General features: G+C 62.0%; 67 protein-coding genes and 32 tRNA genes (2 of these 99 cut by a window edge). 52 read left to right on the forward strand and 47 right to left on the reverse strand.

Annotated features, from left to right (window positions below; translation table 11 throughout):
* The 7 genes from K288_RS49440 to K288_RS0104655 all read right to left on the reverse strand — a co-directional run.
* Positions 1–779 carry the 5' portion of a glycosyltransferase gene (locus K288_RS49440; RefSeq protein WP_051334358.1) on the reverse strand. 2,221 nt of this gene lie to the left of the window's left edge, so the window shows 779 of its 3,000 coding nt (coding positions 1–779); the start codon lies at positions 777–779; the stop codon falls past the left edge of the window.
* 295 nt (positions 780–1,074) lie between these two features.
* Complete coding sequence (locus K288_RS0104630) at positions 1,075–1,278, reverse strand: hypothetical protein (protein ID WP_027578501.1); 204 nt, start codon at positions 1,276–1,278, stop codon at positions 1,075–1,077.
* Positions 1,275–1,592 (reverse strand): hypothetical protein, encoded by a 318-nt coding sequence (locus K288_RS0104635; RefSeq protein WP_027578502.1) that lies wholly within the window; start codon positions 1,590–1,592, stop codon positions 1,275–1,277. The genes K288_RS0104630 and K288_RS0104635 overlap by 4 nt, the downstream gene beginning before the upstream one ends.
* Positions 1,589–1,855: a hypothetical protein gene (locus K288_RS0104640; RefSeq protein WP_027578503.1), complete on the reverse strand. Its 267-nt coding sequence runs from the start codon at positions 1,853–1,855 to the stop codon at positions 1,589–1,591. The genes K288_RS0104635 and K288_RS0104640 overlap by 4 nt, the downstream gene beginning before the upstream one ends.
* A complete protein-coding gene (locus K288_RS0104645) occupies positions 1,852–2,514 on the reverse strand; it encodes an SOS response-associated peptidase (protein ID WP_027578504.1) in 663 nt (220 codons plus the stop codon). The genes K288_RS0104640 and K288_RS0104645 overlap by 4 nt, the downstream gene beginning before the upstream one ends.
* Positions 2,514–2,954 carry a hypothetical protein gene (locus tag K288_RS0104650; protein ID WP_027578505.1) on the reverse strand — a complete coding sequence of 147 codons (441 nt, stop codon included), beginning with the start codon at positions 2,952–2,954 and terminating at the stop codon, positions 2,514–2,516. Before K288_RS0104650 ends, K288_RS0104645 begins: the two co-directional genes overlap by 1 nt.
* A complete protein-coding gene (locus K288_RS0104655) occupies positions 2,951–3,403 on the reverse strand; it encodes a hypothetical protein (RefSeq protein WP_027578506.1) in 453 nt (150 codons plus the stop codon). The genes K288_RS0104650 and K288_RS0104655 overlap by 4 nt, the downstream gene beginning before the upstream one ends.
* 415 nt (positions 3,404–3,818) lie before the next feature.
* Between K288_RS0104655 and K288_RS44690 the strand changes: the two genes are divergently transcribed.
* The 7 genes from K288_RS44690 to K288_RS0104690 all read left to right on the forward strand — a co-directional run bounded on the left by K288_RS44690 (position 3,819) and on the right by K288_RS0104690 (position 4,674).
* Positions 3,819–4,013 carry a hypothetical protein gene (locus K288_RS44690; protein ID WP_043159320.1) on the forward strand — a complete coding sequence of 65 codons (195 nt, stop codon included), beginning with the start codon at positions 3,819–3,821 and terminating at the stop codon, positions 4,011–4,013.
* Between the two features lie 153 nt (positions 4,014–4,166).
* Positions 4,167–4,241 (forward strand) — tRNA-Thr (locus K288_RS0104665).
* 1 nt (position 4,242) lies between these two features.
* Positions 4,243–4,318 (forward strand) — tRNA-Thr (locus tag K288_RS0104670).
* Between the two features lie 30 nt (positions 4,319–4,348).
* Positions 4,349–4,423: transfer RNA gene (locus tag K288_RS0104675), tRNA-Thr, on the forward strand.
* 2 nt (positions 4,424–4,425) lie between these two features.
* Positions 4,426–4,504 (forward strand) — tRNA-Leu (locus tag K288_RS0104680).
* Positions 4,505–4,508: 4 nt separating this feature from the next.
* Positions 4,509–4,585 (forward strand) — tRNA-Leu (locus K288_RS0104685).
* Between the two features lie 5 nt (positions 4,586–4,590).
* Positions 4,591–4,674: transfer RNA gene (locus tag K288_RS0104690), tRNA-Leu, on the forward strand.
* 196 nt (positions 4,675–4,870) lie between these two features.
* On the opposite strand, the gene K288_RS0104695 is transcribed toward K288_RS0104690, so the two are convergent.
* Both K288_RS0104695 and K288_RS0104700 read right to left on the reverse strand, forming a co-directional pair.
* Positions 4,871–5,254 carry a HigA family addiction module antitoxin gene (locus tag K288_RS0104695; protein WP_160168930.1) on the reverse strand — a complete coding sequence of 128 codons (384 nt, stop codon included), beginning with the start codon at positions 5,252–5,254 and terminating at the stop codon, positions 4,871–4,873.
* Positions 5,229–5,507: a type II toxin-antitoxin system RelE/ParE family toxin gene (locus K288_RS0104700; RefSeq protein WP_027578508.1), complete on the reverse strand. Its 279-nt coding sequence runs from the start codon at positions 5,505–5,507 to the stop codon at positions 5,229–5,231. The genes K288_RS0104695 and K288_RS0104700 overlap by 26 nt, the downstream gene beginning before the upstream one ends.
* A 65-nt stretch (positions 5,508–5,572) precedes the next feature.
* On the opposite strand from K288_RS0104700, the gene K288_RS0104705 reads away from it, so the two are divergent.
* Both K288_RS0104705 and K288_RS52115 read left to right on the forward strand, forming a co-directional pair.
* Positions 5,573–5,647: transfer RNA gene (locus tag K288_RS0104705), tRNA-Val, on the forward strand.
* 183 nt (positions 5,648–5,830) lie between these two features.
* Positions 5,831–5,905, forward strand: a tRNA-Val gene (locus tag K288_RS52115).
* A 1-nt stretch (position 5,906) separates the two neighbouring features.
* On the opposite strand, the gene K288_RS0104710 is transcribed toward K288_RS52115, so the two are convergent.
* The gene (locus K288_RS0104710) at positions 5,907–6,182 is read right to left on the reverse strand and encodes a hypothetical protein (protein ID WP_027578509.1); all 276 of its coding nucleotides are present in this window, start codon (positions 6,180–6,182) and stop codon (positions 5,907–5,909) included.
* A gap of 205 nt (positions 6,183–6,387) precedes the next feature.
* On the opposite strand from K288_RS0104710, the gene K288_RS0104715 reads away from it, so the two are divergent.
* The 20 genes from K288_RS0104715 to K288_RS0104800 all read left to right on the forward strand — a co-directional run bounded on the left by K288_RS0104715 (position 6,388) and on the right by K288_RS0104800 (position 12,510).
* Positions 6,388–6,478 (forward strand) — tRNA-Lys (locus tag K288_RS0104715).
* Between the two features lie 4 nt (positions 6,479–6,482).
* Positions 6,483–6,571, forward strand: a tRNA-Lys gene (locus tag K288_RS0104720).
* Positions 6,572–6,748: 177 nt separating this feature from the next.
* Positions 6,749–6,832, forward strand: a tRNA-Leu gene (locus tag K288_RS0104730).
* A 21-nt stretch (positions 6,833–6,853) separates the two neighbouring features.
* Positions 6,854–6,929 (forward strand) — tRNA-Asp (locus K288_RS0104735).
* Between the two features lie 4 nt (positions 6,930–6,933).
* Positions 6,934–7,010 (forward strand) — tRNA-Pro (locus K288_RS0104740).
* 113 nt (positions 7,011–7,123) lie between these two features.
* Positions 7,124–7,660 carry an HNH endonuclease gene (locus K288_RS0104745; protein WP_027578510.1) on the forward strand — a complete coding sequence of 179 codons (537 nt, stop codon included), beginning with the start codon at positions 7,124–7,126 and terminating at the stop codon, positions 7,658–7,660.
* Positions 7,661–7,701: 41 nt separating this feature from the next.
* Positions 7,702–7,777: transfer RNA gene (locus K288_RS0104750), tRNA-Arg, on the forward strand.
* Between the two features lie 308 nt (positions 7,778–8,085).
* Positions 8,086–8,430, forward strand: coding sequence for a hypothetical protein (locus K288_RS0104755; protein WP_027578511.1), 345 nt, complete (start codon positions 8,086–8,088; stop codon positions 8,428–8,430).
* Positions 8,406–8,489: transfer RNA gene (locus K288_RS52120), tRNA-Met, on the forward strand. Before K288_RS0104755 ends, K288_RS52120 begins: the two co-directional genes overlap by 25 nt.
* Before the next feature lie 17 nt (positions 8,490–8,506).
* Entirely contained in the window at positions 8,507–8,719 is a 213-nt protein-coding gene (locus tag K288_RS0104760) for a hypothetical protein (RefSeq protein WP_043159354.1), read from the forward strand.
* 284 nt (positions 8,720–9,003) lie between these two features.
* Positions 9,004–9,077, forward strand: a tRNA-Gly gene (locus K288_RS52125).
* Positions 9,078–9,190: 113 nt separating this feature from the next.
* Positions 9,191–9,265, forward strand: a tRNA-Phe gene (locus K288_RS0104765).
* 159 nt (positions 9,266–9,424) lie between these two features.
* Positions 9,425–9,510, forward strand: a tRNA-Asn gene (locus K288_RS0104770).
* A 53-nt stretch (positions 9,511–9,563) separates the two neighbouring features.
* Positions 9,564–9,638, forward strand: a tRNA-Glu gene (locus tag K288_RS0104775).
* Positions 9,639–9,829: 191 nt separating this feature from the next.
* Positions 9,830–9,908, forward strand: a tRNA-OTHER gene (locus tag K288_RS52130).
* 6 nt (positions 9,909–9,914) lie between these two features.
* Positions 9,915–9,993: transfer RNA gene (locus tag K288_RS0104780), tRNA-Pro, on the forward strand.
* A gap of 575 nt (positions 9,994–10,568) precedes the next feature.
* Positions 10,569–12,194 (forward strand): TROVE domain-containing protein, encoded by a 1,626-nt coding sequence (locus K288_RS0104785; RefSeq protein WP_051334367.1) that lies wholly within the window; start codon positions 10,569–10,571, stop codon positions 12,192–12,194.
* A gap of 36 nt (positions 12,195–12,230) precedes the next feature.
* Positions 12,231–12,306: transfer RNA gene (locus tag K288_RS0104790), tRNA-Gln, on the forward strand.
* A gap of 7 nt (positions 12,307–12,313) precedes the next feature.
* Positions 12,314–12,387: transfer RNA gene (locus K288_RS0104795), tRNA-Cys, on the forward strand.
* Positions 12,388–12,434: 47 nt separating this feature from the next.
* Positions 12,435–12,510: transfer RNA gene (locus K288_RS0104800), tRNA-Arg, on the forward strand.
* Position 12,511: 1 nt separating this feature from the next.
* Here K288_RS0104800 and K288_RS0104805 read toward each other — a convergent pair.
* Positions 12,512–12,757: a hypothetical protein gene (locus K288_RS0104805; RefSeq protein WP_027578514.1), complete on the reverse strand. Its 246-nt coding sequence runs from the start codon at positions 12,755–12,757 to the stop codon at positions 12,512–12,514.
* A 20-nt stretch (positions 12,758–12,777) separates the two neighbouring features.
* Between K288_RS0104805 and K288_RS0104810 the strand changes: the two genes are divergently transcribed.
* A tRNA-Ser gene (locus K288_RS0104810) sits at positions 12,778–12,864 on the forward strand.
* Between the two features lie 184 nt (positions 12,865–13,048).
* Positions 13,049–13,123: transfer RNA gene (locus K288_RS0104815), tRNA-Gly, on the forward strand.
* Between the two features lie 4 nt (positions 13,124–13,127).
* Here K288_RS0104815 and K288_RS0104820 read toward each other — a convergent pair.
* Positions 13,128–13,385 (reverse strand): hypothetical protein, encoded by a 258-nt coding sequence (locus K288_RS0104820; protein WP_043159321.1) that lies wholly within the window; start codon positions 13,383–13,385, stop codon positions 13,128–13,130.
* 3 nt (positions 13,386–13,388) lie between these two features.
* Between K288_RS0104820 and K288_RS0104825 the strand changes: the two genes are divergently transcribed.
* Together K288_RS0104825 and K288_RS0104830 are read left to right on the forward strand one after the other, a co-directional pair.
* Positions 13,389–13,463 (forward strand) — tRNA-Glu (locus K288_RS0104825).
* 5 nt (positions 13,464–13,468) lie between these two features.
* Positions 13,469–13,557 (forward strand) — tRNA-Gln (locus K288_RS0104830).
* On the opposite strand, the gene K288_RS50365 is transcribed toward K288_RS0104830, so the two are convergent.
* Complete coding sequence (locus tag K288_RS50365) at positions 13,536–14,054, reverse strand: hypothetical protein (RefSeq protein ID WP_027578516.1); 519 nt, start codon at positions 14,052–14,054, stop codon at positions 13,536–13,538. The two genes, K288_RS0104830 and K288_RS50365, sit on opposite strands and share 22 nt — an antisense overlap.
* On the opposite strand from K288_RS50365, the gene K288_RS52135 reads away from it, so the two are divergent.
* A tRNA-Met gene (locus K288_RS52135) sits at positions 14,055–14,127 on the forward strand.
* Positions 14,128–14,214: 87 nt separating this feature from the next.
* Positions 14,215–14,288: transfer RNA gene (locus tag K288_RS0104840), tRNA-Trp, on the forward strand.
* Here the strand turns inward: K288_RS0104840 and K288_RS50370 are convergent.
* The 12 genes from K288_RS50370 to K288_RS0104900 all read right to left on the reverse strand — a co-directional run bounded on the left by K288_RS50370 (position 14,257) and on the right by K288_RS0104900 (position 19,355).
* Positions 14,257–14,619: a hypothetical protein gene (locus K288_RS50370; RefSeq protein ID WP_152535387.1), complete on the reverse strand. Its 363-nt coding sequence runs from the start codon at positions 14,617–14,619 to the stop codon at positions 14,257–14,259. The two genes, K288_RS0104840 and K288_RS50370, sit on opposite strands and share 32 nt — an antisense overlap.
* Positions 14,616–14,999: a hypothetical protein gene (locus tag K288_RS0104850; RefSeq protein WP_027578518.1), complete on the reverse strand. Its 384-nt coding sequence runs from the start codon at positions 14,997–14,999 to the stop codon at positions 14,616–14,618. The genes K288_RS50370 and K288_RS0104850 overlap by 4 nt, the downstream gene beginning before the upstream one ends.
* Before the next feature lie 12 nt (positions 15,000–15,011).
* Positions 15,012–15,548, reverse strand: a complete 537-nt coding sequence (locus tag K288_RS44695; protein ID WP_043159322.1) for an HD domain-containing protein — start codon at positions 15,546–15,548, stop codon at positions 15,012–15,014.
* Positions 15,549–15,957: 409 nt separating this feature from the next.
* Complete coding sequence (locus tag K288_RS52140) at positions 15,958–16,176, reverse strand: hypothetical protein (protein WP_152535388.1); 219 nt, start codon at positions 16,174–16,176, stop codon at positions 15,958–15,960.
* Between the two features lie 26 nt (positions 16,177–16,202).
* Positions 16,203–16,445: a hypothetical protein gene (locus tag K288_RS0104865; RefSeq protein WP_027578519.1), complete on the reverse strand. Its 243-nt coding sequence runs from the start codon at positions 16,443–16,445 to the stop codon at positions 16,203–16,205.
* 12 nt (positions 16,446–16,457) lie between these two features.
* Positions 16,458–16,790: a hypothetical protein gene (locus K288_RS0104870; RefSeq protein WP_027578520.1), complete on the reverse strand. Its 333-nt coding sequence runs from the start codon at positions 16,788–16,790 to the stop codon at positions 16,458–16,460.
* A gap of 202 nt (positions 16,791–16,992) precedes the next feature.
* On the reverse strand, positions 16,993–17,184 hold the full coding sequence (locus K288_RS0104875) for a hypothetical protein (RefSeq protein ID WP_027578521.1): 192 nt from the start codon (positions 17,182–17,184) through the stop codon (positions 16,993–16,995).
* A gap of 327 nt (positions 17,185–17,511) precedes the next feature.
* Complete coding sequence (locus K288_RS53505) at positions 17,512–17,688, reverse strand: hypothetical protein (RefSeq protein WP_160168932.1); 177 nt, start codon at positions 17,686–17,688, stop codon at positions 17,512–17,514.
* Positions 17,685–17,810, reverse strand: a complete 126-nt coding sequence (locus K288_RS55500; protein WP_256378813.1) for a hypothetical protein — start codon at positions 17,808–17,810, stop codon at positions 17,685–17,687. The genes K288_RS53505 and K288_RS55500 overlap by 4 nt, the downstream gene beginning before the upstream one ends.
* A complete protein-coding gene (locus K288_RS0104890; protein ID WP_244443058.1) occupies positions 17,807–18,793 on the reverse strand; it encodes a hypothetical protein in 987 nt (328 codons plus the stop codon). Before K288_RS0104890 ends, K288_RS55500 begins: the two co-directional genes overlap by 4 nt.
* Positions 18,794–18,795: 2 nt before the next feature.
* Positions 18,796–19,155, reverse strand: a complete 360-nt coding sequence (locus tag K288_RS0104895) for a hypothetical protein (RefSeq protein ID WP_027578523.1) — start codon at positions 19,153–19,155, stop codon at positions 18,796–18,798.
* Positions 19,156–19,280: 125 nt separating this feature from the next.
* A tRNA-Ser gene (locus tag K288_RS0104900) sits at positions 19,281–19,355 on the reverse strand.
* Between the two features lie 152 nt (positions 19,356–19,507).
* On the opposite strand from K288_RS0104900, the gene K288_RS0104905 reads away from it, so the two are divergent.
* Positions 19,508–20,800, forward strand: a complete 1,293-nt coding sequence (locus K288_RS0104905; protein WP_027578524.1) for an integrase family protein — start codon at positions 19,508–19,510, stop codon at positions 20,798–20,800.
* On the opposite strand, the gene K288_RS44700 is transcribed toward K288_RS0104905, so the two are convergent.
* Entirely contained in the window at positions 20,756–20,968 is a 213-nt protein-coding gene (locus K288_RS44700) for a helix-turn-helix domain-containing protein (protein WP_043159323.1), read from the reverse strand. The two genes, K288_RS0104905 and K288_RS44700, sit on opposite strands and share 45 nt — an antisense overlap.
* Before the next feature lie 271 nt (positions 20,969–21,239).
* The gene (locus tag K288_RS0104920; RefSeq protein ID WP_152535389.1) at positions 21,240–21,704 is read right to left on the reverse strand and encodes a hypothetical protein; all 465 of its coding nucleotides are present in this window, start codon (positions 21,702–21,704) and stop codon (positions 21,240–21,242) included.
* A 600-nt stretch (positions 21,705–22,304) separates the two neighbouring features.
* Here K288_RS0104920 and K288_RS0104930 point away from each other — a divergent pair.
* A complete protein-coding gene (locus K288_RS0104930; RefSeq protein WP_152535390.1) occupies positions 22,305–22,673 on the forward strand; it encodes a hypothetical protein in 369 nt (122 codons plus the stop codon).
* A gap of 14 nt (positions 22,674–22,687) precedes the next feature.
* Positions 22,688–23,080 carry a hypothetical protein gene (locus K288_RS0104935; RefSeq protein ID WP_027578528.1) on the forward strand — a complete coding sequence of 131 codons (393 nt, stop codon included), beginning with the start codon at positions 22,688–22,690 and terminating at the stop codon, positions 23,078–23,080.
* Between the two features lie 631 nt (positions 23,081–23,711).
* Here K288_RS0104935 and K288_RS0104945 read toward each other — a convergent pair.
* From K288_RS0104945 to K288_RS52145, 12 genes are all read right to left on the reverse strand, one after another.
* Positions 23,712–24,056, reverse strand: coding sequence for a hypothetical protein (locus tag K288_RS0104945; RefSeq protein ID WP_027578529.1), 345 nt, complete (start codon positions 24,054–24,056; stop codon positions 23,712–23,714).
* A gap of 190 nt (positions 24,057–24,246) precedes the next feature.
* Positions 24,247–24,513, reverse strand: coding sequence for a Txe/YoeB family addiction module toxin (locus K288_RS0104950; protein ID WP_027578530.1), 267 nt, complete (start codon positions 24,511–24,513; stop codon positions 24,247–24,249).
* 15 nt (positions 24,514–24,528) lie between these two features.
* The gene (locus tag K288_RS0104955) at positions 24,529–24,798 is read right to left on the reverse strand and encodes a type II toxin-antitoxin system prevent-host-death family antitoxin (protein ID WP_027578531.1); all 270 of its coding nucleotides are present in this window, start codon (positions 24,796–24,798) and stop codon (positions 24,529–24,531) included.
* Positions 24,799–25,142: 344 nt separating this feature from the next.
* Positions 25,143–25,721 carry a recombinase family protein gene (locus K288_RS0104960; RefSeq protein ID WP_027578532.1) on the reverse strand — a complete coding sequence of 193 codons (579 nt, stop codon included), beginning with the start codon at positions 25,719–25,721 and terminating at the stop codon, positions 25,143–25,145.
* Positions 25,722–25,807: 86 nt separating this feature from the next.
* A complete protein-coding gene (locus tag K288_RS0104965) occupies positions 25,808–26,200 on the reverse strand; it encodes a hypothetical protein (protein ID WP_027578533.1) in 393 nt (130 codons plus the stop codon).
* Positions 26,190–26,564 carry a hypothetical protein gene (locus tag K288_RS49445; protein ID WP_152535391.1) on the reverse strand — a complete coding sequence of 125 codons (375 nt, stop codon included), beginning with the start codon at positions 26,562–26,564 and terminating at the stop codon, positions 26,190–26,192. The genes K288_RS0104965 and K288_RS49445 overlap by 11 nt, the downstream gene beginning before the upstream one ends.
* Positions 26,565–26,777: 213 nt before the next feature.
* The gene (locus tag K288_RS49450; RefSeq protein ID WP_152535392.1) at positions 26,778–27,710 is read right to left on the reverse strand and encodes a hypothetical protein; all 933 of its coding nucleotides are present in this window, start codon (positions 27,708–27,710) and stop codon (positions 26,778–26,780) included.
* Positions 27,711–27,783: 73 nt separating this feature from the next.
* Positions 27,784–28,116: a transcriptional coactivator p15/PC4 family protein gene (locus K288_RS0104985; RefSeq protein WP_160168933.1), complete on the reverse strand. Its 333-nt coding sequence runs from the start codon at positions 28,114–28,116 to the stop codon at positions 27,784–27,786.
* A gap of 71 nt (positions 28,117–28,187) precedes the next feature.
* Complete coding sequence (locus K288_RS49455; RefSeq protein WP_051334359.1) at positions 28,188–28,478, reverse strand: transcriptional regulator; 291 nt, start codon at positions 28,476–28,478, stop codon at positions 28,188–28,190.
* A 177-nt stretch (positions 28,479–28,655) separates the two neighbouring features.
* Positions 28,656–28,814: a hypothetical protein gene (locus K288_RS53510; RefSeq protein WP_160168935.1), complete on the reverse strand. Its 159-nt coding sequence runs from the start codon at positions 28,812–28,814 to the stop codon at positions 28,656–28,658.
* Between the two features lie 12 nt (positions 28,815–28,826).
* Complete coding sequence (locus K288_RS0105000; protein WP_027578538.1) at positions 28,827–29,171, reverse strand: hypothetical protein; 345 nt, start codon at positions 29,169–29,171, stop codon at positions 28,827–28,829.
* Positions 29,172–29,342: 171 nt separating this feature from the next.
* Complete coding sequence (locus K288_RS52145; protein WP_152535393.1) at positions 29,343–29,723, reverse strand: hypothetical protein; 381 nt, start codon at positions 29,721–29,723, stop codon at positions 29,343–29,345.
* A gap of 21 nt (positions 29,724–29,744) precedes the next feature.
* Between K288_RS52145 and K288_RS52150 the strand changes: the two genes are divergently transcribed.
* The 4 genes from K288_RS52150 (at position 29,745) to K288_RS0105025 (ending at position 31,427) form a co-directional block, all read left to right on the forward strand.
* The gene (locus K288_RS52150; RefSeq protein WP_152535394.1) at positions 29,745–30,329 is read left to right on the forward strand and encodes a hypothetical protein; all 585 of its coding nucleotides are present in this window, start codon (positions 29,745–29,747) and stop codon (positions 30,327–30,329) included.
* A 71-nt stretch (positions 30,330–30,400) separates the two neighbouring features.
* On the forward strand, positions 30,401–30,790 hold the full coding sequence (locus tag K288_RS0105015; protein WP_027578541.1) for a hypothetical protein: 390 nt from the start codon (positions 30,401–30,403) through the stop codon (positions 30,788–30,790).
* Positions 30,791–30,794: 4 nt separating this feature from the next.
* Positions 30,795–31,124 carry a hypothetical protein gene (locus K288_RS0105020; RefSeq protein ID WP_027578542.1) on the forward strand — a complete coding sequence of 110 codons (330 nt, stop codon included), beginning with the start codon at positions 30,795–30,797 and terminating at the stop codon, positions 31,122–31,124.
* A gap of 3 nt (positions 31,125–31,127) precedes the next feature.
* Complete coding sequence (locus K288_RS0105025) at positions 31,128–31,427, forward strand: hypothetical protein (protein WP_043159325.1); 300 nt, start codon at positions 31,128–31,130, stop codon at positions 31,425–31,427.
* On the opposite strand, the gene K288_RS52155 is transcribed toward K288_RS0105025, so the two are convergent.
* On the reverse strand, positions 31,424–31,678 hold the full coding sequence (locus K288_RS52155) for a hypothetical protein (protein ID WP_152535395.1): 255 nt from the start codon (positions 31,676–31,678) through the stop codon (positions 31,424–31,426). The two genes, K288_RS0105025 and K288_RS52155, sit on opposite strands and share 4 nt — an antisense overlap.
* A 74-nt stretch (positions 31,679–31,752) precedes the next feature.
* On the opposite strand from K288_RS52155, the gene K288_RS0105035 reads away from it, so the two are divergent.
* From K288_RS0105035 to K288_RS0105050, 3 genes are all read left to right on the forward strand, one after another.
* Positions 31,753–32,529: a hypothetical protein gene (locus K288_RS0105035; protein ID WP_027578545.1), complete on the forward strand. Its 777-nt coding sequence runs from the start codon at positions 31,753–31,755 to the stop codon at positions 32,527–32,529.
* 187 nt (positions 32,530–32,716) lie between these two features.
* A complete protein-coding gene (locus tag K288_RS0105045; protein ID WP_027578547.1) occupies positions 32,717–32,926 on the forward strand; it encodes a hypothetical protein in 210 nt (69 codons plus the stop codon).
* Positions 32,923–33,189, forward strand: coding sequence for a hypothetical protein (locus tag K288_RS0105050; protein ID WP_027578548.1), 267 nt, complete (start codon positions 32,923–32,925; stop codon positions 33,187–33,189). The genes K288_RS0105045 and K288_RS0105050 overlap by 4 nt, the downstream gene beginning before the upstream one ends.
* 216 nt (positions 33,190–33,405) lie before the next feature.
* Here K288_RS0105050 and K288_RS49460 read toward each other — a convergent pair whose 3' ends face one another.
* The 4 genes from K288_RS49460 to K288_RS0105070 form a co-directional block, all read right to left on the reverse strand.
* Entirely contained in the window at positions 33,406–34,521 is a 1,116-nt protein-coding gene (locus K288_RS49460) for a hypothetical protein (RefSeq protein WP_152535396.1), read from the reverse strand.
* Positions 34,522–34,629: 108 nt separating this feature from the next.
* A tRNA-Lys gene (locus K288_RS0105060) sits at positions 34,630–34,705 on the reverse strand.
* A gap of 258 nt (positions 34,706–34,963) precedes the next feature.
* Positions 34,964–37,642: a glycosyltransferase gene (locus K288_RS0105065; RefSeq protein ID WP_027578549.1), complete on the reverse strand. Its 2,679-nt coding sequence runs from the start codon at positions 37,640–37,642 to the stop codon at positions 34,964–34,966.
* Between the two features lie 187 nt (positions 37,643–37,829).
* On the reverse strand, positions 37,830–38,414 hold the full coding sequence (locus K288_RS0105070) for a hypothetical protein (protein ID WP_027578550.1): 585 nt from the start codon (positions 38,412–38,414) through the stop codon (positions 37,830–37,832).
* A 211-nt stretch (positions 38,415–38,625) separates the two neighbouring features.
* Between K288_RS0105070 and K288_RS0105075 the strand changes: the two genes are divergently transcribed.
* Positions 38,626–40,284, forward strand: a complete 1,659-nt coding sequence (locus K288_RS0105075) for a beta-(1-6) glucans synthase (protein ID WP_084799472.1) — start codon at positions 38,626–38,628, stop codon at positions 40,282–40,284.
* Here K288_RS0105075 and K288_RS0105080 read toward each other — a convergent pair.
* Entirely contained in the window at positions 40,244–40,624 is a 381-nt protein-coding gene (locus tag K288_RS0105080; protein ID WP_027578552.1) for a hypothetical protein, read from the reverse strand. The two genes, K288_RS0105075 and K288_RS0105080, sit on opposite strands and share 41 nt — an antisense overlap.
* A gap of 88 nt (positions 40,625–40,712) precedes the next feature.
* Positions 40,713–42,065 carry a hypothetical protein gene (locus K288_RS44725; RefSeq protein ID WP_051334361.1) on the reverse strand — a complete coding sequence of 451 codons (1,353 nt, stop codon included), beginning with the start codon at positions 42,063–42,065 and terminating at the stop codon, positions 40,713–40,715.
* A 170-nt stretch (positions 42,066–42,235) separates the two neighbouring features.
* Between K288_RS44725 and glmU the strand changes: the two genes are divergently transcribed.
* From glmU to K288_RS0105105, 4 genes are all read left to right on the forward strand, one after another.
* A complete protein-coding gene (gene glmU / locus K288_RS0105090) occupies positions 42,236–43,594 on the forward strand; it encodes a bifunctional UDP-N-acetylglucosamine diphosphorylase/glucosamine-1-phosphate N-acetyltransferase GlmU (RefSeq protein WP_027578553.1) in 1,359 nt (452 codons plus the stop codon).
* A 257-nt stretch (positions 43,595–43,851) separates the two neighbouring features.
* On the forward strand, positions 43,852–45,678 hold the full coding sequence (gene glmS / locus K288_RS0105095; RefSeq protein ID WP_027578554.1) for a glutamine--fructose-6-phosphate transaminase (isomerizing): 1,827 nt from the start codon (positions 43,852–43,854) through the stop codon (positions 45,676–45,678).
* 92 nt (positions 45,679–45,770) lie between these two features.
* A complete protein-coding gene (locus K288_RS0105100) occupies positions 45,771–46,553 on the forward strand; it encodes a DUF502 domain-containing protein (protein ID WP_027578555.1) in 783 nt (260 codons plus the stop codon).
* A gap of 90 nt (positions 46,554–46,643) precedes the next feature.
* Entirely contained in the window at positions 46,644–47,501 is an 858-nt protein-coding gene (locus K288_RS0105105) for an NAD(P)-dependent oxidoreductase (protein WP_027578556.1), read from the forward strand.
* Between the two features lie 10 nt (positions 47,502–47,511).
* On the opposite strand, the gene recG is transcribed toward K288_RS0105105, so the two are convergent.
* A complete protein-coding gene (gene recG, locus K288_RS0105110) occupies positions 47,512–49,620 on the reverse strand; it encodes an ATP-dependent DNA helicase RecG (protein WP_027578557.1) in 2,109 nt (702 codons plus the stop codon).
* A 162-nt stretch (positions 49,621–49,782) separates the two neighbouring features.
* Between recG and K288_RS0105115 the strand changes: the two genes are divergently transcribed.
* Entirely contained in the window at positions 49,783–50,067 is a 285-nt protein-coding gene (locus tag K288_RS0105115) for a succinate dehydrogenase assembly factor 2 (RefSeq protein ID WP_027578558.1), read from the forward strand.
* On the forward strand, positions 50,064–50,987 hold the 5' end (the start) of the coding sequence (gene mfd, locus K288_RS0105120; protein WP_027578559.1) for a transcription-repair coupling factor. 2,595 nt of this gene lie beyond the right edge of the window; the window shows 924 of its 3,519 coding nt (coding positions 1–924); the start codon lies at positions 50,064–50,066; its stop codon lies beyond the right edge, outside the window. Before K288_RS0105115 ends, mfd begins: the two co-directional genes overlap by 4 nt.

Here is a 50,987-nt window from a genome sequence, read left to right on the forward strand (position 1 = left end):
ATATACCGTTTCTGTTCATCAGCAAGCATCAAAGCTCCCACCTGGGATGTGGGTTGCGCCATGATTCCGATAACCGGATCAACGACGTCAGAAGTGATGCCTCCAAGCATGCGACGGTAGGGCGAATTCTTCTCTTTCAAAAGCTTTTCGATCACAATGACCGAATCGTAAAAGGTGATGCCGGCAAGGTAGCGGTTGAACTGCAGAAGCTCGGGAACTTCGGCACCACCGACGTTTTGGAAGTGATCGGCATTGAGAGCATCTACCAAGTTCTTGAAGAACTCCATTGCAGACGTGCCAAACCGATACCCACCACCGTGGGATCCCCAGTAGCTCGCATGCAAATCTTCAATGATATATTTGCCGCCCGGCGCTAGCCTGTCGAACAGCAGTTTAAATGTCGTGATGATGTCGTTCGAAATATGAGACCCGTCATCCACGACTATATCGAATTGTCTGTCGCCAAGTGCGTCCGCCAGCTTGGAGTTGTCGGTGGCATCTACAACGAATGCTGATATCGCGCCTTCGAAAGTGAGGTTTCCCACTTTTGGATCAATATCAATCCCGATGATCTCAGACCCCTCTGGTAGGTATTTCCCCCAGAGCTCAAGGGAGCCGCCGTTCTGAACCCCGATCTCAAGCAGGCGAACGGGTCTCTTTGACTCTAGATAAGGCGCGAACTCGCGCGAATAGATCGAAAGATATTGCTCCCATTTGTCGACTGTTTTGCCAGTATGGCCAAAGAAGAGTTCAACTAGTCGTTTATAATTTTCTGGCATCTGGGGTCACCGCGGTAGGGATGCACGTCCCACGTCGCACAACCGGGCCAAGGGCGCAACCCTGGCTTCTTTGAAAGGATCTCTGTGGGGACACGGCGCTGGTTTTATAGCGATTCCTGGTTTAAATCATCGCCATACTGCGCCGATGGACAGCGTAGAGGGCAGGATGGCGGGGATATCCCCGGGCACCTTCGTTGAGGCTTAGGCGCTCTTCTTGAAGATCAGTCGTGGCGGTTTGCCCCGGAAATCAACCGTGGTTCAATTTCCAGTTAACCGATTGTCTCTGTTGACCTTTTTAGGAGCGCTCGCCGTCGGCTTTGCGTACGCTGGCGTGAAAGCCCTCCGGTAACTCCGGCTCGTTGTCCTCGTCGCTGTGGTTGCAAAACGGGCAGGGCATGCCGGCGCCGCCGCAATTGCAGGCGTGATCGCCGAGCCATGGTTTGCCGGGATGGTTCTCGCAAACCCACCGGCAATTGCCGCAGCGGGCGCACCATTTCATCTAACGCCCTCCGGCCACAGGCGCCCTTGAGAGATGATCTTGTGCACCTTGGCCTTCTTCCGCCTGGCTGTCGGCGGGATAACGTCGCGGGGTGTGCCGTCGTTCATTGCCTTCAATACCGCGATGCGCGCGAACATCCGGAAGGTGCGCTCCTCTGCGGCCTCGATCAACATCTCGATTGCGAGCTGCCACTCCGGCTGGCCGGAGATATCCGCCGGCAGCCGCTGGATGTAGCTCGCCGCATCCTGCAGCGTGATGAGTGGCTCGCCTTCCGGCAGCGCGATCGGCTGCTCGAATGGCGTCTGCCAGCTCAAGCGAACAGCTCGGCGCCTTGCGGCGTGATCTTCACGTAGGTGCCGCTCTCGTGCATCCACAGCCAGCCGCGCTCGATCGCGAACTTGAGACAGGCGCCGTACTCGGCGGGCTTGGCCCTGTCCTGGAACAGAAACGGGTAATTGATCTTCTCGATATGGATGCGGCCGTCCTGGACGGGCTCGATGGCGCGCGCGAGCTCCATCAGGCGCCGGGCGGCTACTTCGGGGTCGTCGTATCGCGGTCTATCTTCGACATATTTCATGCGGCTAGCTTATCTTCCTTGTCGGGCCCGCGCATAACGATTTGCAGCGCATCGTCGGGCAGCGGCCGCTGCAGCGATTTGGCCTCATCCCATGGCGCGCGCAGCCAGACGTCGCGCTCCTCGTCGGTCGTCAGGATCACGGGCATCGCCTTCGGATGGATCGGCGCGACGATCGTGTTCGGCTGGGTGGTGAGGAAGCCGTAGACCAAGTGAGGGCCGGGGATCGGTTTCGACTTGGTGCCGCGGTCGCCCTTGAACTCGGTCCAGATCCCCGCGAAGGCGGTGAGCGGCCGATCGTCGTTCATTGCGAACCAGACCACGTCCTTTTTCTTCGTCGCGGGGTTCGGCTCCGGCGCGTACTCGGCGAAGCTGTTGAAAGGGACCAGGCAGCGGTTCTCCGGCTTCAGCCAGCCGCGCCAGTGCGGGGAAGCCGTATTGCGGATATTGGTCACCGGCGGACCGCCGTTGCGCGGTGGCGGCGGCATGCCCCAGCGCATCAGCACCAGCTCACGGCCATCGCCGGCGTTCCGGACCACGGGCGCCGGATAGTCGGGGAAGACACCCGGCATTGGCTGCAGGTTGCCGACATAGCGATTCATGACCCGAAACAGTGCGCGGATCGCTTCCTGGTTCGTGGTGATGGAATACAAATTGCACATCAGTCGGCCCCGAATGGGTGAGCGGCGAGCACATGCCTATCCGTGCCGGCGATGTCGATGGTCACCCCGCAGAAGCAGCCTGAGACACCCGACGTCGTCTGCGTCGGCAGTTTCGCCCCGGCTTCCCACATAGCGTATTTCCAGGTGGTGATGGCCTGCTCGTTCCGCCACGCTTGAAAATCGGCTTCCGTGCGGCTGTCGCGCAGGATCTCCCATGCGGCCTCGAATGCGGTGCGGGCGACTTGGAAGGTATCGGCGCTCCCGCTTCGATGATCACCGGGCTCGGTACCGGGATAGAATCCGCACTTCCAGTCCCATTTTGCCTCGTCGCGGGGCCCACCGGTGCGGGCGGCGATCGTGCCAACCAGCACGTCACCGTAGTAGATGAGCCAGCATTCCTCGGGGCGGGTGTCGTCGCGGCGCCGGCGCAACTCGGTCATTCATCCTCCCCGGGGTAGCGCCGCCGGGGCGGCGCCAGCTGATGCAACTCCGCCGGCGGCCGCTTACCGGCGCGCGCGCATTTCAGGCAGCGCAGTCGGCTCGAGAGATCGTGGACGCAGGTCGTCGCGGCATGGGGCAGCGCCGCCAAGTCGACGCTGCGCGGCGTCTTGCAGCGCGAGCACCGGATCTCGAGCCACGCATAGCCGCCGTTGATCGCCTGGTCGATCGTGGGTGAGGGGTCGATCGGGCCGCCGTCCGCCCACATCCGCTCGTTCCAGCTTTGACAGGCAAAATCGTCGGCTTCTCGGATCAGCGCCTCGCCGGCGGCGCGCTTCTCCGCGGCGCGCTCGGCGAGGATCTTGGTCATAGCCCGTGCCTTCGTGAGCTCCTTGGAGAGCGCCTTTCGGTCGCCGCCGGACAGCGGGGTCGGATGAAATTTTGGGGCCATGATGTCGCATCAAAGCGCGTCGGCGCGCCGGAGTCGAATCCGCCATATCTTGAGGCGGTTAAGCCGTCGCGACCACTGCGGGTAGGGCCTCGGAACGGAGAGCCCGGTCGAGAATTGTTGGGTGAGAGGGCTTGACGGATTCGCAAAGTTCTGCGCATACCGCTGCCCCATCGAATCCGCCGCGCATTTTGCTTCGGCGCTCTTGAGGACCAAGAACCGTGACGCGCTTACGCTCACATATCGTCGCGCTCGCCGCCGCCATCGAACGACCGTTCACCCGGTCGAGCGATTGGTCGTGCATGCGCGTGACGAAACAAGGTCCGAATTATCAGCCCGGTACAGCAGGGCTACCGATACCAGCAAGAGCGTAACCAGGCGGCAGGAATCCTCCTCCGCCAATCGAGCGGAGGGGACAGTGTCCCGCAAGACCACCACTGGACTCGATAACCGCGCCGGCGAGCGGATTTTCTCCTCTCCGGTCGCGCTCGCCTTCGTGCGCATCGTCGTGGCGCGCCGCGGCGTCTCCGAGGCCCAGGCCCGCAAGATCTATCTCGATTACCTCAACCGAGCCGAGCCGCCGCGGAAGCGCCGGCCGCGCAAGGCTGCATGACGTGATTTCGACTTCAGGATGATCGCCCCTGCAAGGACATAAGGCGATCCGCTGACTCGGTACTGGTCCCCTTCAGTGGGGCGGTAAACGGTGGTTTCCGACAGCGAAGTTTTTCTTTTGGCCGGGCCAGTCCCGGCCGTTTGTGAATTTCACGCCGGCGTGGCGCAACGGTAGCGCAGCGCTCTCGTAAGGCGAAGGTCGTCAGTTCAAATCTGACCGTCGGCACCATGCTCCGTTAGCTCAGTGGTAGAGCAGCGCTTTTGTAAAGCGCAGGCCGCAGGTTCGATCCCGTGCACGGAGCACCAATCCAACTTGCAAGATTTTCTTTCAGGTTCGCTTCCATCGTTCAGCCGGCAGGACACCGCTTTGGTAAGGCGGCGACGCAGGTTCGAGCCCTGCTGGAAGCACCATCGCGCCGGTAGCCCAACATGGCAGGAGGCATCTCGTTCAGGCCGAGAGCAGTGCAGGTTCGAATCCTGCTCGGCGCACCAATTCGCCCGTGTAGCCCAATCGGTAGAGGCGGCGCTTTCAAACGGCGCGCGTTCGCGGTTCGAATCCGTGCACGGGCACCATCTTCGCGCGGCTGGCGGAATGAAGACGCAGCAGGTTTAAACCCTGCCGGCCAACGGTCGTCTCGGTTCAAGTCCGAGGCCGCGCACCAGATTGCGAAGGCGTCGAAACTCCACCGCAGATCGGCGAGATGAATATCTCTGGATAGTGGAGACGCATCGCCTCGATGAGGTTTTCAAGCGCTGCACGTCCTGCGCCTGGTGGCACGTCGCTGGGCCCCCACAACGCGAACTCCTTAGGTGTTTCGTTGCAAAACACCGTGAGGGCAAGGAAAGGCTCTTCGGCCATCACGCGCTCTTCGGCAACGTCTTGATCTTGGCGAGGTCGTCGGCAAGTTTCTGCTTGCTCTGCCAAAGATCGTAGTCCGTCTGCATGTCGGCCCACAAGTCGGGGCCGTTCCCGAAGAACTTGCCGAGACGCTGCGCCATGTCGGGCGAGATCGGAGACGGATTGTCCTCGCTCATGATGCGACCGAGCGTGACTTTTGTGGTTCCGATCAGGGGAGCGGCCGACGAAGCATTCAATCCGGCGTCGGCAAGCGCCGTTGCCAGGATGCGGCCAGGATGCGTCGGGGGGCGCTGGCGCGGGCCTGCCTTGTATTCAGCCATGACGATCTCCGGGGTGACGGGAGGGGCTTCGCGCCCCTCAGTGATATTGTTCAAAGTCGACACGATCGGCCTCTCCTTTATCAAATTCGAAGGTTATCCGCCAAGCGCCGGTTACCCAGATGGAATAGCGAACCGGCTTGAATTGCTTCAGGGGGTGCGTGTTGAACCCCGGAAGGTCGAGCGCCTGTAAGTTCGTCGCCCTGTTGAGAACGTCAAGCCGTTCAATGACTTTGGCTTGGAGCTTGGAGTCGATCCGGGCGGTGTGGCCCTTCTCGAAAAGCTCTTTGAGACCTTTGTGTTTGAAGCTCTTAATCATGAGAAGGAGCGTAACGCAATGTGTTACTCAAGTAAAGCGTTTTGTTACTTTCCTGAGGTTATTTTGCGCGCTTAGCTCAGCGGTAGAGCGCCTGTTTTACACACAGGATGTCGGCCGTTCGATCCGGTCAGCGCGCACCAAAGGTTGAGGCGATGGAATCGAAGGGCAGGCATGCTCGAGGCATCCACGTCTCCTCGAAGCCAGATTGATCCGCGCGCGGCGGGGTCACGCCCAGGTCTGCGCGCGCGATGACAACATCTGTGTCCCGTGGTTCTGGCTGAAGGTCGCCGGGTCGTCCCCGGTCGCTAACGGGACTCGAATTTGCGTCCGTAGCTCATCAGCAGAGCGCCGCTGTGACATGGCGGAGGCGGCAGGGGCGGCACCTGCCGGACGCACCAGTTATCTCTCGGACAGTCGCGCGATGAGGGCAGCCGTAACGGCATCCTGCACCGACGTAGAAAGGCGCTGCTGCGGAATGAGGGCTGATGGTTTCTGACGATCGATATAGTGGTCAGCAGCCTCTTCAGAGCCGAGCAACTTAACAAGCGATGCTCGAAATTTCGCGGAGTCTTTTTTCGGTCTCACATCTTCGGCTGGCCGGGCAGTGCTGGTGCCGAGCTGGAAGTACCGTTTGTCTTGGTTCGCCGGTTGGGCGAAGGGCTGATAAACCTGCATGGTATCTCCGAAAGGGGGCCTAATAATATCGCAAGCGTGCGGAGTTGCGAGTCTAATTTCCACCTTTAGCTCAGCAGCAGAGCGTCCGGCCGATAACCGGGAGGTCCGTGGGGCAGCACCACGAAGGTGGACCATCATCTGGAAGAGGCCGAAAATGCACTCTCAATTCAAACCGGCGCGGCTCGCCGCCGCAACCATCGACCCTGGATCGGTAGCCAAGTTGGTCGACGGCCCGGAACTTTTAATTCCGCGGGACATGCGCCCCGCCGTGAGTTCGAATCTCACCCGATCCTCCATCATGGACGAGTAGCCAAGCGGTCGACGGCATCGGCTTCTTAACCCGACGGGCCTTGAGCCCCGCGCTGGTTCGAATCCAGCCTCGTTCACCAATGTCAGTTTTCGCGAGGCAGTTTTGCGATTGCTCGCCCGAGCATAATCTCGATGCACCGTCCGCAGACCAGTTCGCCGTTGCCGGCCGGCGGCGCGAGAACGACCAGTTGATCTGGTTCGAATTCTTCTTCGCAGTGATCACAGCGAGGGCTTTCGAGCATCCCACATTTACCTACGCGCTTGTGGCGGAATTCGGTAGACGCAGCGTCTTGAGAGGGCGCCGGGAAACCATGCCGGTTCGAGTCCGGCCTAGCGCACCATCTTTGCAGAAAATGCAAATTGCCCATGTCCCCATCTGGTGAAGGGACCGGATTGTCGATCCGGCAAAGGCGAGTTCGATCCTCGTCATGGGCGCCAATTCCGGCGTGTAGCGCAGCCAGGTAGCGCACCTCGTTCGGGACGAGGGGGCCGCAGGTTCAAATCCTGCTACGCCGACCAATTCACGGTCCTGGAGCCAGATGGGAAGGCCGGCCGCTCATAACGGCCAGATGAGGGTGTTCGATCCACCCCAGGACTACCATGTAAACTGCGGACCCGAGAGGAGGTCGACGATGTTTCACGCCAATCCGGCGCTTATCTTGAACGCCGACTTCCAACCATTGAGTTATTTTCCGCTCTCGCTCTTCAGTTGGGAGGAGGCGGTGCGCTCGGTGGTGAAGGGATCGCATGTCGTGGTCGCGGAATACGACCAGGTCGTCCGCAGCCCCTCGACGGTGATGCGGCTCCCCTCTGTGATCGCGCTGCGCGAGTACGTGCGGCCGCCGGCTCGAGTCGCCTTCACGCGGTTCAACGTCTTTCTCCGCGATCGCTTCCGCTGCCAATATTGCGGCGAGCAGCATCTGCGGGGCGAGTTGACATTCGACCACGTCGTGCCGCGCGCGATGGGCGGCAAGACCGAATGGACCAACATTGTTGCGGCCTGCAGCCCCTGCAACACGCGCAAGGACAAGCAGGTTTGGAAGCCCTTGCGGGTGCCGTTGGAGCCGACACAGTTCGATCTGATGGCGGCGCAGCGGCTCTTTCCGCCGAACTTCCTGCACGAATCCTGGCTCGACTTCCTGTATTGGGATTCCGAGCTCGAGAAGTAAACGCGCCGGCGGCGACGAGTTTGTGTCCGCCGGCGCACCATCACCACGTAGCTCAACTGGATGAGCACGACCCTCCGAAGGTCGAGGATGTAGGTTCGAGTCCTATCGTGGTGGCCATGGGGGAGTAATCGGCGGGGACGCCGGCGCCGTTTTGAAAACGGCTGGGTGCGCCAGCACTGCGGATCAAGACCAGCACTCCTCCGCCATTTTGGGCAGTGAACCGGCCGGGCGGCCGGCCTCCGTTGGAAGCGGAGTGGGCGCCTCGGCGCTGCGGATCGAGCCCGCCGCTGTCCGCCACCTTGGAGAGTCAACCGGACAGGCGCGCCGGCACGGCTTCGAAAACCGATGGCACCGCAAGGTGTGAGGCTCATGTCCTCGGCTCTCCGCCACGCTGCTCCCATAATCGTGGCCTATCCGCGATCGCCATGAGCATTTCGCGACGAGGCTTTCTCGGTGCCGCCCTGGGCTTGCTCGGTGGTGCAGGTGCTGCACGATCGGCGCCGGCGAGCGGCGGTGTTGTTCTGGGCATCGACGGCGGCGCTGTCCTCGGCGAGGCCGGTACAGAACTCGTCATGCCGCTGCCCGGCCATCCTGCTGGCGGCTTTCCGGTACCGGATCACATTGCGGATGCCCTGCGCGGCTGGCTCACTCGGGGTGAGATCCTGAAGGCCGAGCGCGCGATCTATTCTGTCTACGGCGGATGTACCCGGGACATGCCTGAGGAGTTGGAAGCCTCGGCACCTATCGCAGGGTCGAGCACCGGGCGCTGATCAGGCTCATAACCTGATGCCGAAAGGCAAAGTCGGTTCGATTCCGACCCCTGCAACCAACTTGGAGGTGAATGCCATGGACGCGCTGCTTCAGTTCTTCGCTTACGAGCACCTGCCGCCGCACCTCCAGGCGGTCAGTGCGCCATTCGGCGATCTGGCACGGGAAATGGCGCGATCGCTTCCGACCAATCCGGAAAGTGCGACGGCCATGCGGAAACTCCTCGAGGCGAAGGACTGCGCCGTTCGTGCCGTGCTCTTCAAGCCATTGTCGTCAGCCGTCATGGACTAACGACAAGATCTCGAATTGGGCCGGGTGGAGCGACCGGACAATGCGGGGACGTTTTGAGCCAAGGATCCGCACCCCAATCTCTGCTGCCAGGCGGCGCCTGCAAGCCGGGCCCGCAACCCCTGATTCAGTTCGGGGGCTCTGGATAGGGATGGAGGGCGCGAGATCGCCTGGCAGCGGACTTCTTCATTCTCGGGTAACGCCAAGTCTGGTGACTGAGCGGGGCTGTAAACCCTGCGCCTTAGCGCATGCCGTGTTCGATTCACGGGTTACCCACCATCTTCAACGCGGACAAAAGATTACGGCAGTCGGCGAGTATGCCATGCTCGCAGCGGCGGTTCGACTCCGCCTGTCCGCACCAATTTTTGAGGGGGCGCGCACCAGATGCCGGTCGCTCCGGCTGATGGAAAGGCGCGAGCCGGAGTTGATCGCCCGGTGTGAGGTGGTGCGAATCCATCCGCCCTGTCCAAATTCGCCTGGATAGCTCAGTGGTAGAGCGGCGTCTTGAAGCGGCGCGCGCCGGTGGTTCGATCCCATCTCCAGGCACCACGACAACGGGGAGCGCGCAAGGGCGCAGCTGATGTTTGCACCATCGGCGCGGTCGGGGCGGTACCGACGCTCTCCACCATCATCACCAGCACGACCTGCCGATTTTCGGTCGACCTGCACTTTGGCGGTCGACCTGCCGGTTTGGCTGGACCTGCATATTGCTCGGTGGGGGAATTGGTAGACCCTCGCGACTGTTAATCGCGCGCCGAAAGGCACTGCAGGTTCGAAGCCTGCCCGAGCAGCCAACCGACAAGGTCCCGAATCGGCGCATCAAATGATGCGGCAAAATGGGACCAATGCTGCCATCGTCTAGTGGCCAGGATGCCCGGTTCTCAGCCGGTCGACGCCGGTTCGAGTCCGGCTGGCAGTGCCAATTCGAAGCGAGCGCCAGGACGCGCGAGGTGGAGCGCCGGTCAGTGCCGGCAGCTTCTCAGCCGCGCGCGGATCGGCGCAGCGCTGGACGTGATCTCGGGGCGGACCTGGTCGATCGGCAGGTCTCAGGCGAAGCGCGCCGCGCGCATCGAGACGAGAAGTCGAGGGGAAACCTCGGCGAGGCGAGAGTTTGCCCGCGTAACCGGCTCTGCCTACGAAGCAGAAGTACCGTAACTGGAGCATGCAGGTTCGACTCCTGCCGCGGGCTCCAAATCATCAGCGTGTAGGGGAGCCTGGTCGTCCCTACCTGCCTTGGAAGCAGGGGATCGGTGGTTCGAATCCACCCACGCTGACCATCATCTGCCCGTTGATAACATCGCAAGAAGTTCTTCTGCGATCGTTGAGACGTGCGATCTATCCCGCGGGCTTGATTTTTTGGGCGAGCCCCAGGCGTTCGGTTATCCAACCATTGATGGAAAAGCCCCGATCGCCGTTCTTACGTTCGCCCTCAAAGATATCGGACGAGCCCCAGAAGTTCGGTTACCCTTGCTAAGGTAGAGGTCGGCGGTTCGAATCCGTCTCGGGAGAAATCCCGATAGCTCAGTGGTAGAGCGCTAAATCCCGATCTTCGCTCTCACGTTCGTCCGGTCACCTTTGAGGTTTTCGACAGACTGGTTTGCGGGACCGAGCCCCAGAGGTTCGCTTATCTGGATATAGCAGGTTCGACTCCCGCCATGGCCGCAAGGCCGTGTAAACGCGATCTCGCCATCACGCTCGGCCCCGCAAACCGGTCTGCCATCTCGGAGGCCCATCAACTCGAACGAGCCCCAGGAATTCGGTTATCAGCAATCTTGAAACTTGCACCGAACCCCGATTTCCGCTCTCCCGTTCGTTCGAGTTGATCGGCCTCACCAACTCAGAGGAGGCCAACATGAAGTATGCAGGACTGATCGCGGCTGACGTGCCGCAGAGCGAGCCGCTGAATGCGCGGCAGGTCAAGAACAACGCCGGTGGTTTCGTATTCGCGATCGACAATTGGGCGCGGCTCGACCGCTTCCTGATCCTCGGCAGCGATGCGCCGACCTATTACCAGACCGCGCGGGCGCTGACCCGCGAGAACGCCAAGGTCGTCGACGAGTGCTACGCCGCGGATCCGGCCCGCACCGTCGCGCGTACGGTCGAAATCTCTGATCAGGGCAGGGCGCCGAAGAACGATCCGGCCATCTTCGTCCTGGCCATCGGCGCCGTGCATGCCGACCAGAAGGTGCGCCAGCTCGCGTTGGCGGCTGTCCCGAAGATCTGCCGGACCGCGACGCACTTGTTCCAGTTCGTCAAGGCGGCGCGATCGCTCGGCCGTGGCTGGGGACGGTCGCTGAAGACGGCGATCGCGAACTGGTACAACTCGAAGTCCCTGGATGACGTGGCGTACCAGGCCATCAAATACCGCGAGCGCGAGGGCTACTCGCACAAGCGGCTCCTCCAGACAGCCCACCCGGCCGCCTCGGAGTCGCCGGCGCGGATCGCGCTCTATCGCTGGATGCGCGGGCTCGATCCCGGCGGAGAACTCCCGGCGATCGTGCAGGCTCACCTGAAGGCGATGACTCCGGATTTGGGGAAGGGGCATGTCCTCGACCTCATCAAGGAGCACCGCCTGCCTTGGGAAGCGCTGCCGACCGAGTACAATGGAGATCCGGATGCATGGCGCGCCATGCTCCCGACTCTTGGGCTCGGCGCCATGGTCCGCAATCTCGGCAATATGTCCCGGCTCGGCGCCATCAAGCCGCTGTCGGAGTCCGAGGCCGTCGTGGTCAGCCGGTTGTCCGATGAATCCGCAATCCGGAAATCCCGCCTGCACCCGTTCTCGATCCTGTTGGCCATGGCAGTCTATTCGTCCGGCCGCGGTGTTCGGGGTGCTGGTGCATGGGACCCGTCCCGGGCCGTGGTCGATGCGCTCGACGGCGCCTTCTACAAGGCGTTCGCCAACGTGCAGGCGAGCGGCAAGCGGATTCTCATCGCGCTGGACGTTTCGGGTTCGATGGGCTCTCCGATCATGGGATCTCCGATCTCCTGCCGCGATGCCACGGCGGCACTGGCACTGGTCACCATGTCGACTGAGAAGCAGACCCATGTGGTCGGCTTCACATCGGCGGGTCACGCTCAGCGGCGCTACGGCGGGCAATGGGGTGGCGGCGAGGCTGGGTTGTCGCCTTTGGCGATCTCACCGCGCCAGCGCCTGACCGACGCCGTGAGAGCGGTGTCAAATCTGCCTTTCGGTGGAACGGACTGTGCCCTTCCGATGCTGTACGCGCTGGAGAAGGGCCTCGAGGTCGATGCCTTCTATGTCTATACCGATAGCGAGACTTGGGCCGGAGACGTCCATCCGGTCAAGGCCCTCCAGCAGTATCGGCAGAAGACGGGCATTCCAGCCAAGCTGGTGGTGGTCGGCATGACGTCGACCGGCTTCTCGATCGCGGATCCGAGCGACGCCGGCATGCTTGATGTCGTCGGCTTCGACGCCGCGGCACCGCTCGTCATGGCGGATTTCGTTCGCGGCTAACGACTCGAGCGGGGCGCACGCGCCTCGCTCTTCCATCGGGGATTAGCTTAGTGGCTTAAAGCACCGCGCTCTGACCGCGGCACCGTCGGTTCGAATCCGGCATCCCCTGCCAATTTTATCGCGCGAGGTCCGGGCGGTTAGGACGCGGTCTGCAAAACCGTGAAGACGGGTTCGACTCCCGTTCGCGCATCCATGGAACAAAAACGCCAAAATCGAAGATTTTTTTCAGATCTTTTGCACGCGCTCGTGGGCCAACTGGACGGCCAGCGGATTTCTACTCCGCCGCATGAGGGTTCGAGTCCTTCCGAGCGCGCCAACTAATCGGACAGATGTCTTGCGAGATGTTTCTCGATGATGTCGACCAGGCTCAGATCGTCGGGCCAATCGTTGTCGCCGTGCTCGGCGCAGATCCGGCGCAAAGCTGCGATCGCTTTTCCGCGCTCGATGAGCCAATCATGATTGTCCCGCTCCTCACCGCCGAGATTTGTCAGGGCCTCGAGCAGCATCTTGCGCCATGCCGCCCGGCTGCCTTCGACGTAGGCTCGTTCCTGGTCTGGGCTCATTGATTTGTTCCTTTCGAATTGGAGAGGTGGCCGAGCGGTAAGGCAGCGCCTTGCTAAGGCGCCGAGTCCTTCGGGATGCGCAGGTTCGATCCCTGTCCTCTCCGCCAATCCATGAAGCGGCCGACTGCGGTGTCGGTGCGCGGGGCCAACCCAGTTGCAAACTTTTGCTGATCGCGTGCCCATGCAAAGAGTTCGCTATCTTCAAAATAGACGTCGAGTTTTCCGTCGACGATGATCTCATCGGAACGGCGAACATATTCTGTCATGGTCCCCATCAGAAATCCTTCCATAGCGGGCTTGGCGTACTGGGGTGCGCGCTTGGCTTCCATCCAAGAGGTAGGTGTTCGATCCACCTAGCCCGCACCAACAATCAGATCTCGACAGCGAAGCCGGCCTTATCGCCATAGCCGATGCGCAGCGGAGTGCCGCAAAGGGTGTCGACTTTTCTGGCCTCGAGATTGAAAGTCGCTTCCGATCCCATCGCGCGATATTCGAGTTTGATGGCGCTGTTGAATTGACGCGCCGCCGTCTCGTCGGCGAAACGAATATCGACCGCGGCCGGCATTTCGAGATTGTGCTGGCGACAGAACTGCTGGAGCGCCAGCATCATTTTCGACAGATCTTTCATATTGCTCCCTTCGTCTACTGGCTAGGATATCACTCTTTCACAGTGAGGAAACGGGTTCGATCCCCGTAGGGAGCGCCATCAATTCGGGGATGACCGAGCCAGGTTAAGGTACCCGCCTTTGAAGCGGTGGTCGGCGATCGCCGCGCGCGTTCAAATCGCGCTCCCCGGGCCAGCACCTGGCCGCCAATCGCCGATGCCGCGTTCGTCGCCGAATCGGTCGCGCACGCCGACCATGTCGAGCCTCAGAGGCCGGTGCCTGCGCTTGCCGCTGGTGGAGATTTGTTCCTCGTACTGGCTTCCGAGCATGGTGCAGTCACGCCAGTCTTCGTCATCGCCGGCGAGATCCGGGTGCTGTTGCCACATTCTGCAGGTGTTGCCGTCGTTCGGATGCATGCACTCGGCATCGCTTCCTTCCGGTTCACGTGCCAGCTTGGCGTCAGATTGCAGATCCGGAGGCAATCCTTTCTGCGCCCGCGACAGCGCGGTTACGAGTCCACCAATTCGGTCGAGGTTGTACTTTCGCTCCGCCCAGATCGGGTTGACGCCTCCGCGTCCCATGATGGCGTCCTGATCTACGGGAGCACCGCAAGCGATCATGCCGTCCTGGCGATAGCACGCGCGAGCGCAGGTGCCGCACCGTTTCATCGTATCGGTTTTCAACGTGATCATCGCAGGGCCTCTCGGGTAGGGTCTCGGTCTCATAAATCGGGATAGGGCGGTTCGAAGCCGCTACCTGCGACCATCCATTCTCCGACTTCGTCTATCAGCTAAGGCGCTCGGTTGTGGACCGGGAAAACGCGGGGCAGCACCGCGAGTCGGGACCATTCTTGGGAGTGTCGTCTAGTGGTAAGACGCCGGCCTCCAAACCCGGCTACGTGGGTTCGATTCCTGCCGCTCCTGCCATCCCTTCAAGCGCGAGACGTGCGCGCAGCGCCGCGATGCAGATTGCAATCGCTGCCGGTCGGACCTTGTCCGATACCTCGATCCCGCGGCCGGTGCCCGTCGGATACTTCTCCTTGCGGAATAGCTGCACCATCCCCCACTCGTTGATGTTCCAAGTGTACTCGGCCGGCACCAAGGTCAGGGCTGCGTCGATCGATGCTAAAAAATCCGGGATCTCGTCGTCCGCCATGTCGCCTTCCATCTCGCGATAGAAGTCGAGTCGGGCGATGGCGGCATTGAGCTCGAACGATGACTCGGTCGCGTTCGTCAGCCGTTCGATCAAGTCCATCATGTTGTCACCTTCATTGGAAATGCGGCGAGCGCCGCGGCTTCGAACTCGGACCGCCTAGCATCCAGGATCTCCCGAGGCGGAGACTGCCACGCCAAGATGCGTCTAGAAGGGTCTCTAGTGGCGTACTCTTCCTTCCACTGCTGGTTCCAATCTGACCACAGCTTTGCCTCATACCGCTTTCGATCGCGCCACTGGTCGAGGCAGTTGATTCCGCAGTAATGGTGATCGCGGTCGAGGGGCAATGACACGGCCATAGCGGTCACAGATGGACCTTGCACGGCCCGCGTCTCGACGACGAGAGCAAGTCGATAGTCGAAGCAATTTCCCGTCGACGTGATGTCAGCTCCGCAGCCGTCGCATTTGATCTCGATGGTTTTCATCTCGTTCCTCGTTCAGAATTCAGGGGACGCATCAATCAGGTCGAGTTCGGCCTGGCGGAGAGAAGCCCACGCCTGCTCCAGGAGCGATGCCGGCGCCTTCGTCAGGATCTCGAGCGTGGCGCGCTTCTCCGGCAGATACGTCTTGGCGAAGCCTGGATTGTGCTTTGCGATTGTCGACGTGTTGCTGATCAGGTCTGCGCACTTCACACCTTGGCTTTCGGCCCCAGCCGTCGCGAGCCGAGAGCGGTCGATCTCCTTCCGGCGCGCGCGGTTCAAGCCCGGCGTTGGCGGCGTATCGGTGAGATAGTGCACGATCAGCGCGACGCCGGATCCGAACTTTGCGCAGATCTCCGGGATTGAGGCATCGGTGTCTTCCACGGTGTCGTGAAGCCACGCCGCGGCGATCGCGGTCTCGGACATGCCGGCGCGCTCCACGATGCGGGCAACTTCCTCGAGATGAACGAAGTACGGTTCGCCGGTGTATTCGCGCAGCTGCTTCACGTGCTTCTTCCGCGCGAATTCGCGAGCTCGGAAGACCAGATCATTCATAGGCCATCACCTTGTCGTGGTCGCTTGAAGTAGATTTCCCGGGCACCATTTTCACTGCGCTCGGTATGCCATGCCTCCCAACCTTCGCGGGCCCAGCTTGCGTAGAAGGTCGTACCAGCTTTCGCCGGGGAGGGTGCTTTCCGATCGATATTCCCATTGCTGTTTCATCAAGATCTTTTCTCCGCAGCGCGCCGTTGTGCCGCCACGTATTCACGCGCCAAAGCCCTGGACGCGTCATCACCAGGCAACTCCCCCAGATCTATCATTCGATTCCTCCATCCATGCCAAAACGATCGGCCGCGGTTCGGGCCTGGCTCCGGGTCGCCGCGCTCGGCCGACAGATGTCCTTCGACAATCTGATCCCGATCAAGTGTCTCGAGATCGGCGAGGGTACGCACCGGTTCGAACTTCATTGCGATTCCTTGACCGGCTCGACGCTCGGCCGATTGAGCGTGATCACGATGCGGTCGATCGTATTCCAGTCCGGACCGCGCTCGACGAGCTCGTCGAGATCTTCGAGTTCTTCAAGGAGAACCAACCTCGGCTTGTCCTCTCCCCGATAGAACAGCTCGGCCATCCAGCGATCCGGTACTACTGTGCCGATGAGTTCTTTCGCACGACGCGACATTCGCCGTTCTCCTTCCGGTGTCCTGATCAGGCGCGGCGGATTGCGGCCGCGCTCGGCTTCGCATGCTGATAGTCGCCGGCCGTGCCCGTATTGTGCGTCGCTGCCCAAAGACCATCGCCGCCGCGCTTCCATGCCCAATTGTCGCGCTGCTCTCCAGTCTTCATGTCGTACGACCGGCAGCAACGATGGCAGAAGAAGCGCTGTTCGCGCTGGTACGCGATAGGCTTTTTGAGGCAGTTCGGGCAGCGGCCTTTGGCGTCAAGCTTCATAGGCTTCCCCTTTCATGGTCGCATCATGCCGCCGAAGAACGCGTTCTCGAGCGAACGCTCGGCGGCTTGCTTCAATTGCTGCTCGAACCGCACCTTCAAAGCCGGGTGGGCGTAGATCGTACCGCCGACCTGCCACATCGCCGGCTCCTTCCGGAACTCGCCGCCAAACCGCTTGACCAGTTTCTTGTGGATCCGGCGCGATCGATGCCGCGAGGCCGGAAATAGACGCTCGGTCGTTTCCTTCAGCGCCGAGGTGGTGAAGAGCACGCGCGGTGCTGCCGGCGCCGGCCTGACGCTCCTCATGGCATCCATGATCTTCTGAATTGTCAGGACGCCGTCGGTCACGACTCGGCGCTCCTAACCTTGATATCAACGCGCCGGCACGCATAACCGATGCGTCGCCACCATGGCCAATCTCGCTTCACCTTGTCGGCATCGTCCAGGAATGCAGCTATTGATGACGAGCGCCTGATCCTGGCACTGCAGAGAAATGCCGTGCCGTGTCCGTCGACGACGCACCAAAAGGTCTTGTATTTGCGAGGCCAACTCATGGTGGTGGGAAACCTTTCGGATTGTGGCATCTGGTGCATTCTTGGAAATGCGGATCGTTGAAACCCGTGCTGTAGCATTCCCAGCCGCCGTTGAAGCAAACTGGACAGTCATCGTCCGGCGATGGTTGCTTGTGCTCAATCTCGTTGAGCCTGGCGCCGATCGCTGCGAAGTCATCGACGATGCTCATCGCCGGCCCCTTGCGCGCAAACGCACCAGCACGATCAACGTCGCGAGAGTTCCGCCAATCCCCAGAATCCGTAGATTAGGTACGGAATAAGCGGAGCATTCGAGGGGATAGATCCGATCATGATTGACCGTCCCCGGGGCAAATCTGCGGTGCTCCCATGTAAGACCACCGATCCGACACGGTGTTGAAAAGGTAGTCCTTGCTGACAATTCGCCGTCGATAGACGAGCCGCAGCCACTTCCAACCCCAATCTTCGGTGCGGACTGGATGCCAAGCGAAATAGCGCTCGTACGGGCCAAAGAACATCACCGGTCCTCGCCATCAGTCTTAGGCATACCAGGGCGCTCCCTTCACGAAGAAGCCGAGCCAGATGAACAGGGCTACGAACGGCGCGGCTTCGATCAGAAGCAGCCAGGGCCAGATCCAATATGAGACGCCGGCCACAACAGCCATCCCAAGCCAGATCCGCTGATTGTCCTTGTCCGCCCACCAGACGTGGTTCATGGCAGATACCTCCATGCGAGTGAGATGATGGCGAGGCCGAGCGCCGAAAACGCCACTCGGTTGAAGCCGACGGCGCCGGCGAATACTCCGACGATGGTTGCGATGATTGCTGAGGTGATCACGGCGAGACGTCTCCAAAGAGATCTCCGTCGCCGCGCCGACGCTTGGCCGTGCGTTTAGCTTTCAGGTTCGCGTCGTATTCGGAGAACGGGATCGATCGATAGAGGCCGGTGACAGCCCAGCGTTGGAAGCGCTTGAGGTCGCGTCGCGCCTGGTCGAATGGCATCGGGTAGGGCAGGATGCCGCGCTCGACCATGCGGTTGAAACGGTGGTGGATACGTTCCCAGGTCTCGCGCTTGTCGAACCCAACCAGCATGTAGGCCATCAGATGCTTTGCAGGCACGCCGGCAGCCTCGAGTATGTCGACGCCGTGGAAGAAGACCTCTTCGTCTTTCAGGTTGTCCCAGGCGGTGTAGAGGCGCCGGCGCCGGAACTCATTGCAGCGGTATTCGACGCCAGCGACCGCCGCCGCGACCTCGGAAGTCATGGCGCGGACATTGATCCCCTGGCTAAAACAGACCTTGAAACCGCCATCGCGGATCTCAGCGATCCGGCCCTGCCAATCGGGTTGGCCGAAGAAATCGTTGTCGAGCAGGTGCAGGTGTTTCGGTGTAGAGCCGCCGCGCCAGACCTGCGCAATGGTCGCGGCCTGCCGCGGCTTGCCTTCCTTCGTCGGCACGACGCAGAACTTGCATGACAGCCGGCAGCCGCGCTGCGTGAAACCGATGCTGGCCTCGAAGTCAGGGTAGAGGCTGTAGTCGAGGCCGGCGGCGTCGCCGATCAGCCTCTCGACTGTGACTGTGCTGTCAGTGCCGGTCCCCCCGACAATGGCCCCAGGGAACTCGTTCATGAAACGGGCCAACCGGTCGGCCGAGAACTTGAAGATGGCACTGCCATAAACGACGTCGTAGGGCGGTTCGAAGAGCTCTCGCCGGACACGGCGGGTGAAGTGCACCTGGTCGCCGCGGGTGCGATGGTGAGCGGCCAGCCGCATGAGCGCCAGGTTGGGGAGCGCGCCGTCGATCTGGGTGACCCGGACGTGCATGGTCAAAGCCCCAGTTCTTCGGGCGATCGACCGACCCGGATCCAATCCCGGCGCAAGTCCGTGGCCGGTTGGACGAAAGGATGCGGCGCGCGCGGGTCGAGTTGCCGGCGGGTCCAGTCGAAGGCTTGACCGCGGAGCACCGCGACGGCGTGAAAAAAACAGGGGTCCTTTGACGGGTAATCGTCGACCCGGTTGGGGAAGTACCGCCGAGAGCCGAGCAGGTAGACGACCTCAGCGCCGGGGGCGAAGAACCGAAACCAGCTTGACGCCCAGCAGCAGAGCCCGGCGCAACCCTCGGCGGACCTGAGTTCCGGGAAGCGGCGTTCGAAGGCCGAAACGATGCGCGGGAGCGTTGCGATCATCGCTGACGCTCCGCCAAGAACAGCCGCAGAACAGACTTTGTAAACTGGTTTACAATCTGGGCTCGGAAACGGCCGTTTGCGCCGAGTCGATCAGATGCTATGCTGTTGATGCATCGTCTATTTTCTGGTGAGCGCGGAGGGACTCGAACCCTCGACCCCATGATTAAAAGTTGCATCGGGGCCATTTTTATAACGTGCTCTAATCGTTGTTCAAAAATCGTAAAGGCTAGAATTCGCTTATCTTTTTTTCATTTTTCATCATCGCGTCACGTCGCGTCTCAATCGATCGTGTAGCACCGAATTTGCTACACGGTGCTACATGGGTGCTACACGAATCCGCGCAGAGAGCACCATGGCTAAGCAGAAAAGAAAGCCGATCAGGATCAGCAAGCGCACAGTCGACGCGCTCGCAAAGGGCGAGACGATCTATGACGACGCCATCCGGGGCTTTCGGGCGGTATGCCTGCCGAGCGGCAAGGTCACGTTTGGGTTCCAGTACAGCATTGGCGGGCGGCGGCCGTATCTGGCGCTTGGCCTTTTGGGGGAGGTGACACCCGACCAGGCCCGCACGTTCGCCGAGCGGGCCGTCGTGGCGGTCAAGGAAGGCCGCGACCCGGCGGGCGAAAAGAAGATGGAGGAGGCCAAGACCGAGAACACGGTCAACCACGTTATCGACGAGTGGCTTCGCCTGTACGCGCGCGACCCGTCCGACCCGCTCCGGAGCGCCGACGCAATCGCGGGCATCTTTGACCGGCATGTGCGGCCAGAGATCGGGGAGAAGGCGATCTATGACGTCACCCGAAAGGAAATCGTCGCCATGCTGGACAAGGTGCGGGAGAACGGCGGCACCAAGGGCGGCGGCCCGATGGCTAACCGGGTGCACTCGCACCTGAAGACCGCTTTCGAGTGGTGGCGGGACCGTGACGACAAGTTCGCCACGCAGCCGATGACGCGCAGGAAGCCAGCCAAGGAGAAGGCCCGAAACCGGTTCCTGCCGTTCGATGAAGTTCTCGACCTCTGGCGCGCCAGCGATGAACTTGGTGACGTTCACGCCCACTATTGGAAGGCGGTGCTGTTCTCCGGTGGACGCCGTTCCGAGGTCTCGAAGATGCACAGCCGCGAGCTGGATAAGGCGCATTCGAACTGGATGGTCCCGGCTGGCCGCTACAAAACCAAGGTCAACCACGTGCTGCCGCTCACGCCCTCGCTCAAGGCATTGCTGCCGAAGCTGCCGAAGGATGGCTACGTGTTCTCGACGACGGGCGGGGACGTGCCGATCTCCGGCTTCAGCAAGATGAAGATCGCAATCGACAAGAAGATCGCGGAAATCCGGAAACGGGAGGGCAGGCCGCCTATGGCGCCGTGGCAAATCCGAGACCTGCGCCGTTCTTGCCGGACCCTCATGATTGCCATCGGCATTCCCGAGTTGCATGCGAAGGCGGTGAACGGCCACAAGATTCCCGGTGTCGATGGGGTCTATAACGTTTGGGATTACCTGCCGGAAAAGACCGCCGCGATCGACAGGTTCATCGCACATATCAAGGCGCTGCTCGATACACCGACACCGACGCCAGCCCCCGACAATGTTATCACGTTCAAGTCATCCCCGAGCGCTGCCCCGCGCCGCGCGCTCGGCAGAGGTTGACGTGAACGTGTGCTGTTCGAGCCATTTGTCGAGATCGGTGGAGTTGTAGAGCACCTTTCTGCCGATCTTGATGTATCTCGGTCCGCCGCCTCTCACGCGCATGATATCCAGCGTGCTTTTGGCACACCCGACATATTCGGCGGCTTGCTTGGTGTCCAAGCGGCTCATTGCTCGGTCTCCGGCGCGCCGTCGAACCGTGCATCAATCCATTCTCTGATCGCCTCACATTCGCGGAGATTGATCGCGGCATCTGCATCAGTCATTGTTCGCTTCACGTTTGTAGGAGTATGTCACGTACTATGATGATGCGTTGCGAATGTATCCAGATGGGCGGCGTGTGCTCAGTGTTGACAGCGATACTTCGGCATTCACGGATGCGAGAAACGGCTGTGATCAACGGGCGCATTTGCGAGAGTTGATCACAGCGCCGTTTCGCGGCTTATTTTCTCTTCGCCACTGGCATTGATCGTTGAAGCGCGCCGCCGAGGATTGCGGCGCGGTGTCTGTCATTGAGCTGTTCAAGCGCGCCCTCGACGGCCGCCATCGCGGCGACCGTTGCGGCCTCCATCTGTGCTGCAACGGCCTCGGCGCGTGTGATGCGCCGGGCTTCGCCAAGTGCATCCAGCATGTCGCGCAGCCATTCCTCGCCGCTCGGCGATATCGAGATGCCGACGCCGAGCCGCCGGGCAGGCCATCGCGTTACGAAGGTCCGCATCGCGCCCTCGGCGGCGCACGCCTCGGCGGCATCGGTCACCTGCCTATGCAGGATGGACCGCCGGAGCGCCCTGATATCGGCCGCAAGCTTCGTCAGGTGCGCGGCGGCATCAACCTTGTGCTGTGCGGTGCGTTGCTCGGCGCACCATTCGAGGTCTTCAGCCTCGCGGATCAGGAAATTTCTGATCATCACCGCCCCGCCAGCCAAGGGCCTAACGACGGATAGACGGCAACCAAGATGAGCAAGCCCGCCAAGATGGCAAGCAGGATTAAGAGAGTCCGATTTTCCATTGTGACAGCCTCTGCGCTGCCCGGCCCCGGTGGTGCCGGGAGTTTCAAATCGGCAAGCAGAGGTTTGCCGCCCCCCATATTACCGCCACGCGAGGAATGACCTCGCGCTGCTACTAACGGATATTTTGGGGGCCTCCCGGCCTAAGCCGGCGAAACCTCTGCCGCCTTGGGTTTGGCGCCAGACAGATTTGAAGCCATCTGGCGCAACCGTAAGCCTAGCTTGACGCGGCGGATGATGCAACGCCCGACACGGGGTCTTGTCCGGCGTGATCGCGCTCAAACGAGGTAGAACGAACGCCCCTCGCGCTGGCCGCGCTTCCACAGCCGATAGGACATCACCCACCAGATTAGCGTGATCAAACTCGCCATTTTTGCTGCTCCAGGCCGAATGCATCGCGGGGCTGCGCGCAGGGCGAGACATCACAAGCAACCGTTACTCCCGTCAATACCGTAAGCTGTCTATACGCTCCGCGATAGCAGATGGGGACAAGCAAAAACGATGATCGACGTTCGAGCGTTGGCAGTGATTGCCGGAGCCGTGCTTCTCCTCGCGCCGATTGATGCCTCCGGTAGGGCGGAGCCAGTCACCATGACCTGTGACGGGGAAATGACATCGTCAAATTTCACAACGTCGATTCATTGGAGCGCGGTCGTCGACTTGGAAGCGCGCACGGTCACGGTCAACACCGAGACCTATAAGGTTATCGGGTTCAACGAGAACATCATCACCTTCGGCGGCCCGGTTCGATCAACCACGGTCGACGGATGGATGAATCGAATCACGGGGCGGATGATTTTGAACATCGACGAAGACAATTGGAGCCAATCGACCACGGCCCACTGCACGCCGACGAAAAAGCTATTCTGACAGGGGAGGGGCAGATGACCTACACTCGAATGATAGCCGTTTCGGGGGTGCTGCTGTTCGCGCCTTGCGTCGTCAAGGCAGAGCCGATCGTGATGAACTGCAGCAGCGTAGTGGAAATGCTTTTCAACGAAACGACGGAGTCCGTGCCGGACATGGGGCTGATGTTAGATGAGGACCGATCGACAGTCACCTTGCAAACCTACGGCACGTTCCCGCTTGTGCAGACTGATGAACTCTCTATCGTGTTCGGCGGCCGGGGCAATGTGCAGGCGTTTGGAAGGCTGGACCGGGTTTCTGGACAGCTCGATATGGACATCGATCCGCCCGACAATCTCCCAAGCTCCGCTTGGAAGGTCTTTGTGGCGCACATTGGTGCCCGCTGCATCCCCGCGAAGAAACTGTTCTGATGGAGCGCCGCTATGATTCGGATGTTATTCTGCCTTGCGACCGTTGCTGTCTTAGGCGGCCTAGGTAAGGCGAAGGCAGATTCGGCGCAAATTCTCACAAGTTGCGAGATTCTACTGCGAGAATTGAAGTTGAACGGCGAGCGAGTGGTCTTCCCGGAAGGTGGCTATCCGTGTTGGTTCTATCTTTTGGCCCTTCAGGACGTGTCTGTTATCAGTCCTGATGGTGGAAAAACGAGATGGCTAGGAGCTTGCGCACCGCCAGAGACGAAGCTTACCACCCTCATCCGGGTGTTCACGCGATATGCAGAGCAAAACCCAGCAGAACTGAACCATCCGCCTGTTTTTATCGCTATGAACGCGTGGCAACGGGCCTTCCCTTGCCCTGAACAGCCGCCGGGCCGGTGAACTTTAACTTTCGCCGAGCCTCTGGGAAGCCCGCTGGCGGGGCTGATGGCGAGGGCCTGCGATGGCGCAGGCCTCGCCGACAAACGCACAGGCCGGGCGCGCTCGCTATTCTGCGCCAGCGTCGACGCATCATCGCCGATCAGGGTCGCCCTCGTCTGGGTGGATGATCGTCCTATTCTGATCGATCATCTCCTTTAGAGATTGAGGACCGGGGTCCGCCCAATCCTCAGAAACTGTTGCAGTCGATGATGCCAGCATGGTTCATGCACTGCGTGTGCATCGGCGGCGATGGTGTTGGCGACGGCGTCGCATTGATGCTTTGCAGACTTTGCCCCATCTGCTGCAGACCTTCCGCAACGCGTTGGCTGCGCTGGTCATCGAGCTGCTGCTGCATAAGAACCATGCTTCGAATGCAGTCTGCGTAACCGGGCTGTCCTCGCTTGTAACCCATCTGCTCGCAGTTCTGTGATTGCTTGACAATCATTTCCTGCTGACGCTCGGCCGCCGACTGGCAGCCGGTAAGTGCGAGCGCAAAAATCAGGGCCGCGCTCGCCGTCGTCTTCTCTCTCATTCGCCCCATCGTCGTGTTGCCCCAGCAGGTCCCCAGATATCACCGCGCAGTGCCATACACGCCCTGCACAGATAGGCAACATTAACTTGAGTTTACGGATTTGACCCCCGTAGAAACGCGGTCCTCTAAATGTGAAACGGGGGAAGGTTGTCGGAAAATGCGCTGTGGTGCGCCGTGGGTTAACGGCGTTTCAGTAATGATACCGACACTGGGCTATGTCGAGTTGCTGGCTGTCGCCCTTGCCGCTGACGCGATAGACGAGCCGATGCTCGTTCGTGATGCGCCGCGACCACCACCCTTTGAGATCATATTTAAGGGGCTCCGGTTTCCCGAGCCCCTTAAACGGATTGCGTTTGATGTCCTTGATCAGCTCGTTAATGGTGACGAGAACCTTTTGGTCTTCCTTCTGCCATTGAACGTATTCTTCCCAAGCAAGCTCAGTCCACGCGGTTTTCATGCACGCGGGTGCCTCTTAGGCCGCTGGCTTCGAGGGCTCGATCAGCTCGCGCTCAATGAGCTTGCCCTGATCCGCCTCCTTGATGGAGCGGAGCAGGCGCGCAGCGTTGGCCGGGCTCTTCAGGAGGTGAACGGTCTCCATCAGACCCTCGTATTCATCCTCCGCCAGAATAACCACGGTGCGGGCGTTCTGGCGCGTGACGAACAGCGGCGCGCGATCGTCGCAAACCGAGTCCATAAAGGATGCCAGGTTCCCACGGAGTTCCGTGTAAGAAACGTGTGCCATGTTGATCTCCCAAACCCTCTTTGTGTGTACGGAACCGTACCGGGGTTTCTGTACAGATACTTGTACAGTGCCCTGTAACTGTCAACACATGGTTGACGTTCCACGGTAAAAAAGTACCGAAATCACGGCCAGTTGCGGATGGAACCGACGGGGGGCAGATGGGACCCAAATAGGCGGACGGGTCCCATATAGTCACGGCCGGGGGACCCGGAGGCGGAGATATGGGACCCAACGCGGGAAAGTGGGTCCCCTTTGGCGAAGGGTAGAGGATAAATAATTTCGAGGACCCGTTTCTATTAGCGGGGGTCCCCGGGGGAGTACGGCTCCCCTCCAGAAACCGGGGCCTAAGCCCCGGCGGCCTGCCGAGCCTGCCGAGCTATCAGCAGCCGCCCTATGGTCGTGTGCGAGCAGCCATACGAGCGCGCGATGTCGCTCAGCGTTTCCTTTCCGGTATCGTATCGAGCAAGAGCTTCGGTCCGCTGAAATGGGCTGAGCTTCAGGGGGCGGCCCATGTGCTGCCCTCGCGCCTTGGCGCGCGCTCGCCCTTCGCTCGTTCTGGCAACGATCAACGTGCGCTCAAACTCAGCAAAGCCTGCGAGCACAGTCGTCAACAGCTTGCCGTGCGGCGTCGTGGTGTCGCACCACGGGTCACCCAACGATCGAAAGCCCGCGCCTGTCGTCGTGATCTCATGAAGCGAGTTGAGGAGATCGCGCGTCGACCTCGCCAAGCGGTCAATCTTGGTCGTCATCAGCACGTCACCGGGGCCAAGGGCGGCCAAGGCCTTGGCCAGGGCGGGCCGGTCCGATCGTGCGCCGCTCATCTTCTCGGCAAATATCCGATCGCACCCGGCGGCTTTGAGCGTGTCACGTTGGGCATCGAGGCTTTGCCCGTCTGTGCTGACCCTCGCATATCCATAGATCATCGCGCATTCTTTCGTTCAAGCTTTTGAACAGGATAAGGCGAGCGATATCAACGTCAATTCACGTGCACGCAACTTTCAAGTTTCGTTCAGTGACGCCGTTTGTCCGGCGGCACGAGTGATCCGACCCTCGCCCAATCGGTCTTGGTCTTCGGCCTTGGCTTGGCGCGGCGCGCCAGCTTGCGCAGCACAGGCACGACCTTGGTGTAGCCGAGCGCGCGCATGATGCGCGCGGCTTCCTGCAAGCTCTCACGTGGCGGCTCGGCGGCGCGCAACGCGATCTCAACCGCCAGCGCTTCGTCATGGCCTGCAGCGCGCTCGATCGCGACGATAAGCGCAACCGCCTCGGCAAGCGTCTCACAGCGTCTGTATGCCTCGGCAAGCGCTGGGTCGCTCTCGATGTAATGGGCGCCATCGTCCAAATGCTGTTTCAGCACTGCGACGCCCTGCGAAACGATTAGCTCCCGCTTATCATTTGGCATGGTCGATAATCTTCGGTAGCCGCTTCGGCGGCTCGTTACCCAAAGTTTCGAGAGCGGCGCGGAATGAGCCGAGCACGCTTTGAGCATCGACACCGACATCGAGCGTGCCGTTGATGTTGAGATCGCGCGGCAGCAGTCCGGCCACGACCCGGACGAACTGCGCCGGTTCATCCTTGGCGCAGGCGCGCAGCGCCGTGATGCCGCTCTCTTCCCAAACGGTCTTCAGGTCGTTCAGAAACGACTCGGTAAGGCGGTTACGCGCGCCGGGCGGCCTTCCGCCCTTGCTGCGGTGTCCGGCTATCCAGCGGCCTCCGCTGTCGCGCCCCGGGGCGGCGGTTTCGGTGTCGGTCTCGGTGTTGCTCATGACCGGCAACATAGTCGGTGACGGGGGCGGGGCATAGCCAGCGGTCAAAACTTCGGCCGGGCGAAGTTTTACGGCCGCGCAAGCGGCCCGCGCGTGACATCCGCTCCGCCTTCGGGCTGCGCTCCTGTCACGCGCTGCACCGGATAACCCGTGAGACAAGTTGTTCGGCTGCATATAGAAAGAAAGTATGCAGCCGAACAACTTGTCTCATCGTCAATCAAGACTGACGGTTACGACGACACGCGCGATGGATGACACAAGTTGTTCGGCTGCATATTGTGAATTTCCCTGCCGCCGATACCAAGTTGAGCGGGACACGCCCGCCGTTTTCCATGGCTGAATCTTGCTCAGCGAGTTGCCTTCGTACTCCTCACGCGTCATGCGCCCGGCGTCGCGCCGTCGCTTGGCTTTCCGTTTCTTGTCTTTCACTTTCTGTATCTCCTCGCGCTGCTCGGCGTTGACGTCGATGCAGCCGATCATCGTGAGCCCAAGCCGCTCGCGAACGGCATAGGTGAGGCCGAGTTTCCGGCCGAGTACGTCGGCCCTGTACCGTTTGGGATTGAGCAGCGCCTTGCGGATCATGTCGTCGCGCTCCTCGCCCTTGATGAAGGGAGCCCAACGCTCCAGCCAATCGTTCATCAGCCATTCCCGATCGCCAACCTGCTTGCGCCCAATGTGGTTGAGCATAATCTCGGCATCGTCGCGGCCTGCATCATCATCCGGAAGTGTTGCGCCATACCTGTCGACGAAAAGCCGCTCGATCTGGCTGCAACGGATCGTCGCTTTGGGCACCTGCCGTCCGTCGGCGGCTCGCCTCGGCGCGGCCTTGCCGCCGAGCTTGACGTTGAGCGGCTTGCCCTTGCTGTTGCGCGCATAGAGGCGCTTAACCGTTCCGCCAGGCATCATGACGACCTCGGCGTCAGAATGCCTCCGTCGAGAATGTGGGCGACAAATTCTGCTCGCTCTTCTGGCGAAGCAGTCGCCCATATTCGCTTCAGCGATTGCAACACCCGCGATTTCGGCGCTCTGGCCCCCGCCGACTGCCTGCCTATTTCGACCAAACGAGTCACAGTCGGCGGATTCGGCCCCTCGATCATCGCCTCGAATTCGGCCTCGGGGATGTTGCTGACTTGCTTGGCGCGCCAAAGTACGGCTCGCGGAATGCCGTACTGTTCTGCAATCTGGCGTTCTGAAGATGGCTCAGTGCTGGGCCGCCTCTTCATGTGCCGCCCCGATCGCCGAGCAGTCCCATCTTGAGGGCGACGCGATAGGTGTCGCCAACCAGCTTCGCGAACTTGCCGAGTTGCTTGACGCTGACGGTCAGGCCCTTCGAGGTCGGCCGCATTCTTCCGAATGCATCCATCTCGAATATACGAAAGTCCGCGTAGGCATTGCCTTCGTATTCGCGAAGCGTCGCTTGAATTGCCCGTCGCCTGTCGCGCGCGCTTTTCCAGATGGCGCCGACACGAATGCCAGCGCCCTCTAATGTTGATGAATCACTCGATTGAGATTGCGCGGCGGCGGCGTGATCGGATAGAACATTGGGCAGCAACGGCGACGTTGTGGATTTGCCATCCGAAAACGACCGTCCCGCGCGCGGAGCAGACCGCGTCGCGGGACTTTTCATTTCATCAACTCAACCGCATTCAATGCATCACGAGCTTGCACCAATTCGGCGCGGCCCTTCGCCGTGATGTCGAGGATGGTCGCCGGCCTGCGGTGCCTGAACAGCTTCGAGACCTTGATGAGACCCGCATCCTCAAGGACGCTAACATGCGACGTCAGGGTGTTGTTGTGCCTGATGCCGAGAACGCGGGTCGTCTCGACGAAACTCTGGGGACTTTCCTTCGCGAGAAAAAGCAAAACGCGAAGTCTCGTCGGTTCGACGAGCGCCCGGCTAGGCCTGAACTCCATTGGTGCGACACACGGCTAGAGAGAAAAGCTCACCGAGCCTGCTGTCGATGGCGCAAAGGGTCTGTGACCCGTGCCCCAACGTGTCTCACAAAACCGCCGATAGAGTCAACAAAAACGCCAATAGCAAGAATAGCTTACGGATCGATCCAACTGGGGATAATTCCCCAGTCCGCATCTTCACTTACTGGTTGCCTTGGCCCCGATCGATTGCTTGCCGCCGTCATAGGCGGCGCGCAATGAATTGATAAGTTGCGCCCGCAATGATGGATCGTCGGGCAGCGTGAAGCTGACGGCGACGCTCGGCGAAACGCCTTTCACTGAAACTGTTCCGGTCATTTCGAACCCTCGCTAGTTGAGCGACATTCCCTGTCGCAGTTTGAATTCGATCGTCGCGCCGTCGATGGTGTCGACGTTCACGCGCAGCGCCGAGATCGGCACGATATAGTTGCCGGTAATCGTCTTATTCGATCCGACAGGGAATTGCGGGTCGGTCGACCAACGCACGTTCGCCAGATTCGAAGTGCCATCCGACTTCGATAGATCGTCGAGGGTAAACTCGACGCTGTATTTGGTGTTGACGCCCGGGCTGAGGATGACGACCTGGACCGCGACAAGGCCAACGAGCATCGGGTCGAGATTGAATGGTCCCGTGATGCCTGCTTGCGTGATCGTCGCATTGCGAAACAGCGCCATGAATTTAACCTTTGTCCCTTACGGCGGGCGGATTGGACGTTGAGCGCGTTGATCGGATGATCGCGTCGGCGGGCTCCCAGAAAACGTGCCCAACCGGCTTGTTCGCAGGCTTGGGGATGCGTTCGGCAGCCGCGTGTGCAGGCTCTTTTTTGATGATGTCAGGGGTCACGCTCATGCGACAGCCTCGGCAACATTTGCGGCGGCGTTCACCTTCGGCTGCTTCGGCTTCGGCGTGACGAGCAATTCAATGAGATCGGCGTCGTTTCGGATTGCTGCATGCAGCGCCGCGACAGCCAACGCGAAAAAGTCATTCGACCCGCTTTTCTTCATGGCGAGCGCTGCCCGGCGGATGGTTTCCTGCGGCCAATAAACCGATTGACCCGTCGGCGAAGGAAGGTCGCGCCGCTTGATGCGGTGGCTGTGCTTGGAATCTGACAGGCCGAGGCTCCGCCGCCAATGCACCCAAACGCCGTGCGGATGGTTGTGCCTGCGCTTGCTGACGTCGTCGAGGCCAGCGCGCCAGCGCTCGATGGCGTCGAGGTTATCCATCATCTGGAAAACCCAATATCGTTCTTGTTGCCGGATGCTTTCGAGGCCGGTGTCGCGCAGCCAGATGGCCATGGCAGCGGTGTATTGTTTGCCGAAGGGTCGATTAGTCCCGGCGAGCTTGAAGCATTGGGCGCGGCCGATGACGAGCGCGCGGCCAACCTCGACCCAATCATCGAACGTCGACACGGTGCGCTGGCAGATGCGTTGCCACGCGTCGCGGCCAGCGGCGATTTGGTCGGTGTCGCTCGATCCATTCGACGAAACAGTGAGATAGCTTGGCTGCAAGTTCGTCCCCATGCTCCGCAAACCGTAACAGGCACTTTCGCTTTAACGTCTTGCATCAAAGATGCGGGACAACGCTTTGAATGCGTGGTAGTTTCTGCCGTCGCTGAAGATTGGTCAATCAGGGAATTCGCGATGGCATATCCGACACGATACGAAGATGCATGCGCGGCCATTTGCGCCGCGCGCGAGCAGGTTGCCGAGGCGATGGAAGGCTATTCGCAGGGCGGCAGCCTCAGCGCCGTAAATCGCGCACAGCGAGCGCTCGCCGATGCCCATGCCTCCTATCGCGAAGTTTGCGGCGGCAACGTTCCCGATCGTCGGTGACGCGCCGGGCTTGCGCCGAGCTTGATGTCAACCGCGCAGCCGCCCATCCCCCTTTACAAGGAGTATCTGTAATGGCGCTCGAAATTCAAAAGGTTCACGCCCGGAGTATGGAAGCGTATGACGCTGCGCTCGCCGACCACAACGCCGCTTACCTAAATGCAGTGGCTACAGGGGATGTCAACGCGGCGGCGGACGCGGCGATGTTCATGGCGGCAATCCAGGCAAACCGAGCGAACCTGAACGCCTTGGCCCATCAAGCGCTCAATCCTCCGCCGCCACGGGTGCCGACAAACCAATACGGACTGACAGCCGAAGAACAGGACATCGCGCACTCCTCGTTCTCCGACCCGAGGATGACGAAGGACGACATGGAAAAGTTGTACGCACACAACAAGCAGCGCTATTGGCACATGCGCCAGACCGGCCAATACAGCGTTGATCAAGGTTCGCTGAAGAGGTGAACCGATGGCATTGACGTTTCGCAGCACGATACCGGAACGGTACGAGATCATCGGAACGGACATTCACGGCCGCCGCCGCAACGTGGTGGCGACGAAGCGCGATGGCGACTTCAATTGGAGCGTGCGGCTGCAACACCCCAACGGGGAAAATTGGAGCCAAACGTACCATGGCAACCAAGTTCTCGACGTCATGGCAAATTTGCTGGCGTCTCGGGATATGGAATTCAGGCAGGACAGATACAACGGTGATCGGCGGACTGAAATCCGTGACCCCAACCGGCCCGTTTATGACGGGACGGACTTCGCCGCGAACAGACCCCGGAGGTGGATTTAATTCATGTCACGCCAAGAGCGCTTGAAGGAATATGCCAACCCGCGCCGCGAAGCGAATTGGGACGGCGCGGCTTCTGACAAGGCCAATCTCGATCGATGGGCGGCGCGCGCCAGCGAGAACAGCGCCATCGCGCCGCGCGCGCGATCGGGCGAGGTGCGACTGCCTGATACCGGGATGAATGTGCACGACAGCGCCGCGCCGCCGCGTCGAGATCGCGGCGTTGATGCGCGGATGAAGGCGAAGGCCGATCTCGATACCGACGGCGGCTCGTCCTACATGCGCAGCATCAGGCGCAACGCCTAGTTCGGAGCAGGTAATTGAACAGTTTGTGGGTCCCTGACCCGGGCGAAATAAATCAGCACCTGTACGAGACCATTCTGACGCTGCTGCAGGTTATCGACGATATCGACGCCCGCATCGAAACGCGGGCTGAACTCGCAAACATCCGTCAAAGGGCGATAGACGATTTGCGGTTGATTGATCTGCTCCTCGCCGAGCGAACCGCTATTCGCAAAGCCCGCGATGCCGTCAGGCACGGCATCGGCGATTAACACCTAGCAATCGGAGCAGGTCTTTGCGGCACCATCGTTCTAGAATTCGGAAGTATGCCGACGGCGGCGCTGTGCCGATGCCCGAGCCCGCTCCCTCGGCGGCGAGCGAGCAGAGCCCGGCGGCGAGCGCGGATGTACCGCCGCCGCCGGAGCCAGGCCCGGATGACGCGATCAAGCGCGCGCTCCAAGATCAGCAGCGCGCCGAGGAAACGGCACGGCAGCCGGAGACCATCGAGCAGCATATCGATCGTCTGCCGATCTCCGAATTCAAAAAGAACTTCCTCCGATCGCATCCCGAAGTGCTCGGCAGCGAGGCGGCGCGCCTCGGCTATGAGGCAGCCATGAAGGCTGGCGTTCCTGACGATACGGAACAGATGAACGGCTTCATCTTGGAAGCCATGCAGTTGGGCGCCGAGCGAGAGGAGCAGCATCGGCAGCAGTTTCGCGCCGACGCCGCGCGTCGCGCTGCCGCCATCGCAAGGCCGCCGACGGAGCCTGACATCGAGCGTGAAGCGGAAAAGCTGGGCAACGAGGCTTCAGCGTTGGGCCTGATCGATGCCGCCACAACCATGCCTGAAGACATCGCCGAACGTTATGCGCCAGAGCCTCAGCGGCGCCGTCCGGACATGCCGATCGTGGCGGGGGTCAGCCGGGATGTCCCGTCGTACTCCGGCCAGATGCAGAGCAGGGCGACTCAAATCACGTTGACCCCCGAAGAGCGCGACATTGCACGCCGATCGTTCACCGATCCAAACCTCTCCGCTGGCGAGAAAGAGAGGATGTACGCGCAGAACAAGGTCAAGCTTCAGCGTCTGCGGGCACAGGGCCTCTATCCCGAGCGGGAGCGCGGGTAATGTTCAGCGACGACCCCCGGGTTCATCGCGCCGTGGAACGGCTGATGTTGTGTGATCTCTGCGCGAACCCGTACAGGCAGCCGGAGAAAGCCCCAAGGGAGCCGCTGACCGTGGCGGATGTCATCTGTGCTATCCGCCAGCGGTTTGGCCATCTCGCGGCGTTAGGCCTCCGGTTGAGTGTGCACTGATGGCGATTCCAACCCGAGAAGATTACGCCCTCGCCGAGATCGACAACCTGCACGGCAATGTCATGGTCCGGCTGAAAAACTTCCGTTGGGCCAATGCCAGGGTCAAGGACCCGGCGGCAATCCGCGAGGCGTTGGTGGCTTATGTCGACGCCGTCACGGCCTTCGTGAACGGGGACGAAAAGGCTGAGGCCGATCGGCAGGCCGATTGAGACAGGACCTCTACAAGCCCGGTCAGCAGACGGCCAGCCGGAAAGAGCAGTTCCGGACCCTCAATCAATTCATCTTCGATCGTGGCGGATGGGTCACCTCGATACCCGGCGAGGCCGAACTGCGCTTCGAATGCCTGCCGGGTTCCACGGTCGCGGCGGAGCTTCGGGACGTTGGGCATGACGTCCGGGACGATGGCGAGGGCGAACGCCTCATCTGCGACGTTATCGTTCGCGTCGTCCAATACAGGTTCCGGATGGGTTGACACGCCTTCGCAATTGTCGTGTCAGCGGAACAAGGCAATTCAGGGGGCTGCGTGTTGTCAGGATCGAAAAAATTGCGGTTACACGCCAGAATGAAAAAAGGCGCCTAGTCGGCGCCCTCTTCTTCCTCATTCTTTAACGCCTCGTCACGAACTGTGCGACTCGGCTCGGACCTTCGGTGGGCTTCGGAATAGATGTGTCCGTACCTTAGTAATGCATCACGACGCTGTTGGCGCTCCTGCGCCGTCTCCCGCTTTGGGGGCTGGGCTATCTGAAGCATCGCTATTGTTCCTCTGAGATGCATTGCTCGTCTTTCGTTCTCGTTCGGGGACGGGCTGGCCATCATACCCTAGCATCGTCACCAACCGATCGCTACCGGATTTCGGTATAAGAACGTCCATCACTCGGGCGTTCACGATCTTCATCAACGCCGGAGTCGCGATATCGACCCGCTCAAAAAGCTCCCTTGTCTCTTCAAGGTCGATAACAAAATCGTGCGATGGATAGTCATAAACGAGTCGCTGCAACGCACCCTTCTTTAGATTCTTGAACTTACGGTTAAGTCGCTCGCCGTAATGTACAGCGATCCTGAGGTCCCGGTGGTCTTGGCCTAGCGCCTCTGGATTGATCTGCTCGTATATCGGCGCCATCATCCGCGACGAAATGCCAGCGGCAACATCGGCAGCCGCCCGGAACGAAACTGCGGTTCCGCTCCTGCTGATGATTTCCGTCATGAAGTGCTCGAACAGGTCAAAGCTGTGAGATTTCAAGTCTTCAAGGGCGGAGCGCGTCGTGAGACCGGAGCGACGGCCGGCAAGTTCATCCCGCTTGAGCAACTGTACGTCTAGCGGACCCATTTCTCCGAAGGGGCTGACGAACACCGCGTTTGCGGCACTAACTAGAAGCGTGCCGGCGCTTTTGCACTCGGCAGGCAAGAAGGCCACCACGTCCTCATAAACGGTCTGTAGAAAGCGGGCGGTCCGATAGGCAGCATTGGCGGAGCCGCCGTAGGTCACCAGAATCAGAACGACATTTTCGTTCCGCTTCAACCGATTGACGCACCCCATTACTTCCGGGAACGTACCGTGTGTAATATCCTCGTTCACTAAGAGGAAATCGTAGCCGGACGCGAACTTGTCTTGCGGCTTCTCACCGCGCTCTACGTCCGATCTACCGTTCATGCGCCTCTGCGGCTTAATCTGATCATTCATAGCGATACTTTTTGAGTGGAACTTTGAGGAACCGCGCTTTCTACCGCGCGAAGATGCGCCGATGCAATACCGGTGGTTGCCGGAAAGAGCGCGCCCCGACGATAGCTCGCCCATCACTTTCACGGCGCCTCGAACTGTGCGGGGACTGCTACACCGGTGCTACACAGGTAGGTCACCGATCGAATGACGCGGCTAGTGTCGGGGATAAGATTTTGTTTATATTGCTATTTTTGGTGAGCGCGGAGGGACTCGAACCCTCGACCCCATGATTAAAAGTCACGTGCTCTACCGCCTGAGCTACGCGCTCACTTTCCGAAACCTGACGACGTTCCAGGCCGTCATCCCGTTCCAGTTCTTGTCTGACCATGATCCGCCGGAAGCCGACTTCCGCTTTTCCGGATCATGCTCCAGCCCGCGCTGTGTAGGGGGCGGGGCCCGGCGGGTCAATAGCGCAGAGGACGGCAAATGCGTGATCGCGCGGGCCCAGGATTTCCCTGAGATAGCTGGCGGTTAGCCTCGTTCCTTCAAGCCTGGCCACGAAATCGATCCACCGCCAGATGGCGACTCAGTTGGCGTCGCGGCGGATTTCGGAGGCGGCCTGCTGGGAAGGCGCGGCGATCGTCGGCATGGCAACCGGGCGCAAGCCGATCAGTTCCGCAGTGCGGATGGCGCTGTTGCGCCAGAACGAGAACGAGTTGATGCGCGAATTCTCCAGGATCGCGATCGAAACCGCGGCGAGGAACGGCAGGCTCTGCAGCACCAGCACGCCGGCGAAGATATAGATCTCGCGGACCTGCTTGAACCCGTTGGTGGCAACCAGGACGGCGGCGCCGACCAGCAGGAGGACGCCGATCACCGCTTCCCAGAACGCCTGGAATTCGATCGACATCCGCGACAGCCCGCCCTTGGAGGTGCGGGCGAAGGCCAGGTGTTCGGTGATCAGTCCCTGCGCCACGGCGCGCGACACGGTCCACTGCACGCTCATCGCCGCGATCATGGCGCCCAGCATCTGGCCGGCTTTCACCTTCACGCGGAGCCGGTACAGCGCGACGAAATGCACGAGCGAGACGACAAAGGAGGCGATGATCGGCAGCGTCAGGATCTTGTCCGGGATGGCGATGTCGGCAAAGGCGACGATCGGCACCCAGATCAAATTGAGGATTGCGACCACCACGCCGAGGCTCTCGGCGCCCAGCCAGTTTAGCCAGCCGAGCGAAAATTCGCGGCGCTGGTCGGGCGAGAGCCGGCTCGCACCGGGCAGGAAACGCCGCCAATGTTTCTTCACGATCTGGAAGCCGCCATAGGCCCAGCGGTGGCGCTGCTTCTTGAAGGCCTCGTAGGTGTCGGGCAGCAGGCCCTCGCCATAGCGCTGGTTGGTGTAATGCGTCAGCCAGCCGTGCTCGATGATGGCAAGGCCGAGGTCGGTGTCCTCGCAGATGGTGTCGCTGGACCAGCCGCCGACCATGTCCATCGCGGCGCGGCGGATCAGGCACATCGTCCCGTGCACGATGATGGCGTTGTGCTCGTTGCGCTGGACCATGCCGATGTCGAAGAAGCCGGCATATTCGCCGTTCATGATGTAGTGCATCAGCGAACGGTCGCCGTCGCGATGCTCCTGCGGCGCCTGCACCAGGCCGACCCGCGGATCAGCGAAGACGGGCACGAGGTCCTTCAGCCAATCGGGATGCACGACATAGTCGGCATCGATGATGCCGATGATCTCGGCGTCCGCTGCGGTGCGGTCCATGGCGATGCGCAAGGCGCCGGCCTTGAATCCCTGGACCTTCTCGGCATTGATGAACTTGAAACGCTCGCCGAGCGTGCGGCAATGATCCTGGATCGGCTGCCAGAACGCGGGATCAGGCGTGTTGTTGATGATGCAGACGCATTCGAAATTGGGGTAATCGAGCCGCGATACGGCATCGAGCGTCTGCTTCAGCATCTCCACCGGCTCGTAATAAGCGGGGATGTGGATCGAGACCTTGGGGAACGCGACCTGCTCGCCAATCGTGGCGGGCGCCACCGGCGCGCTCTTGCGGATCAGGCGGTGGGGGCCGCGGCCGAAGGCGATATCGGCGATCTCCTCGATCCGCGCCATCGCGATCAGGATCAGCGGAACGAGGAGGATCAGGCCGAGCGTCAGCGCAAAGGCCGAGCCGAATACGAAATAGTGCCCCGCCCAGTAGGCGAACACGGTCGCAACCCAGGCGCCGACGGCATTGGCAGCAGCCGAGAGCACCAAAGCCTGCATCACTGTCGGGCGTTCCAGACGCAGGATCGGCAGCGACATCAGAACGCCGACGAGAAGCGCGATCACCGCGAGCTTCCAGTAATTCTCGTTCACGATCGGCCCGGTCCAGGCGAATTTCGGCTCACGGGAAGCATTCAGGAGGCCCCAATACGGGCCGACACCACCTTCGAAGAATTTCCAGGGCTGATCGATCGCCTCGACGATGTTGTAGTCCATGCCGATGGCTTCGGCGCGGGTGACGAAATTGCGCAATACCGAGGCCTGCTCGAACGGACCGGGCTCGGCATTGCGGAGATTGTAGCCCGCGCTTGGCCAGCCGAATTCGGCGATCACGATGCGCTTGCCCGGGAACTGGTCGCGCAAGAGCTGGAACATGGCGACCGCCTGGTCGACGGCCTGCTGGGCAGTGAAGTTCTCCCAATACGGCAGGACGTGAGCGGCGATGAAGTCGACGGAATTGGCGAGCTGCGGATTGTCGCGCCAGATATTCCAGATTTCACCTGTCGTGACCGGGACATTGACCGATTTCTTGACGCGCTTGATCATCTCGATCAGGTCGTCGATCTTCTGCTCGCCGCGGTAGATCACCTCGTTGCCGACAACGACGCCGATGACGTTGCTGTTGCGCCGGGCGAGGTTGATCGCGGCGTCGATCTCACGCTCGTTGCGTTCGGAATTCTTGTCGATCCAAGCGCCGACCATGACCTTCAGGCCGAATTCGGCGGCGATCGGCGGAACCAGTTCGACGCCGCCGGTCGACGAGTACAGACGGATCGCGCGCGTCATGGTCGACAGCTTCTTCAGGTCGGCGCGAATCTTCTCGGCCTGAGGGATATTGTCGACGTCGGGATGCGCGTTGCCGTCGAACGGCGCATAGGAGACGCTCGGCAGCATGCCGCGGAAATCAGGAGCCTGCTGCTTTTCCTGGAGAAGGCCCCAGAGCGCGGCATGCACAGCGGTGACGAGCAACAGAACGGCGGCGACAGCGCGCATCGCGGCTAAACCATACGGGGCCTGCTATGAAAGGAGAAAGCGAACCCGTCCCCTAGGTTCGACCGACATGGCGGCAAATTGAAAGATAGTCCTGCCACGCGATTTCACAACTGATATGACCGCATGGCGTTTTGAGGGCGCCACGCAGCTCAAAGAACGGAAATCGCGATCGTTCCAAAGTCGTAGGTTATTTGGCGGCCGGCGCGGGCGACGGTGCAGGAGAAGGTGAGGCGGCAGGCGCCGGCGCGGCGTTGCCGGCGGTTGCGGGCGTCGCTTGCGGGCTGGGCGCTGCCGCCGCTGCGGCTGCGGCCGCCGGCGGCTGGGCGCCGGGGTTGATCCAGCAGGCGTGGATCCGGCCATCGAGGCTGCGCGGCACCTTGTCGTCGATCGTGGCGCCGAACCGGGTCAGGCAGCGGAAGGTCGCCTGCACATGGCCACCGGGGCAGCCGAAGCGGTCGTAAAGGTCGAGGTGACGGAAGGCGGTGTCGAGGTCGTCAAGCCACATCAGCCGCACCACGCGCCGGCCGAGCCAGACGCATTCCGGGTTTCCGGCCGGCCCGTTGATCGCCTGCGTGGCCTCGACGAATTCGTCGGTCTTGCGCTGGTTCTCCTTGGTGGCGTCGGACGGAGCGTTCCCCTGCTTCGACTGTTCCTGCGGATTCGGCGTGCCGCTCTGGGAGAAAGCGGCACCGGTACCGATCAGAAGCGCGAGGCCGGCAGTGGCGAAATGGCGCAAGACCGCGATTTTGAACTGAAGCACCCGTCCACCCATACCTTCCCCAATCGATTTCCCGCCCAACACATCATCCCAAACGGCCGTGGCGTAATGCCGTCCAAATAGGTCTCCAGTGCGGCGGAGACGCTGGCGGAATCCCATGACCGGTATTTCAGATTTTGTCCAGCAAAGTCACAACTTTATCGCAACAGCGCAAAACTGTCGCAGGACAACCTTGGTATTGCCCGACTCGTGCTCTTGGCAGACGGTGCTTGACCGGCTAATCGACGGTCCCCGGAGGACGGAACCGATTTCTTCTCGTACGCCACTGGCGCTTCTCCTGATATCGCTGGGTTTGATTGCGGCGGCGTGGTGGTGGCTCGCTACGCCGATTACGTTGTCGCGCGCGCCGATCGACCCCAACGCAAAGCTGCAATGCGTCTCCTATGCGCCGTTCCGCGACACGCAGACGCCGCTGATCCGCACCACGCACATTCCGGCGGAGCAGATCGAGCAGGATCTGACTGATCTCGCCAAGGTCACGGAGTGCGTGCGCACCTACTCGATCGAGAACGGACTCGACCAGGTGCCGGGCATCGCCGCGAAGGTCGGACTGAAGGTCATCCAGGGAATCTGGCTCGGCAGCGACCGGATCAAGAACCAGACGCAGATCGCGGTCGCGGTCGGGCTCGCCAAGCAATATCCGGGCGTGATCACGGCGCTGGTCGTCGGCAATGAAGTGCTGCTGCGTGGGGAGATGACGACCGCGGACCTCGCCGCCTATGTCCGCGCGGTGAAGGCGCAGGTCCAGGTACCCGTGACCTATGCCGATGTCTGGGAATTCTGGCTGCGTAACCGGGAAGTCTATGACGCGGTCGATTTCGTCACCATTCACATCCTGCCTTATTGGGAAGACATGCCGGTGCGGGCGAAATTCGCCGCCGCCCATGTCGATGCGATCCGCAAGCGGATGGCGGTGGCGTTCCCGGGCAAGGAGATCCTGATCGGCGAGACCGGCTGGCCGAGCATGGGCAGGATGCGCGAGGGCGCGTTGCCGTCGCGCACCAACCAGGCGCGGATCGTCTCGGAAATCCTCGATCTCGCCAAGCGTGAGGGCTTCCGCGTCAACCTGATCGAAGCCTACGACCAGCCCTGGAAGCGCCAACTTGAGGGCACGGTCGGCGGCTATTGGGGCCTATTCGATTCCGTCAATCGGGTGGTGAAGTACCCGCCCGGCATCGCCATCAGCAATTATCCGCTGTGGAAATGGTATATGAGCGCCGGCCTTGGGCTGGGCTTCATCACCTTCCTGGTGGCCTGGCTGACGGTTCGGCGGCGGCCATGGGCGCCGCGGATCATCTCCTGGATCGCGGTCGGCATTTCCGCGACCAGCGCCGGAATCCTGCTCGGGGTCGCCATCGACAAGATGATCTATGAGAGCTACGGGGCCGGGGGCTGGGTGCAATGGGGAACGCTGCTTGCGGCCGCCGTGCTCGCACCGATCCTGTCGGCTCACGCGCTGATGGCTGGGAAGTCGCTACCGACCTTCCTCGAACTGCTCGGGCCGCGCCAGTACCGGCACGGCACCTTGCTCACCGCGCTGCTCGGGCTGTCGCTGATCGTGACCACCGTGATCGGGGCGGAAACCGCGCTCGGCTTCACCTTCGACCCGCGCTACAAGGACTTTCCGTTCGCCTCGCTCACCATGGCCGTGCTGCCGTTTGCGCTGCTGATGCTGCTCAACCGGCCGCAGGAAGGGGTAAGGCCGATCGCGGAGGCGGTGTTCGCCGGCCTGCTGCTGGTCGCGGCCGGCTATACCTTCTTCAACGAGGGTACCGACAACTGGCAGTCGGTCTGGACCTGCGCGATGTACGTGCTGCTGGCGCTTACGCTGTGGCGGGCGCGGGTCGCGCAAAGCCCAAAATGAGCAGGCCGATCGCAATCCCCGACAGCGCGACATTGTAGAGCACGATCCCGAGTCCCGCCGCGATCAGCCCGCCCGTCATCAGGACGATCGACGGCCGCAGCACGTGCAGGGTCGCGATGACGAGCGCGACGATGCCGAACACGGAGTTCCTGAACAGGGTTGTCGCGAGCACCCGCATCTTGCAGCTCATGGTCTGCAGGCCCGCATCGCAGGCGAGGGCGACGGTCGAGAATTCGATCACGAGATAGCGCAGGTAAAGCGCGTAACCGACGGAGAGGAAACCGACGATCAGCAGGAACTGCACCTGATAGGGCGTAAGGCGGAACGGGGGCTTTGTCATCGCGCGAATATGGTCGGGAAAGGGGAGGAGGACAAGCCGCTTCGCGTGACGTGAAAGCGGATGAGAATGCGGCCGCAATCCCTTGCGGTCATTGTTGTTCCTTGCGACCGAACAGCGAGGTGATCGTCGAGACCGCGGAAGGCACCGTGGAAGGTGGTGGCTCCGGCCTCTTCGGCGGCTCCTCGACCACCACCGCCGCCCGTTTCGGCGCCGGCGCTGAGTGCCGGCGCGGCGCGGGCTTGTTGGGCGCTGTCGTGGCCGGCGGCTCGTCCTTGAGCGTCAGGCGCTGGCCGTCGAAAACAGCGGTTTCGCAGGCACGGCCGTTTTCAGCCAGGACTGCGCAGATCTTCGCTGCGGCGCCGGCGTCGCGCAGCGGGCCGGCCACGAGGCGAAGCTGCATGCCGAGCCCGTTGGTGCCTTCCTTGATGACGATGATCGGACGCAGGTTGAACAGCGGCGCGTTCGACCGCGATTTCAACAGGCCTCGCCACAGCGCGCGCAGCCCCGGTACCGAATTGGCGGTGCCGAGATCGACCCCGAATTCCGTCCGCTGCACCTCGGCCTTCGGCGCGCTGGGATCCTCTTTCGCCTTCTCGTCGCCCTCACTGGCGGCAGGCGCAGCGGCAATGACCTCGGGCATGGGGCTGGCGGTGACGGCGGCTGCGGGCTTGGCCGGCGCGAGCGGCTCGCTCTCGGCCGGATCGGGCGGCCCGATCATCGACTTCTCGGCGACGCGCGGCATCGCGGGCAATGACGCTGGCGTGGCGCTGGCCGGGTCCGGATTGCTGGCTGGCACGGTGGCGGCCGGCGCCGTATCGGCAACCACGACCGGTGGTTTTTCGGCGTGCGGCTTCTCGCTCGCCGTAGCCGCAGGCTTGTCCGAAGCCGGCATCGGGGGCTTTTCGGCGATCGATTTCTCTGGCGCGCCTGGAGCGGGGGCCGTTACCGCGACTGGGGCCACGACCGGGGCGGAGACCGAGACAGGCTGCGCTGACGGCTCTTGCACCCACGCGGGATATGGCGAGCGGACGGGCTGCGGCGCGGCTGCGGTGCTCTGCTTCGCAATCGCGCCGGTAACCGAATCCATCCCTTGCTCCAGCACGGTGACGCGGGCGTAGAGCCGGTCGCGATCGGAATTGAGTGTCTCGATCGCGGACGCAAGTCGCCGCGTTTCGTTCTGGCTCTCCTTGGTGAGCATCTGGATCTGCTGGGCCTGCCGCGCCACGTCCGCGGCGGCAGCCTGGTCGCGCCGCCATCCGAGCGAGGATTGATTGGCGAGGACCGCGAGCGTTACGGCGGCGACCGCGGCAAAACCCCAGGAGCCGAGGCGCCACAGCGTGCGGCGATCGAATTCGTCTTCTTCGGCAAGCAGGCCTGTGAACAAACCGCCGGTGCTTTCCGCGCCTAGATCGCTAGCCAGATTGTCAGGATCTTTGGCCAAAACCCCTTTGGCCCTCCTCAAGGCCCGCCGAATCACGCCGCAAAGATTAACAGGAAATGCGCGGGGAACCTGACTCCGTGCCGTCACGGGAGGCGAATAGGTTTCTTCTCCCGGGGAAACCAACTAAGAAGCTTGGCGCGATCGGCGCGCACGGTATTTGAGGGCTCTTGATGACTGCTCGATCCAGCCTGACGGTGGTGCTCACGGCCGGCGAGGGCACGCGGATGCGATCCTCGCTGCCCAAGGTCCTGCATCCCGTCGCCGGCCAGTCGCTGCTGTCCCATGTGCTCCGTGCCGCGCCGAATGGCACAGGCGCTTCTCTGGCGGTGGTGGTCGGTCCGGACCATCAGGCGGTCGCGGATGAAACGCGGCGGGTTCGTTCCGATGCCAGGACTTTCGTGCAGCGCGAGCGGCTCGGTACCGCCCATGCGGTGCTGGCGGCGCGCGAGGCGATCGCCGATGGAGCCGACGATCTCCTGATTGTGTTCGGCGACACGCCGCTGATCTCGGCGGAAACCTTCGAGCGACTACGCGCGCCGTTGAAGAATGGCGCTGCGCTCGCGGTCCTCGGCTTCCGCGCCGCCGACCCCACCGGCTATGGACGGCTGGTGGTCGAGAACGGCAAGCTCGTTGCGATCCGCGAACAGGCCGACGCCAGCGCCGAGGAGCGCAAGATCACGCTGTGCAATGCCGGCGTGATGGCGTTCGACGGGCGCAAGGCGCTCGGCATCCTCGATGAGATCGGCAATGCCAACGCCAAGGGCGAATACTACCTGACCGATGCCGTCGCCATCGTGCGCAGACAAGGATTGGAGGCCGTCGTGATCGAGACCAGCGAAGACGAAGTGCGCGGCATCAACACCAAGGCGCAGCTTGCGGAAGCCGAAGCGGTGCTTCAGGCGCGATTGCGCAACGCTGCGATGGAGGCCGGCGTGACGCTGATCGCGCCGGAGACTGTCTATCTCGCCGCCGACACCAAGTTCGGCCGCGACGTCACCATCGAGCCTTTCGTCGTGATCGGCCCCGGCGTGACCATCGGCGACGGTGCGGTGATCCACTCGTTCTCGCATATCGTCGAGGCCACCATCGGCAAGGAGGTCTCGATCGGTCCCTATGCACGGCTGCGGCCGGGCACGTCGCTCGGCGACGGCTCGCGGATCGGCAATTTCGTGGAGACCAAGGCCGCGATCCTGGAGGAGGGCGTCAAGGTCAACCATCTCTCCTATGTCGGCGACGCCCATGTCGGCGCCAATTCCAATCTCGGTGCCGGCACCATCACCTGCAATTATGACGGCTTTCTCAAGCACAAGACCCTGATCGGCAAGGGCGCCTTCATCGGCACCAATTCCTCGCTGGTCGCCCCCGTGAAGATCGGCGCCGGCGCCTATATCGGCTCGGGCTCCGTCATCACCAAGGACGTGCCCGACGATGCGATGGCCGTCGAACGCAGCCCGCAGAGCGTCCGCGAAGGCGGCGCCGCGCGCTACCGCGAGCTCAAGTTGAAAGCGAAGGCCGCGAAGGGAAGCTGACGCTGTAGCCCGTAGGATGGGTAGAGCGAAGCGAAACCCATCATTCGCGCGGTCTGCTTTGACGTTGATGGGTTTCGCTTCGCTCTACCCATCCTACGACTGTTGGGGTGGATATTGACCGTAACTCACGCGTTATCCCCCCTTTAACACTGTCTCAATCCGCAATAATTATTGAGTTTGTTGCTGCCCGCGTTTCCCGTTAAGGGAGCGTGTCGCCCGTCTGGCAAATTTTCGGCGATTTGGGGATATTGAACCGCATGTGCGGCATTATCGGCATTCTCGGACGGGCACCGGTTGCGGAGCAGCTGGTCGATTCGCTCAAGCGGCTCGAATATCGCGGCTACGATTCCGCTGGCGTCGCCACCCTGGAGGGCGACCATCTGGTGCGGCGGCGCGCGGAAGGAAAATTGAAGAACCTGGAAGCGCGGTTGCGCGCCGAGCCGCTCGAGGGCCACACCGGCATCGGGCATACGCGCTGGGCGACGCATGGCCGGCCGACCGAGGGCAATGCGCATCCGCATGCGACCGAGAACGTCGCTGTTGTCCACAACGGCATCATCGAGAATTTTCGCGAGCTACGCCAGGAGCTCGAGAAGCAGGGTGCGAAATTCTCAAGCGAGACGGATACCGAGGTCGTCGCCCATCTCGTCAACTCGCACCTTCTGAAAGGCCATTCGCCGCAGGAGGCGGTGAAGGCGTCGCTGCCGCGGCTCCGCGGCGCGTTCGCGCTGGCGTTCCTGTTCAACGGCCACAATGACCTCCTGATCGGCGCCCGCAAAGGCTCGCCGCTCGCGGTCGGACATGGCGACGGTGAGATGTATCTGGGGTCGGACGCGATCGCGCTGGCGCCGTTCACCGACACGATCAGCTATCTCGATGACGGCGACTGGGTGGTGCTGTCGCGCGAGGTCGGCGTGATCTATGACGAGCATGGCGCGGTCGCCAACCGCGAGGTGCTGAAATCCGGCGCATCGGCATTCCTGGTCGACAAGGCGAACTACCGCCACTTCATGGCCAAGGAGATCCACGAGCAGCCGGAAGTGGTCGGCCACACGCTGGCACGCTATATCGACATGGCGACCGAGCGGGTCACATTGCCGGTCAAGCTGCCGTTCGATTTCAAGGATATCCAGCGCGTCTCGATCACCGCCTGCGGCACCGCGAACTATGCGGGCTATGTCGGAAAATACTGGCTGGAGCGGTTCTCGCGCCTGCCGGTCGAGATCGATATCGCCTCCGAATTCCGCTACCGCGAAGCGCCCTTGCGGAAAGGCGATCTCGCGATCTTCATCTCGCAGTCAGGCGAAACCGCCGATACGCTGGCCGCGTTGCGTTACGCGAAAGAGCAGGGCGCGCACACGGTTTCGGTGGTGAACGTGCCGACCTCGACGATCGCGCGCGAGAGCGAGACCGTACTGCAGACGCTGGCGGGGCCTGAGATCGGCGTCGCCTCGACCAAGGCCTTCACCTGCCAGCTCATGGTGCTGGCGTCGCTCGCGGTCGCCGCCGGCAAGGCGCGCGGCGAACTCTCGGATGCGGACGAGGCTGCGATCGTGCACGGCCTCGTCGAGATTCCCCGATTGATCGCCGCGGCGCTGACCATCGAACCGCAGATCGAGAAGCTCGCGCGCGAGATCTCCAAGTCGCGCGACGTGCTCTATCTCGGCCGCGGCACCAGCTATCCGCTTGCGCTCGAGGGTGCGCTGAAGCTGAAGGAAATCTCCTACATCCACGCCGAGGGCTATGCCGCCGGCGAGCTCAAGCACGGCCCGATCGCGCTGATCGACGAGAACATGCCGGTCGTGGTGATCGCGCCTTTCGACAAGGTGTTCGAGAAGACCGTCTCCAACATGCAGGAAGTGGCGGCCCGTGGCGGCAACATCATCCTGATGACCGACGCCAAGGGCGCCGCGGAGGCGACCGTCGATTCCCTGGTCACGATCGTGCTACCGGACATGGCGGCGGCCTTTACGCCGATAGTCTATGCCATTCCGGTGCAACTCCTCGCCTATCATACCGCCGTGGTCATGGGTACGGACGTCGACCAGCCCCGCAACCTCGCGAAGTCAGTTACGGTCGAATAGCCGCAACCGCCCGGATCAAGTTGGCCCTTCAAAAACCTGCTAGGATGGCTTAGCTGGGAGATTCTGGCTGCGCCTTGCGACCTGGAACCATAATGAGCCCCGAGAATCCGCCTCCGATCCCGCCTCCGGACGACCATTCACCAGACGGCCCGCGCGGCCTGATGGCCCGCTTTCGGAACTATTTCCTGACCGGGCTGATCGTCACGGGGCCGGTTGCGATCACCCTTTATCTGACCTGGTGGTTCGTGACTTGGGTCGACGGCCTGGTGCGACCATTCGTGCCTTCGGCCTATCGTCCGGAAACCTACCTGCCGTTCGGCGTGCCCGGTTCCGGGCTGGTCGTTGCGGTGATCGCGCTGACGCTGCTTGGCTTCCTTACCGCCAATCTGATCGGGCGGACGCTGGTCGATCTCGGGGAACGGCTGCTCGGTCGGATTCCGGCAGTGCGCGCGATCTATCGCGGCCTCAAGCAGGTGTTCGAGACGCTGTTCTCGGGTAACGGATCGAGCTTCCGCCGCGTCGGCCTGGTCGAATTTCCCTCGCCGGGCATGTGGTCGATCGTACTGATCTCGCAGTCGCCGAGCGCCAACATCGCGGCGAGCCTGCCGGGCGAGGAGGAGCACATCTCGGTGTTCCTGCCATGCTCGCCGAACCCAACGACGGGCTTCTTCTTTTACGTGCCGAAGAGCAAGATCATCGAGGTCGAGCTGACCGCCGAGGACGCCGCGACATTGATCATGTCTGCAGGCGTCGTGCAGCCGGGCTCCGGCGATGCAAAGAGTGTCGCCGCGCTCGCCGGCGTTGCCAACGCCGCCCGCATCGCCAACTCCGCCTCCACGCTGCAGCCAAAGCCCGCGCCTGCGAAAGTGGAATAGGGGTCTCCCGATTTTGAAGGTGAGGCGAACTCGTGTTCGCCGCCGGATCGTTCTACAAGTGCGGTCTCGCAGAACCCTTCAGGATCCATCATGTCCAATACGATCGCGATCCTCGCGCCGGGCGCCATGGGCAGCGCGGTGGCGCAACGCCTGGCCGAACATGGCGCTCGCGTCCTGACCTCGCTCGCCGGACGAAGCGAAGCGAGCGCCAAACGGGCGGCTGCTGCCGGCATGGTTGCGGCGGACGATGCCGATATTGCCGGTGCGGACATCATCCTTTCGATCGTGCCGCCCGCGGAGGCGATTGCGCTGGCCGAGCGGTTGGCCGCCAATATCGCGAAACACCAAACGAGACCTGTCGTCGTCGATTGCAATGCAGTCAATGTCGAGACCGTACAGAAAGTCGGCGAAATCATCGCGGCTTCCGGCGCGCATTTCGTCGATGGCGCCATCATCGGCTTGCCGCCGAAACCAGGGTCGGCCGGGCCGGCGTTCTATGTCTCGGGCGAGCATGCGCAGGACCTCGCCGCGCTGAAGGAGCTCGGCCTCGACTTGCGCATCGTCGAAGGGCCGGTCGGCGCGGCTTCGGCGCTCAAGATGTCGTATGCCGGCATCAACAAGGGCCTGACGGCCGTCGGCGCCGCCATGGTGCTGGCGGCCACGCGCGCAGGCGCCGCCGATGCGTTGCGCGACGAACTGGCATTGAGCCAGCCGCATGTCCTGGCACGCCTTGGCGTCGCGCTGCCCGACATGGTGCCGAAAGCATATCGCTGGGTCGCCGAGATGCGCGAGATCGCGGCTTTCCTCGGCCCGGATCATCCAGCCAATCTCGTCTATGAGGGATTTGCCAGACTGTTCGAGCATATCGCCGCCGATGCCAACGGCGCAGGTGAGGACGTTGCGAAGCTCAGAGCATTTGCCGAGAGCTTCAAGGCGAAGAAGGGTTGAGGCCCACCGTTCACCCCGCGCCGATCAGCGGGATCGCTTCGTCGCGTTCGAACAGGTAGAGCAGGCAGCGCAAGGCTTCGCCGCGGTCGCCTTTCAGCTTCGGATTATCCTTCATGATGCGCAGCGCTTCCTCGCGGGCCTGCGCGATCAGCTGGCCATGCACCTCGGGTCGCGCGATGCGATAGCCGGGGAGGCCGCTCTGGCGGATGCCGAGTACGTCGCCCTCGCCGCGCAGCTTCAGGTCTTCCTCGGCGATGCGGAAGCCGTCGGTGGTTTCGCGGATCACTTTCAGCCGCGCTTTTGCAATCTCGCCAAGCGGCTCCTGGTAGAGCAGGAGGCAGGTTGAAGCTTCGGAGCCGCGTCCGATCCGGCCGCGCAGCTGATGCAATTGCGCCAGTCCAAAACGTTCGGCGTTCTCGATCACCATGATGGTCGCCGCCGGCACGTCGACGCCGACTTCGACCACGGTGGTGGCGACCAGCAGCGTGATCTCATGCGCGGCGAACTGCGCCATCACCGCGTCCTTCTCCGTGCCTTTCATCTGGCCATGGACGAGGCCGACGCTGTCGCCGAAACGCTTCTGAAGGCTCTCGAACCGTTTGGTCGCGTTGGTCAGGTGCTCGGTGCCTTCGGCTTCGGATTCATCCACCAGCGGGCAGATCCAGTAGACCAGCTTGCCCGCCTTCAGCGCGCGGCCGACGGCGTCGATGACGTCGCTGATGCGGCTTGCCGGCACCGCGCGGGTATCGATCGGCTGGCGGCCGGCCGGCTTCTCGCGCAGTTCGGAAATGTCCATGTCGCCGAAATAAGTGAGCACCAGCGTGCGCGGGATCGGCGTGGCGCTCAGCACCAACACGTCCACGGCTTCGCCCTTCGAGGTCAGCGCCAGCCGCTCGCGCACGCCAAAGCGATGCTGCTCATCGACGATCGCAAGCGCCAGCGACTTGAAGATCACGTCGTCCTGGATCAGCGCATGCGTGCCGACCAGAAGATCGATCTCGCCTGCCTCGAGCCGGGCGAGCAATTCGCGGCGCTCCTTGCCTTTCTCGCGGCCGGTGAGGATCGCGACACGAAGGCCGGCGCGCTCGGCGAGCGGGGCGATGGTCTTGATGTGCTGGCGCGCAAGGATTTCGGTCGGCGCCATCAGCGCGGCCTGCTTGCCGACTTCAGCGACGGCAGCGGCCGCGAGCAGCGCCACCACCGTCTTGCCTGACCCGACGTCGCCCTGCAGCAGGCGCAGCATACGCACCGGCTGGCGCAGATCCTCCGCGATCGCCGCCATCGCGGCGCGCTGCGAGGCGGTGAGCGCATAGGGCAGCGCGTCGATGATCTTGTTGCGCAAGTGACCGTCGCCGGCGTTGCGGTCGCCGGCGGGCCGCCGGAGCTGAGCGCGGATCAGCGCCAGCGCCAATTGGCCGGCGAGGAGTTCGTCGAAGGCAAGGCGCGACCAGAACGGGCCGTCAGGCAGGATATCGGTCAGCTCGACCGGCACATGGACACGCTGCAGCGCTTCCGCGATCGGCGGAAAGCTGCAGCGGCGCAGCACGTCTGGGCTGATCCACTCCGGCAGCGCGGGGAGTTTCTGCAGCGCCTGCGCGATGGCACGGCGCAGCGAGCCGATCGCAAGTCCCTCGGTCAGGGGATAGACGGGATCGATGCCCGAGAGTTTTGCAAAGCCCTCTTCGTCGACGACGCGGTCGGGATGCACGATCTGGGGGATGCCGTCGTACATCTGCAGGGTGCCGGAGACGTAGCGCTTGGCGCCGGCGGGAAGGAGCTTCTCGACATAGCCCGGCTGGGCGCGGAAGAAGGTGAGCACCACATCGCCGGTGTCGTCGCTGGCATAGACGAGGTAGGGCGCGCGCGAATTGCGCGGCGGGGGCGGACGATGGCGGTCGACGGTGACCTCAAGTGTCACCACCGTGCCCGGAACCGCGTCGCGGATCTTCGGCCGCGCGCGGCGGTCGATCACGCTTGCGGGAAGATGCAGCAACAAATCGACCAGCCGCGGCGTCTCGCTGCGGTCGAGCAGATAGCGCAGCAGCTTGTCCTGCTTCGGCCCGACGCCCGACAGGCTCGTGACCGGCGCAAACAGGGGATTGAGCAGAGCAGGGCGCATCGCAGCATCCGTCATCAGGCGGCTGTGTGCCGTCAAGCCCGGCGATGACGCAACAGTTGATAAATCGGGGAACAAGAAGGGCTGACATTGGCCATGTCAGTCGCTATATCACCCCCCGCCCGGCACGTCCGGGCTTTTGGCGTTTGGATGGATTTGGGCGACATGACGGGAACGACACGGTCGAGCGGCGGGCTCGACGACCGCCGCAAGCGGCTATTGTTTCGCTGCTGGCATCGTGGCACCCGCGAGATGGACCTCATTCTCGGCCGTTTCGCGGACGCCGAGATCGCCAACCTCTCGGACACTGAGCTGTCCGAACTGGAGCACCTGCTCGAGGTGCCCGATCCCGACCTCTATGCCGCGGTGATCGGCGACAGGCCGCTTGAAGAGACAGGCGCGCTGTTTGCCCGCATCAAGGCGTTTCGCGCGGTGGAACACGACGTATGAAGCCACAAGCAAAATCGCCGGCCGCACTGTTGGCTCCCGGGCGCGCGGTGACCTTTGCCAATGTCGCCGAGGGTGCCGAGGGGCTCGTCATCTCCGATCTCGCGCGCGCAATCGCGGCGAAACCAAAACGGCCGGCGGTCAGCCTGGCCGTGGTGTGCCGCGACGGGGCACGGATGCAGCAGCTCGCCCGCGCGCTGGAATTCTTCGCGCCTGACCTCGCCGTGATGCAGTTCCCGGCCTGGGACTGTCAGCCCTATGACCGCGTCTCGCCGCATGGCGGCGTCCTGGCGCAGCGCCTGACCACGCTGGCGCGATTGTCGCGGCTCGCCGGCAGCGACAAGCCGTTGATCGTGCTGACCACCGTGAACGCCATTGTGCAGCGGGTGCCGGCGCGCGAGGTGGTGGCGGCGCAGGCGCTGTCGGTTGCGCCGGGCCATGTCGTGCCGATGGATTCGATCGTCGCCTGGCTCGAGCACAATGGCTATACGCGGTCCTCCACCGTGCGCGAGCCCGGCGAATATGCCGTGCGTGGCGGTATCCTCGATCTGTTTCCGGCCGGGCTGGAGCAGCCGGTGCGATTCGACTTCTTCGGCGACTCCCTGGAGTCGATCCGTACCTTCGATGCCGAAACCCAGCGCACGCTCCTGGACATGCGCGGGCTCGACCTCGTTCCGGTTTCGGAATTCCAGCTCACCACGGAAACCATCCGCCGCTTCCGCATGGGCTATGTCGCCGCTTTCGGCGCCCCGGAGCGCGACGATGCGCTCTATGAAGCCGTCACCGAAGGCCGCCGCCATCCCGGCATGGAGCACTGGCTGCCGCTTTTCCAGGAGCGGATGGACACGCTGCTCGACTATCTCGACGGCGCGCCTGTTGCGATCGAGCCGCAGGGCGAGGATGCCGCGCGCGAGCGCTTCAAG

The sequence above is a fragment of the Bradyrhizobium sp. Ai1a-2 genome, assembly GCF_000426245.1.
In the GTDB taxonomy this organism is placed as follows: Bacteria; Pseudomonadota; Alphaproteobacteria; order Rhizobiales; family Xanthobacteraceae; genus Bradyrhizobium.

Excerpts from the sequence above, each read along its gene's own strand:
- K288_RS0104755 (WP_027578511.1), top strand. The coding sequence starts at position 8,086 with ATGAGCATTTCGCGACGAGGCTTTCTCGGTGCCGCCCTGGGCTTGCTC.
- K288_RS0104890 (WP_244443058.1), bottom strand. The coding sequence starts at position 18,793 with ATGCACGTCCGGGTCACCCAGATCGACGGCGCGCTCCCCAACCTGGCG.
- K288_RS0105100 (WP_027578555.1), top strand. The coding sequence starts at position 45,771 with ATGAGCCCCGAGAATCCGCCTCCGATCCCGCCTCCGGACGACCATTCA.
- K288_RS0104760 (WP_043159354.1), top strand. The coding sequence starts at position 8,507 with ATGGACGCGCTGCTTCAGTTCTTCGCTTACGAGCACCTGCCGCCGCAC.
- K288_RS0104820 (WP_043159321.1), bottom strand. The coding sequence starts at position 13,385 with ATGAAAGATCTGTCGAAAATGATGCTGGCGCTCCAGCAGTTCTGTCGC.
- K288_RS0104960 (WP_027578532.1), bottom strand. The coding sequence starts at position 25,721 with ATGATCTATGGATATGCGAGGGTCAGCACAGACGGGCAAAGCCTCGAT.
- K288_RS0104710 (WP_027578509.1), bottom strand. The coding sequence starts at position 6,182 with ATGCAGGTTTATCAGCCCTTCGCCCAACCGGCGAACCAAGACAAACGG.
- K288_RS0104895 (WP_027578523.1), bottom strand. The coding sequence starts at position 19,155 with ATGATCGCAACGCTCCCGCGCATCGTTTCGGCCTTCGAACGCCGCTTC.
- K288_RS49445 (WP_152535391.1), bottom strand. The coding sequence starts at position 26,564 with ATGAGCAACACCGAGACCGACACCGAAACCGCCGCCCCGGGGCGCGAC.
- K288_RS0104650 (WP_027578505.1), bottom strand. The coding sequence starts at position 2,954 with ATGACCGAGTTGCGCCGGCGCCGCGACGACACCCGCCCCGAGGAATGC.
- glmS (WP_027578554.1), top strand. The coding sequence starts at position 43,852 with ATGTGCGGCATTATCGGCATTCTCGGACGGGCACCGGTTGCGGAGCAG.
- K288_RS0104805 (WP_027578514.1), bottom strand. The coding sequence starts at position 12,757 with ATGAGCCCAGACCAGGAACGAGCCTACGTCGAAGGCAGCCGGGCGGCA.
- K288_RS49455 (WP_051334359.1), bottom strand. The coding sequence starts at position 28,478 with ATGGAGTTCAGGCCTAGCCGGGCGCTCGTCGAACCGACGAGACTTCGC.
- K288_RS0105025 (WP_043159325.1), top strand. The coding sequence starts at position 31,128 with ATGTCACGCCAAGAGCGCTTGAAGGAATATGCCAACCCGCGCCGCGAA.
- K288_RS52145 (WP_152535393.1), bottom strand. The coding sequence starts at position 29,723 with ATGATGGATAACCTCGACGCCATCGAGCGCTGGCGCGCTGGCCTCGAC.
- K288_RS0104645 (WP_027578504.1), bottom strand. The coding sequence starts at position 2,514 with ATGTGCAATTTGTATTCCATCACCACGAACCAGGAAGCGATCCGCGCA.
- glmU (WP_027578553.1), top strand. The coding sequence starts at position 42,236 with ATGACTGCTCGATCCAGCCTGACGGTGGTGCTCACGGCCGGCGAGGGC.
- K288_RS0105065 (WP_027578549.1), bottom strand. The coding sequence starts at position 37,642 with ATGCGCGCTGTCGCCGCCGTTCTGTTGCTCGTCACCGCTGTGCATGCC.
- K288_RS44700 (WP_043159323.1), bottom strand. The coding sequence starts at position 20,968 with ATGAGCCGCTTGGACACCAAGCAAGCCGCCGAATATGTCGGGTGTGCC.
- K288_RS0105035 (WP_027578545.1), top strand. The coding sequence starts at position 31,753 with ATGCCCGAGCCCGCTCCCTCGGCGGCGAGCGAGCAGAGCCCGGCGGCG.
- K288_RS0104850 (WP_027578518.1), bottom strand. The coding sequence starts at position 14,999 with ATGAAAACCATCGAGATCAAATGCGACGGCTGCGGAGCTGACATCACG.
- K288_RS0105020 (WP_027578542.1), top strand. The coding sequence starts at position 30,795 with ATGGCATTGACGTTTCGCAGCACGATACCGGAACGGTACGAGATCATC.
- K288_RS0104955 (WP_027578531.1), bottom strand. The coding sequence starts at position 24,798 with ATGGCACACGTTTCTTACACGGAACTCCGTGGGAACCTGGCATCCTTT.
- K288_RS53505 (WP_160168932.1), bottom strand. The coding sequence starts at position 17,688 with ATGAACCACGTCTGGTGGGCGGACAAGGACAATCAGCGGATCTGGCTT.
- K288_RS50370 (WP_152535387.1), bottom strand. The coding sequence starts at position 14,619 with ATGATGGACTTGATCGAACGGCTGACGAACGCGACCGAGTCATCGTTC.
- K288_RS0105000 (WP_027578538.1), bottom strand. The coding sequence starts at position 29,171 with ATGGCGCTGTTTCGCAATGCGACGATCACGCAAGCAGGCATCACGGGA.
- K288_RS0104785 (WP_051334367.1), top strand. The coding sequence starts at position 10,569 with ATGAAGTATGCAGGACTGATCGCGGCTGACGTGCCGCAGAGCGAGCCG.
- K288_RS0104920 (WP_152535389.1), bottom strand. The coding sequence starts at position 21,704 with ATGATCAGAAATTTCCTGATCCGCGAGGCTGAAGACCTCGAATGGTGC.
- K288_RS44695 (WP_043159322.1), bottom strand. The coding sequence starts at position 15,548 with ATGAATGATCTGGTCTTCCGAGCTCGCGAATTCGCGCGGAAGAAGCAC.
- K288_RS0105115 (WP_027578558.1), top strand. The coding sequence starts at position 49,783 with ATGACGGGAACGACACGGTCGAGCGGCGGGCTCGACGACCGCCGCAAG.
- K288_RS53510 (WP_160168935.1), bottom strand. The coding sequence starts at position 28,814 with ATGACCGGAACAGTTTCAGTGAAAGGCGTTTCGCCGAGCGTCGCCGTC.
- K288_RS52140 (WP_152535388.1), bottom strand. The coding sequence starts at position 16,176 with ATGTCGCGTCGTGCGAAAGAACTCATCGGCACAGTAGTACCGGATCGC.
- K288_RS0104935 (WP_027578528.1), top strand. The coding sequence starts at position 22,688 with ATGACCTACACTCGAATGATAGCCGTTTCGGGGGTGCTGCTGTTCGCG.
- recG (WP_027578557.1), bottom strand. The coding sequence starts at position 49,620 with ATGCGCCCTGCTCTGCTCAATCCCCTGTTTGCGCCGGTCACGAGCCTG.
- K288_RS0105070 (WP_027578550.1), bottom strand. The coding sequence starts at position 38,414 with ATGGGTGGACGGGTGCTTCAGTTCAAAATCGCGGTCTTGCGCCATTTC.
- K288_RS0104945 (WP_027578529.1), bottom strand. The coding sequence starts at position 24,056 with ATGAGAGAGAAGACGACGGCGAGCGCGGCCCTGATTTTTGCGCTCGCA.
- K288_RS0104745 (WP_027578510.1), top strand. The coding sequence starts at position 7,124 with ATGTTTCACGCCAATCCGGCGCTTATCTTGAACGCCGACTTCCAACCA.
- K288_RS0105045 (WP_027578547.1), top strand. The coding sequence starts at position 32,717 with ATGGCGATTCCAACCCGAGAAGATTACGCCCTCGCCGAGATCGACAAC.
- K288_RS0105080 (WP_027578552.1), bottom strand. The coding sequence starts at position 40,624 with ATGACAAAGCCCCCGTTCCGCCTTACGCCCTATCAGGTGCAGTTCCTG.
- K288_RS0105105 (WP_027578556.1), top strand. The coding sequence starts at position 46,644 with ATGTCCAATACGATCGCGATCCTCGCGCCGGGCGCCATGGGCAGCGCG.
- K288_RS0104865 (WP_027578519.1), bottom strand. The coding sequence starts at position 16,445 with ATGAAGCTTGACGCCAAAGGCCGCTGCCCGAACTGCCTCAAAAAGCCT.
- K288_RS50365 (WP_027578516.1), bottom strand. The coding sequence starts at position 14,054 with ATGATCACGTTGAAAACCGATACGATGAAACGGTGCGGCACCTGCGCT.
- K288_RS0104905 (WP_027578524.1), top strand. The coding sequence starts at position 19,508 with ATGGCTAAGCAGAAAAGAAAGCCGATCAGGATCAGCAAGCGCACAGTC.
- K288_RS0104640 (WP_027578503.1), bottom strand. The coding sequence starts at position 1,855 with ATGAAATATGTCGAAGATAGACCGCGATACGACGACCCCGAAGTAGCC.
- K288_RS0105015 (WP_027578541.1), top strand. The coding sequence starts at position 30,401 with ATGGCGCTCGAAATTCAAAAGGTTCACGCCCGGAGTATGGAAGCGTAT.
- K288_RS0104700 (WP_027578508.1), bottom strand. The coding sequence starts at position 5,507 with ATGATTAAGAGCTTCAAACACAAAGGTCTCAAAGAGCTTTTCGAGAAG.
- K288_RS0104630 (WP_027578501.1), bottom strand. The coding sequence starts at position 1,278 with ATGAAATGGTGCGCCCGCTGCGGCAATTGCCGGTGGGTTTGCGAGAAC.
- K288_RS0104930 (WP_152535390.1), top strand. The coding sequence starts at position 22,305 with ATGATCGACGTTCGAGCGTTGGCAGTGATTGCCGGAGCCGTGCTTCTC.
- K288_RS0104875 (WP_027578521.1), bottom strand. The coding sequence starts at position 17,184 with ATGAGCATCGTCGATGACTTCGCAGCGATCGGCGCCAGGCTCAACGAG.
- K288_RS0104965 (WP_027578533.1), bottom strand. The coding sequence starts at position 26,200 with ATGCCAAATGATAAGCGGGAGCTAATCGTTTCGCAGGGCGTCGCAGTG.
- K288_RS0104655 (WP_027578506.1), bottom strand. The coding sequence starts at position 3,403 with ATGGCCCCAAAATTTCATCCGACCCCGCTGTCCGGCGGCGACCGAAAG.
- K288_RS0104950 (WP_027578530.1), bottom strand. The coding sequence starts at position 24,513 with ATGAAAACCGCGTGGACTGAGCTTGCTTGGGAAGAATACGTTCAATGG.